The organism is Pseudomonas sp. MH9.3 (genome assembly GCF_034354675.1).
In the GTDB taxonomy this organism is placed as follows: Bacteria; Pseudomonadota; Gammaproteobacteria; order Pseudomonadales; family Pseudomonadaceae; genus Aquipseudomonas.
The window spans coordinates 2,016,752-2,074,422 of the sequence record NZ_CP133785.1; the positions used below are offsets into that span (position 1 = coordinate 2,016,752).

Genomic DNA, 57,671 nt, shown 5'->3' on the forward strand with positions numbered 1-57,671 from the left:
TCATCTGTTTAGGCGGGGCCGGCAAGTGTGGCAGAAAAGCGGTTGGGAGCGCCAAGCTTCACGCGCGACTCGGGTGTAAACCGAAAACAAATGTGGGAGGGGCTTGCCCCCTCCCACATGGATGTGAGTGCAGTTTATAGCGGGTCCTTGCGCCGATACGGGAACACATCAATCACTTTGCCGGCGCGGATCGCGTCCTGCAGCCCTTTCCAGTAGTCGGCATCGTACAGCTCGCCATGCAGCTCATCGAAGAGCGTGCGCTGGCCGGCATCGGCAAACAGGAACGGCGGGAACTCTTCCGGGAACACGTCCAGCGCGCCGATGGAATACCAGGGCTCGGAGGCCATTTCGTCTTCCGGGGTGCGCGGCGCGGGAATGTGGCGGAAGTTGGCTTCGGTGAGAAAGCATATTTCGTCGTAGTCGTAGAACACCACGCGCCCGTGGCGGGTGACGCCGAAGTTCTTGAGCAACATGTCGCCGGGGAAGATATTCGCCGCCGCCAGTTGCTTGATCGCCAGGCCGTAGTCGTCCAGGGCTTCGCGCACCTGGGCGGGGTTGGCGCGTTCCAGGTAGAGGTTGAGCGGGGTCATGCGCCGCTCGGTCCAGCAGTGGCGAATCAGCACCGTGTCGCCTTGCACCTCAACGGTACCGGCGGCCACCTCAAGCAGCTCGGCCAGGCAGTCGGGCTCGAACTTGCTCCGCGGGAAGCGGAAATCGGCGAACTCCTGGGTGTCGGCCATGCGTCCGACGCGGTCGACGCTTTTGACCAGACGGTATTTCTCGATCACCGTGGCGCGGTTGACGTTCTTTGACGGCGAGAATCGGTCCTTGATGATCTTGAACACGGTGTTGAAACCCGGCAGCGTGAACACGCTCATGACCATGCCACGCACACCCGGGGCCATGATGAAGCGGTCGTCGGTGCTCGCCAGATGGTTGATCAGCGCGCGGTAGAACTCCGACTTGCCGTGCTTGTAGAAACCGATGGAGGTGTACAGCTCGGCGATGTGCTTGCCCGGCAGGATGCGCCGCAGCAAGCCGATGAAGTCAGCCGGCACCGGCACGTCGACCATGAAGTAGGAACGGGTGAACGAGAAGATGATCGACACCTGCGCTTCGTCAGTGATCAGCGCATCGATCTGGATGCCACGTCCTTCGCGGTGCAGCAGCGGGATCACCAGCGGCCATTGTTCGTCGTGGGTGTAGATGCGCCCCACCAGATACGCCCCCTTGTTGCGGTAAAGCACCGAAGAAAACAACTCGACGCTCAGGTCCGGGTCCTTGCAGACCCAGTCCGGCAGGCTCTCGCGCAATTGCGCCTGGAGGCGGCGCACGTCGCCGGACAGGTCGGCGTAGGGCTCGCTGAAACAGAAGTCGGCGAAGACCTGCGCCAGCAGGTCCGACAGGTTCCCGGCCGGCGTGTAGAGGCGGGTCTGCGCCGCCCTCGCCTGGCGCTGGCTTGGCCGCGTGGTGTGGATGAACATGCAGGCGTCGCTGATCAGGTCATGGCTGAAGAGGCCGCAGAAGATCGAGTTGTACCAGGTCTCGGCCAACTCATCGTCGACGCGCAGGTCGATCAGGCCGATATAGGCGCTCTTCACCTGGGGCCAATTGCTGCTCTGCAGCAACACAGCACTGTCGAAACCTGCCCGCAGGCGCGCCGTCACTTCGGCCACTTTCTCTTCATACAGGTTGATCCGCGCTGCCGACGCCGCCTGCCCCTGCTGCCACTGGGCCTTTTCGAAACGTTCACGGGCGCCATCGGTGATCCGGCGAAAGTGCTCACGGTAATCGTCGAAGCCGTCAAGCAGGGTGCGGGCAATGGCGAGGGCGGACATGGGAGAAACCTCCACTATTTTCAGTTTTTTTATTCGACCGAGCGGTCAGTAACTGCACGACAAATCCCTACTCTCAGACTCGGATTTTTTATCTGTACGCCTTTAACGGCACCGTCTGGCGCGTTTGACAGGGAAAACCTGCCCGGCTCATCCGGCCCCTAACAAATGTAACCGTGCTGATACACCGTAAGGGAAACCCTGATTACCACGTTAATGGCGCTTTGATATATAGCCCGCGCCCTCCCAGCCTGACAAGGTCACAAGACCGATCCGGGAGCAGGTTTCAACCCCCCGAGGAGCAGTGAGATGTCGTTGAGGAACATGAGGATTGGTCTGCGTGCCAGTCTGAGTTTTGCCGTATTGGCCAGCCTGCTGGTGATTGTCGGCCTGTTCGGCCTGGGGCAGATGGCCGAACTGCGCGAAAGCGCGCTGATCATCGAGCGCTCGTGGATGCCGAGCATCGAAAACGCCCATGAAATCGCCGCCACCGTGGCCGGCATTCGCCTGGAGGCGCTGCGCTTCGTTACCACCGATGAATCACGCATCCGCGACACCAGCCGAGGCCTGATCACGCGCAATACCGGTCAGCTCAAGGCGTTGCTGGCCAGCCATGAGAGCCTGCCGAGCAACGACGACGAGCGCGCGCTGCTGCAACAGGTCAACACTGCGGTGGCGAGCTACATGGGGACCATCGGCCAGATGATCAGCCTGGTGGACAAGGAACAGCAACAAGACGCCATCGACCTGGTCACCAGCCGCCTGGCGCCCCTGGGCAATGCCCTCAACCAGCACCTGGAGGCCTTGATCAACTTCAACAAGCGGGGTGTCGAAGCGGCGGCCGACTCGGCAGCGCAGGTGTATGCGCGTGCGCGCTGGATTGTCGGCCTGATCATCGTCGTCGCGCTGGTCGCCACGTTGCTGCTGGCCTGGCTGCTCACCCGCAGCATCACCACGCCGCTGGGCCAGGCGCTGGCAGTGGCGCGCACCATCGCCGCCGGCGACCTGAGCCAGCCCGTGACCGTGCACGGTCGCGACGAGCCGGCGCAACTGCTGGCCGCCCTGGCCAGCATGCAGACGCAATTGCAGGGCACCCTGCGCGGCATCAGTGAGTCGGCGCAGCAACTGGCCTCGGCGGCCGAAGAAATGAGTTCGGTAATGGCGCAGAGCACACGTGGCCTGCAGGCGCAAAACGATGAAATCGAACAGGCCGCCACCGCCGTCACCCAGATGAGCGTCGCCGTGGACGATGTGGCCAACAACGCGGTGTCCAGCGCCGAAGCGTCGCAGGCCTCGGACGAGGACAGCAAGCACGGCCACCACCAGATCAGCCAGACCATCAGCGCGATCCAGAGCCTGGTCGACGAAGTGCTCGGCGCCTCGAACAAGGCCGAAGGCCTGGCCGCCAAGGCGCAGGACATCAGCAAGGTGCTCGAAGTAATCCGTGGCATCGCCGGGCAAACCAACCTGCTGGCACTCAACGCCGCCATTGAAGCCGCCCGCGCAGGCGAAGCCGGACGCGGCTTTGCGGTGGTCGCCGATGAAGTACGCTCGCTGGCGCAACGCACCCAGGCCTCTACCGAAGACATCGAGCAGATGATCACCAGCATCCAGCAAGGCACCCAGGACACCGTCGGCGCACTCAACAGCAGCGCCGAACACGCCGGTCATACCCTGCAGCGGGCCAACAACGCCGGCAACGCGCTGGCGAAAATCACCGCGTCCATCTCGCAGATCAACCAGCGCAACCGCGTGATCGCCAGCGCCGCCGAGCAACAGGCGCTGGTGGCCCGTGACGTCGACCGCAGCCTGGTGAACATTCGCGCCCTGTCGACTCAGACCGCCGCCGGCGCCAGCCAGACCTCGGCCGCCAGCCAGGAACTGTCGCGCCTGGCCGTGGACCTCAATGGGCTGGTGACGCGGTTCGTCGTTTAATTAGCGATTGTGTCAGGCAGGCCGCTGGGCAACACTCGCGGCCTTATCAAGGTAGGAATGTGCTGTGAGACCTGTCGACACCCTGTACCTGCTGGGCCTGGCTGCCATCTGGGGCGCGAGCTTTCTGTTCATGCGCATCATCGCGCCGGAAATCGGCAGTGTGCCGACCGCGTTTTTCCGCGTGTCGATCGCCGCCGCCGGCCTGCTGGTGATTCTGGCGCTGATGCGCGTGCGCTGGGATTTCCAGGGCAAGTTCAAAACCGTGCTGCTGCTGGGCGTAATCAACTCCGGGATCCCCGCCACGATGTACTCGGTGGCCGCCCAGGTGCTGCCGGCGGGTTACTCGGCGATCTTCAACGCCACCACGCCGCTGATGGGCGTGTTGATCGGCGGGTTGTTCTTCAGCGAACGCCTGACCCCCTCGAAATTTGCCGGGGTATGCCTGGGCCTGTTCGGTGTGGGTGTGCTGACCCGCGCCGGCCCGGTGGCGTTTGACCTGCCCTTGCTGATGGGCGCGCTGGCGTGTCTGCTGGCCACCACCTGCTACGGGTTTGCCGGGTTTCTCGCGCGGCGCTGGCTGGATCGCCAGGGCGGGCTGGACAGCCGTCTGTCCGCCTTGGGCAGCATGCTCGGCGCCACCCTGTTTCTGTTGCCGCTGTTCGCCTACAGCGCCATCAGCCATCCCCCGGCGAGCTGGGGCGGCTGGCAGGTGTGGACGTCGCTGCTGGGGTTGGGACTGGTGTGCACGGCGTTTGCCTACGTCCTGTACTTTCGCCTGCTGACCGCCATCGGCCCGGTGAGGTCGATGACCACGACCTTTTTGATCCCGCCGTTCGGCGTGCTGTGGGGCGCGCTGCTGCTGGATGAGCCGTTGTCGATGGCCCACGTGTATGGCGGCGTGTTGATTGGCGGGGCATTGTGGCTGGTGCTGCGGCCACCGCGGATTGTTGCAAAAAGAATCTAAATAAACCTCCGATACGGCCGATAACCCCCGAAAGCCTCACGGATTGAACTGCCATGCGTAATAACCAGCCCGTTACCCAGCGCGAACGTACCTTCCCTGCCCAGCAACGGTTGATCTCCACCACAGATGCCAAAGGGGTTATCACCTACTGCAACGACGCTTTCGTCGAAATCAGTGGGTTCAGCCATGACGAACTGATGCGCGCACCGCACAACCTGGTGCGTCACCCGGACGTTCCGGCGGCCGTCTTCGCGCACATGTGGACCACGCTCAAACAAGGCCTGCCATGGATGGGCATCGTCAAGAACCGCTGCAAGAGTGGCGATCACTATTGGGTCAACGCCTATGTGACGCCGGTCTTCGATGGCAGCCAGGTGATCGGCTACGAGTCGGTGCGCGTCAAGCCCACCGCCGAACAGATCCGCCGCGCCGAAGCGCTTTATCAACGCATCAACCAGGGCAAGTCGGCGATTCCGCGGCGCGACAAATGGCTGCCGGTGTTGCAGGACTGGTTGCCGTTCATCCTGGTGAGCCAGTTGAGCTTCATGATCGGCGTATCGCTCAATTCCCACTGGGGCTTCGCCCTGGCGGCCGGGTTGTCGGTGCCGTTGGGGCTGCTGGGCCTGCGCTGGCAGCAGCGCGGCCTCAAGCGCTTGCTGCGCCTGGCCGAGCAGACCACCTCAGACCCGTTGATCGCGCAGATGTACACCGACAGCCGTGGCGCCCAGGCGCGTCTGGAAATGTCGATCCTCAGCCAGGAAGCCCGTTTGAAGACGTGCCTTACGCGCTTGCAGGACACTGCCGAACACTTGAACGCTCAGGCGCTGCAATCCAACACCTATGCGCATAACAGCTCCAGCGGCCTGGAACGCCAGCGCGTGGAAACCGAGCAGGTGGCCACGGCCGTCAACCAGATGGCGGCGACCACCCAGGAAGTGGCCAGCCACGTGCAGCGCACGGCGGACGCGACCCAGGAAGCCAATCGCCTGACCGGTCGCGGTCGCGACATCGCCGGGGAAACCCGCGAGGCGATTCAGCGCCTGTCGGTGGCGGTGGGCGAAACCGGCGTGACCGTGACCCAGTTGGCCAAGGACAGCGATGAAATCGGCGGCGTGGTCGACGTAATCAAGGGTATTGCCGACCAGACCAACCTGCTGGCACTGAACGCCGCCATTGAAGCGGCGCGTGCCGGTGAGATGGGCCGGGGGTTTGCCGTGGTGGCGGACGAAGTGCGCCAACTGGCGCAGCGCACCACCGAGTCCACCGGGCAGATCCATGCCCTGATCGCCAAGCTGCAACAGACCGCCAACGCCGCCGTGCAGACCATGGACGCCGGGCGCCGTCAGGCCGAAGAAGGCGTGACGCGGGTGACGGAAGCGGACCAGGCACTGGTCGGCATCAGCGAAGCGGTGGCGCACATCACCGACATGACCACCCAGATCGCCGCCGCGACCGAAGAGCAAAGCTCGGTGGCCGAGGAGATCAGCCGCAATATCAGCACCATTGCGTTGCTGGCGGACCAGACCTCGGAGCAGGCGATGAACTCGGCGCAGTTGAGCGAAGAGCTGACCCATACGGCCAATTCCCAGTATTCGCTGGTGGAGCGTTTCAACCGGTAATCGCTATCGGGAGCAAGCCCCCACCTTTACAGTGTTCACCAATGGAAATGTGTGAACCCAATCAAAGGTGGGAGGGGGCTTGCTCCCGATGAGGCCTTAACAGCCACCGAGAAACTCTGCCACCTTCACCGCCGCAGCCTCCAGATGCTGCTCATGACTGAACCCCGACGCCTTCAACGGCTTCAAGTCATGGTCCGCCGCCACCAGCCACATCACCTCGATGCTCGGCGACAACGCATACCCCTCCACCGCCGCCCGATTGCCCAGCGCATCGCGCTCGCCCTGCACGATCAAGCTCGGCGTCTTCAACCCGGCCAAATGCTCGACCCGTGGTTTCTCCGGCTTGCCCACCGCATAGAACGGATACCCCAGACACACCAGCCCGTCGGCCGCCAATTCATCGGCCAGCAAACTGGCCATGCGCCCGCCCATAGACTTGCCGCCAATCGCCAGTTTGCCGCCGACATGGCGTCGCACCTCGGCATATACCTCCCGCCAGGCCTCCAGCAGTTTCGGCGCCGGGTTCGGCGGACGTTTGCCGCCGTCCAGCCGACGCTGGGCCATGTAGGGAAACTCGAAACGCAATACGTTGACGCCATGCCCGGCAAGGCGTGCAGCCATGTCGCTCATGAAGCTGGAGTCCATCGGCGCGCCGGCGCCATGGGCCAGCATCAATGTGACCGCCTCACCTGACGCGCCTTGAGCGGCGGCATCCCACAACCAGCCGCGTTCCCGCACACAGTGTGCCCACTGATCCCCGTCAATACTTGCCTTGTGCTGTTTGCCCACGCTTGCCTCGCTATTCAATCGGTCTGTCGCTCATGAACATTACCGTGTAAGTACCGCCTGTCACCACCTGGAGGCCCCCACAACACCGCTCCTGCGACGCCGGATTTGCGTGCAGGACAGGCCCGGAAATATTCCTGTCCACTTGATCAGCTTTCAATTTAGGATATTGTCCCTACACTGAGCACGGAAAAGCCGCAGAATCTGGCGTTCAACCTGGTTGATGGCGGTGATCACGTGCGTTGCAATGGCCTCTCGCTTTCTCCATACTGCGGCCGCTTTATCTATAAAAATACTAAATCGTGGAACCCCGGAATGAGCACAGCAATCAGCCCGACTGCTTATAACTACAAGGTCGTCCGTCAGTTCGCCATCATGACGGTGGTCTGGGGCATCCTCGGCATGGGGCTCGGCGTATTCATCGCCTTGCAGCTGGTCTGGCCGCAATTGAACTTCGACCTGCCCTGGACCACCTTCGGTCGCCTGCGCCCGCTGCACACTAATCTGGTGATCTTCGCCTTCGGTGGCTGCGCGTTGTTCTCCACCTCCTATTACGTGGTGCAGCGAACCTGCCAGGCGCGCCTGATCAGCGACAGCCTCGCCGCATTCACCTTCTGGGGCTGGCAAGCGGTGATCATCGGCGCCATCGTCAGCCTGCCGCTGGGCTACACCACCACCAAGGAATACGCTGAACTGGAATGGCCGATCGCGATTTTGCTGGCAATCGTGTGGGCGGCCTACGCAACGGTGTTCTTCGGCACCATCGTCAAGCGCAAGACCCGGCACATCTACGTTGCCAACTGGTTCTACGGTGCGTTCATCCTGGTGACGGGGATGCTGCACATCGTCAACCACGCATCGTTGCCGGTCAGCCTGTTCAAGTCCTACTCGGCCTATGCCGGCGCAACAGACGCGATGATCCAGTGGTGGTACGGGCACAACGCCGTCGGCTTTTTCCTCACCACCGGTTTCCTCGGGATGATGTACTACTTCGTGCCCAAGCAGGCCGAACGCCCCATTTATTCCTATCGCCTGTCCATCGTGCATTTCTGGGCGCTGATCACCCTGTACATCTGGGCCGGCCCCCACCACCTGCACTACACCGCATTGCCCGACTGGGCGCAGTCCCTGGGCATGGTGATGTCGATCATCCTGCTGGCCCCCAGCTGGGGCGGCATGATCAACGGCATGATGACCCTCTCCGGCGCCTGGCATAAGCTGCGCACCGACCCGATCCTGCGCTTTCTGGTGGTGTCGCTGGCGTTCTACGGCATGTCGACGTTCGAGGGGCCGATGATGGCGATCAAGACCGTCAACGCGCTCTCCCACTACACCGACTGGACCATCGGCCATGTCCACGCCGGCGCCCTGGGCTGGGTGGCGATGATCTCCATCGGCTCGCTTTACCACATGATCCCCAGGCTCTACGGCCGCACGCAGATGCACAGCATCGCGCTGATCAACAGCCACTTCTGGCTGGCCACCATCGGCACCGTGCTCTACATCGCCTCGATGTGGGTCAACGGCATCACCCAGGGCCTGATGTGGCGGGCGATCAACGATGACGGCACGCTCACCTTCTCCTTCGTGCAAACGCTGCAGGCCAGCCATTCGGGCTATATCGTGCGGGCCGTGGGTGGAGCGATCTTTGCCAGCGGCATGCTGCTGATGGCCTACAACGTCTGGCGCACCGTGCGCGCCTCGGACCCGGCGCAAGCCGAAGCCGCCGCCGCCATCGCCGTTGCGGGAGCGCACTGATGAAGCATGAAGTCGTCGAGAAGAATATTGGCCTGCTGGCCTTCTTCATGGTCATTGCCGTGAGCATCGGCGGGCTGACCCAGATCGTCCCGCTGTTTTTCCAGGACGTGACCACCAAGCCCATCGAAGGCATGAAGCCGCGCAGCGCGCTGGAGCTGGAAGGCCGTGACGTGTACATCGCCAACGGTTGCGTGGGTTGCCACTCGCAGATGATCCGGCCGTTCCGCGCCGAAACCGAACGTTACGGCCATTACTCGGTGGCTGGCGAAAGCGTGTGGGACCACCCATTCCTGTGGGGCTCCAAGCGCACCGGGCCGGACCTGGCGCGGGTCGGCGGGCGTTACTCGGATGACTGGCACCGCGCGCACCTCTACAACCCGCGCAACCTGGTGCCGGAGTCGAAAATGCCGGCGTATCCGTTTCTCGTCGAAAACATACTCGACGGCAAGGACACCGCGAAGAAGATGCAAGTGCTGCGCACCCTGGGCGTGCCCTACACCGACCAGGACATCGCCGGCGCGGCCGCCGCCGTCAAGGGCAAGACCGAAATGGACGCACTGGTGGCCTACCTGCAAGGCCTGGGCACCCTCATCAAGAGCAAACGGTGATCGCATGGATATCGGGATGATTCGTGGCCTTGGCACCCTGGTGGTGATGGTGGCCTTCATCGGCCTGGCGTTGTGGGTGTTCAGCCCACGGCGCAAGGCCGAGTTTGACGAGGCAACCCTGCTGCCTTTCGCCGACGACCCGCAAGCGCTCCAGCAGGTCGAGCAAGCCGCCAGGGATGACAAGCAATGAGCACGTTCTGGAGCCTCTACGTCAGCGTCCTCAGCCTGGGCACTCTGTTCGCCATCACCTGGCTGCTGCTGTCGACCCGCAAGGGCCAGCGCAGCGAGCAGACCGAGGAAACCGTCGGTCACTCGTTCGACGGCATCGAGGAGTACGACAACCCGTTGCCCAAATGGTGGTTCATGCTGTTCATCGGCACCCTTGTCTTCGCCCTCGGTTACCTGGCGCTGTACCCGGGCCTGGGCAATTGGCAGGGCCTGCTGCCGGGCTACAACTACCTCGACAACGACCGGCAGACGCCCTTCGCCAACGGCAAGACCGGCTGGACCTCCGTGCATGAATGGGAAAAGGAAATGGCCCAGTCGCAGGCGAAGTTCGGCCCGATCTTTGCCACATTCGCCGCGATGCCGATCGAGGACGTGGCCAGGGACCCGAAGGCCTTGAAGATGGGCGCTCGCCTGTTCGCCTCCAATTGCTCGGTGTGCCACGGTTCCGATGCCAAGGGCGCCTACGGCTTCCCCAACCTGGCCGACGCCGACTGGCGCTGGGGCGGCACGCCTGACGCCATCAAGGCGTCCATCCTGAAAGGCCGCCAAGCGGTGATGCCGGGCTGGGCCGCCGTCATCGGCGAGCAAGGCGTGGCCGACGTGGCAGGTTTTGTGCTGAGCAACCTCGACGGCCGCACACTGCCCGAAGGCACCAGGGCCGACGTGGCCAATGGCGCGAAACTGTTCGCCGCCACCTGCACGGCCTGCCACGGCCCGGCCGGCAAAGGCAACCCCGCCATGGGCGCGCCGGATCTGACACACCCGGGTGCATTCATCTACGGATCAAGCTTCGCCCAGTTGCAGCAAACCATCCGCCACGGCCGCCAGGGCCAGATGCCGGCGCAGGAGCAACTGCAGGGCAATGACAAGGTGCATGTGCTGGCGGCGTATGTGTACAGCTTGTCCCATGGGGATGAGAAGACTGAGGAGCACGCCAAGTCCGTCGAGGCCCCCGCGCAGTGAACGCTGGGCAGGACTGTGTTTTTTCTGCTCTGGACAGAGACCGCTGGTAGCCTCGGGCTTGCTCGTCACACAGCCAAAGTAGTAACGTGACTACATTAATTTCAAGAAAGGGGAATGCCCCATGACTATCACGACGATCTCCAGCCGCGAATTCAATCAGGACACAAGTGGTGCCAAAAAAGCAGCCCGCCAGGGACCGGTTTTCATCACCGATCGCGGCAAGCCTGCTCATGTGCTGCTAAGCATTGAGGACTACCAGAAACTGACAGGTCTCAACGCCGATATCGTTGACCTGTTGGTGATGCCGGAAGCGGCCGATATCGACCTCGAAACCAGGCGCGCCGTGATCACTCATCGACCTGTGGACCTCTCTTGATGTATTTGCTCGACACCAATGTCATCTCCGAACTTCGTAAACCCCGGGCAGACGCGAACGTGGTCGCCTGGGCCAAAAGCATTATCGCTACGCGCATGTTCATCTCGGCGATCACCTTAAAAGAGCTGGAAACCGGCGTACTGCGCATGGAGCGACGAGACCCGGCGCAGGGCAAGGTGTTGCGTACCTGGCTCAAGCGCCACGTGATGCCGGCATTCGATGCCAGAATCCTGCCCGTTGACGCAGCCGTGGCATCGCGTTGCGCCAACCTGCATGTGCCTGACCAGGCCAACGAGAGTGATGCATTGATTGCCGCGACTGCGTTGGTACATGGACTCACGGTGGTCACCCGTAACATCAGTGACTTCCAATCCAGCGGCGTTCCACTGATCAATCCATGGGACCAATGACCGGCCGATGCCATGATGAGCAACCAGATACCGGTACATGACGTCACCCCGCCCGGGAAAACCGTTGATCTCTACGCGTCACGAGAGAAGATCTACACACGCGCTTTCACCGGCCTGTTTCGCACTGTGCGCATGCTCGGCGGCGGCGCATTGCTGCTGCTGTATTTCGGCACGGTGTGGCTCGATTGGGGTGGCCATCAGGCGGTGTGGTGGAACCTGCCGGAGCGCAAGTTCTTCATTTTTGGCGCCACCTACTGGCCCCAGGATTTCATCCTGCTGTCGGGCATCCTGATCGTCGCGGCGTTTGGCCTGTTCTTCATCACCGTGTACGCCGGGCGCGTGTGGTGCGGCTATACCTGCCCACAAAGCGTGTGGACGTGGATGTTCATGTGGTGCGAGAAAATCACCGAGGGCGACCGCAACCAACGCATCAAGCTGGACCAGGCGCCGATGAGCGCCAGCAAATATCTGCGCAAGTTGGCCAAGCACACGCTGTGGTTGTTGATCGGCCTGGCTACCGGCCTGACCTTCGTCGGTTACTTCTCGCCGATCCGAGAGCTGGTGGTGGAGTTCTTCAGCGGCCAGGCCGATGGCTGGGCGTATTTCTGGGTCGGTTTCTTCACCCTTGCCACCTACGCCAATGCCGGCTGGTTGCGCGAGCAGGTGTGCATCTACATGTGCCCTTATGCGCGCTTTCAGAGCGTGATGTTCGACAAGGACACCCTGATCGTGTCCTACGACCCGCGCCGTGGCGAAGTCCGTGGCCCGCGCAAAAAAGACAGCGACCACAGGGCCCAGGGCCTGGGCGATTGCATCGACTGCACGATGTGCGTGCAGGTGTGCCCTACCGGTATCGACATCCGCGACGGCCTGCAAATCGAATGCATCGGCTGCGCCGCCTGTATCGACGCCTGCGACAGCGTCATGGACAGGATGGACTATCCGCGCGGGCTGATCAGCTACACCACCGAGCACAACCTGTCCGGGCAGAAAACCCACACACTGCGCCCGCGCCTGATCGGTTACGCAGGGGTGTTGCTGGCGATGATCAGCCTGCTGGTGGCGGCATTCCTCCTGCGTCCGCTGGTGAGCCTGGATGTGAGCAAGGACCGTGTGCTGTTCCGCGAAGACGCCGAAGGCCGCATCGAAAACGTCTACAGCCTGAAGATCATGAACAAGGACCAGCGCGACCACCTCTACCTGCTCAGTGCCACCGGCCTGCCCGACCTCAAGCTGCAAGGCCGGCGTGAAATCAGGGTGGCCGCCGGTGATACCGTCAGCCTGCCGGTAGGCCTGTCGAGCGCGCCGCAGCAGTTGCCGTCGAGCACCAACGAAGTGACATTCATCCTGACGGACGTCGATGACGCCGGCGTCCGGATTGAAGCCGGCAGCCGATTCATCGGCTCGCCCGTTCGATAACCAGAGAACCGAACCATGCCCCCAGCCACTGCCGCAAGCCCCTGGTACAAGCACCTCTGGCCCTGGATCATCATTGCGATCCTCGCCTGTTCGGTGACGCTGACCCTGTCCATGGTGACCATTGCGGTGAACAACCCGGACAACCTGGTCAACGACAATTACTACGAGGCCGGCAAGGGCATCAACCGCGCCCTGGACCGTGAACGCCTGGCCCAGACCCTGCAACTGCGCGGCAAGCTGCACCTGGACGAACTGACCGGTGAAGTCGAGCTGCGCCTCACCGGCTACAGCAACCCGAACACCCTGCAACTCAACCTGATTTCCCCGACCCAGCCGCAGAAGGACCGCAGGATCAACCTGACCCGCAGCGACAGCGAACCGGGCCGCTACATCGGCCAGGTGACCGACAGGGTCGAGGGCCGGCGCTTCGTCGAACTGCTGGGGGTGGAAGGCAACCAGACCTGGCGCCTCTTCGAAGAAGAAGACGTCAGCCACGACAAGGACCTGCTGCTGGGTGATGAACCGCTGCAGGGCGCCGAGGAGCTGAAGCAATAAAAACGCACGCCTCGCTCAAAATGCTCGCACAGAGGCCCTCCCAGCCACCCCAGATACCAACCATGACCAGCCCCTGCTACCACTGCGCCCTGCCCGTTCCAGCCGGCAGCCGCTTCACCGCGATGATCCTTGGCGAGCGCCGCGAGCTCTGTTGCCCGGGCTGCCAGGCTGTGGCCGAAGCCATCGTGGCCGGTGGGCTGCAACATTATTACCAGCACCGCAGCGAAGCCTCGGCCAACCCCGACACCCTGCCGGTGCAATTGCTGGACGAGCTGGCGCTGTACGACCGCGCCGATGTGCAAAAACCTTTCGTGCGCCACGACGGCGACCTGGCCGAAACCACCCTGCTGATGGAAGGCATCAGTTGCGCGGCCTGTGGCTGGCTGATCGAAAAACACCTGCGCCACCTGCCCGCCGTGGCCGAGGCGCGGCTAAACCTGTCCAACCACCGGCTGCACCTGCGCTGGGCCGACGAGCAAGTGCCGCTGAGCCGGCTGCTCAGTGAGTTGCGCCATATCGGCTACGCCGCCCACCCGTATCAGGCCGACCGCGCCGCCGAGCAACTGGCCGGCGAAAACCGCCTGGCCCTGCGCCGACTCGGCGTCGCCGGCCTGCTGTGGTTCCAGGCAATGATGGCCACCATGGCGACCTGGCCGCAATTCAATGTCGACCTCAGCCCCGAGCTGCACGTGATCCTGCGCTGGATCGCGATGTTCCTGACCACACCCATCGTGTTCTACAGCTGCGCGCCATTCTTCAACGGCGCGATGCGCGATTTGCGCACGCGCCACCTGACCATGGACGTGTCGGTGTCCCTGGCGATTGGCGGCGCGTACCTGGCCGGCATCTGGACCGCTGTCACCGGCACGGGCGAGTTGTATTTCGACGCGGTGGGCATGTTCGCGCTGTTCCTGCTGGCCGGGCGTTACCTGGAACGTCGCGCCCGGGAGCGCACCGCTGCCGCCACTGCGCAACTGGTCAACCTGTTGCCCGCTTCGTGCCTGCGCCTCAAGCATGACGGCCAGAGCGAACGTATCCTGCTGTCCGAGCTGGCCCTGGGCGACCGTGTGCTGGTGCACCCCGGCGCGGTGCTGCCGGCCGACGGCGTGATCCTCGAGGGCCAGTCGAGCATCGATGAATCCCTGCTGACCGGCGAGTACCTGCCACACCCCCGGCAAGTCGGCGACAGCGTGACGGCCGGCACGCTCAACGTCGACGGCGCGCTGACCGTGCAGGTGCGCGCCCTGGGCCACGACACGCAACTGTCCGCCATCGTGCGCCTGCTGGAACGCGCCCAGGCGGAAAAGCCACGCCTGGCGCAGTTGGCCGACCGCGCCGCACAGGGGTTCCTGCTGGGTTCATTGATAGCCGCCGCCATGATCGGTCTGCTGTGGTGGCAGCTCGACGCGTCGCGGGCATTCTGGATCGTGCTGGCGATGCTGGTAGCGACCTGCCCGTGCGCCTTGTCGCTGGCCACGCCAACGGCGCTCACCGCCGCCACCGGCACGCTGCACAGCCTCGGCCTGCTGCTGACACGCGGCCATGTGCTCGAAGGCCTGAACCAGATCGATACGGTGATTTTCGACAAGACCGGCACCCTCACCGAAGGTCGTCTGACCCTCAACGCCATCCGGCCTCTGGGCGAACTGAACAGCGACCAATGCCTGGGCCTCGCCGCCGCCCTGGAAAACCGCTCCGAGCACCCGATTGCCCGCGCATTCGGCCGGGCGCCGCTGCCCGCCGTTGACGTGCGCAGCGCTGCGGGCCTGGGGCTGGAAGGTCGTGTGGGTGAACGCCTGCTGCGCATCGGCCAGCCTGCATACGTGTGTGAACTCAGCGGTTGCCCGCCGCCCGCCGCGCCGGAGCAAACCGGGCAATGGCTGCTCTTGGGCGACCGCGGCGGCGCGCTCGCGTGGTTCGTGCTCGACGACCGCCTGCGCAGCGATGCGCCAGCGCTGCTCGCAGCGTGCAAGGCACGAGGCTGGCGCACGCTGCTGCTGTCGGGGGACAGCTCGCCGATGGTCGCCAGCGTCGCCGCAGCGTTGGGCATTGACGAAGCCCGCGGCGGCCTGCGCCCGGATGACAAGTTGCAGGTGCTGCAACGCTTGCACGCGCAGGGTCGCAAGGTGCTGATGCTCGGCGACGGTGTCAACGATGTGCCCGTACTGGCCGCCGCCGATATCAGCGTGGCCATGGGCTCGGCCACGGACCTGGCGAAAACCAGCGCCGACGCGGTATTGCTGAACAACCGCCTGGACGCTCTGGTGCAGGCGTTCAGCCTGGCACGGCGGACCCGCCGGGTGATCATTGAAAACCTGCTGTGGGCCGGTCTGTACAATGGCCTGATGCTGCCGTTCGCCGCGCTGGGCTGGATCACGCCGCTCTGGGCGGCAATCGGCATGTCCGTGAGTTCGTTGACCGTGGTACTCAACGCCCTGCGCCTGACACGCCAGCCGGGTGCGCCCTTCACGCCCTTTGCCAAACCGCCCGTTGCCGGCCTGAGCCGCGCAGGCCTGGAGTAGCGATGCCAGCTCTTTACATAATGATTCCGGCGGCGCTGCTGTTAGTGGGCGCGGCGATCTACCTCTTTTTCTGGGCAGTGGACAGCGGCCAGTACGACGACCTCGACGGCCCGGCCCACAGCGTGCTGTTCGACGATCAGGACGCGAACCACCTCGCCGCTATCGACGAGGCCAATCCACCGCAGCAACCGCCCAGGGATCCGCCCCATGCTTGACCTGGCGCCGCTGCTGATCTCCGCGCTGATCCTAGGCCTGCTGGGTGGCGGCCATTGCCTGGGCATGTGCGGCGGGCTGATGGGTGCGCTGACCCTGGCGATTCCCCGCGAGCAACGCAACCGCCGTTTTCGCCTGCTGCTGGCGTACAACCTGGGGCGCATCCTCAGCTATGCCTGCGCCGGACTGCTCATCGGCCTGGCCGGCTGGGCGGTGGCCAACAGCCCTGCGGCGATGGTCATGCGCGTACTGGCCGGTGGACTGCTGATCTGCATGGGCCTGTACCTCGCCGGTTGGTGGAGCGGCCTCACCCGCCTCGAAAACCTGGGCCGTGGCCTGTGGCGGCATATCCAGCCGCTGGCCAACCGCCTGCTGCCGGTGTCGAGCCTGCCGCGTGCCTTACTGCTCGGCGCACTCTGGGGCTGGTTGCCGTGCGGGCTGGTCTACAGCACCTTGCTGTGGGCAGCGAGCCAGGGCAATGCGGCCCACAGCGCAGTGCTGATGCTGGCTTTCGGCGTGGGCACTTGGCCTGTGCTGCTGGCCACAGGCCTGGCGGCGGAGCGGGTCACCGCATTACTGCGCCGGCGCAGGGTGCGCGTGGCCGGTGGCGTGCTGGTGATGTTGTTCGGCGTCTGGACCCTGCCGGGCCCGCACCAGCACTGGCTGATGGGGCATTAGTCAGCCTGTGGCACAGCGCCACTCCCCGTTGATGCAAATCAACATGCCTGCCCCGCCCTGCCCCTAGACTCCGCCCATCAGCCTATCCGGGGGAGCGCCCGCATGCTCGACGCCATTTGTTGGGACACCGATCTGATTCACCGCTACGACCTCGCCGGGCCGCGCTACACGTCCTACCCCACCGCCGTGCAATGGCACAACCAGGTCGGCGCCTTCGAGCTGTTGCACGCGCTGCACGACAGCCGCAAGGCCGCGCGACCGCTGTCGCTGTATGTGCACGTGCCGTTCTGCGCCAACATCTGCTACTACTGCGCCTGCAACAAGGTGATCACCAAGGACCGTGGCCGCGCCAGGCCCTATCTGCAAAGCCTGACGCAAGAGATCGAGAAGGTGGCCTGCCACCTCGGCCCAAAACAGGTGGTGGAGCAGCTATATCTGGGCGGCGGCACTCCGACCTTTCTCAGCCACGACGAACTGCGCCAGATGATGGGCAGCCTGCGCCGGCACTTCCATCTGCTGGATGACGACTCGGGCGACTACGGCATCGAGATCGACCCGCGCGAAGCCGATTGGGCAACCATGGGCCTGCTGCGCGAGCTGGGGTTCAACCGGGTGAGCATCGGCCTGCAGGACCTCGACCCGCACGTGCAGCGCGCGGTCAATCGCCTGCAAAGCCTGGAGCAAACGCGCGCGGTGATCGACGCGGCACGCACCCTGCAGTTTCGCTCGATCAATATCGACTTGATCTATGGCTTGCCCGAGCAGTCGCCGCTGAGTTTTGCCCACACCGTGGAGGAAGTCATCCGACTGCAACCGGACCGCGTGTCGGTGTTCAACTACGCGCACCTGCCGGAGCGCTTCATGCCCCAGCGGCGCATCAACAGCGATGACCTGCCCACCCCGGCCGCTAAACTGTTGATGCTGCAAACCAGCATCGAGCAGTTGACCCAGGCTGGCTACCGCTACATCGGCATGGACCATTTCGCCCTGCCGGACGACGAACTGGCCAGCGCCCAGGAAGACGGCACCCTGCAACGCAACTTCCAGGGCTACACCACCCACGGACACTGCGATTTGATTGGGCTGGGGGTGTCGGCGATCAGTCAGATAGGCGACCTGTACTGCCAGAACACCAGCGACCTCGGCGTCTACCAGAACGCGCTGGCGGGTGCGCAACTGGCGACCTGCCGTGGGCGGCTGTGCACCCCGGATGATCGACTGCGGCGCGAGGTGATCCAGCAGTTGATCTGCCATTTTCAGCTGGAGTTCGAGTGCATCGAGCGGGCGTTCACCCTCGACTTTCGCGGCTATTTTGCCGCGCTGTGGCCGCAGTTGCAGACCATGGCCAGCGACGGCCTGATCAAGCTCGACGCCCAGGGCATCCGCGTACTGCCGGCCGGGCGCCTGCTGGTACGCTCGCTGTGCATGCTCTTCGATGCCTACCTTGCGCAGCAGAACCGGCAGCAGTTTTCGCGGGTGATCTGAAGCGTTACTTAGACGCCAGGCTCATGGCTTCCATCTGCGCGTCGGCAGGCTGGTCCTTCATGGCCTTGCCCAACTGCATCTGCACCATGGTCAGGCTGGCCTGCAACGTGGCGATGCTCGCCTGCAGGTTGGCGACCCGCGCCTGACGCGCCTCGGGTGTCATCGAATTGTCGGACTGGGCGGCAGCGACTTCGGCCTGCTTATCGGCGATCTGCTTTTTCAGTTCGCGGATCATTTTCAGTAGCTGTTTGACCGGGTCGGTCTGACTGCTGTTATCGATGTCCTTGTTCGAGTCGGTTTTGGCGGCACGAAAGCCGGCATTGGAGATCGACACGCTCACACCCTCGGTCACCTTGGTCTCACTGACAGGTTTTTCGTCGTCGCGCGCCGCTTCTGCCGCCGGGTTTTTCCTGAGGTCCGGCACCGTGGGAATGTTCACACTGGAAGGATTGAGGCCACCGATGGAAGACATGATCCGGGTCCTGATTGAATGAGATAGGCCTTTGTATCGGCACCGATACACGAACCTTTACAGCGTCGGCGCCGTTTTGTACGCGCTGGCCTCACCTACCCTCGGTGCGTTACCCTTACGTCTTATGTGTGATTTCCCACAAGGATTTAAGAAATGCCTGAGCCAGTCAAACTGCGCGCTCACAGCCAGGCTCACTGCAAGGATTGCAGCCTGGCCCCCCTCTGCCTGCCACTTTCGTTGAATCTGGAAGACATGGATGCGCTGGACGAGATCGTTAAACGCGGGCGCCCGCTGAAGAAAGGCGAGTTTCTGTTTCGCCAGAGCGACCGGTTCGATTCCGTCTACGCAGTACGCTCGGGCGCGTTGAAAACCTTCAGCCTGAGCGGCAGCGGCGAAGAGCAGATCACCGGATTTCACCTGCCCAGCGAACTGGTCGGGCTGTCAGGCATGGACACCGAGATGCACCCGGTGTCAGCCCAGGCGATGGAGACCACCTCGGTGTGCGAAATCCCCTTCGAGCGCCTGGATGAACTGGCCTTGCAACTGCCGCAACTGCGCCGCCAGTTGATGCGCGTGATGAGCCGCGAGATTCGTGACGATCAACAGATGATGTTGCTGCTGTCGAAGAAAACCGCCGACGAGCGCATTGCCACCTTCCTGGTCAACCTCTCGGCGCGCTTTCGCGCCCGTGGGTTCTCGGCCAACCAGTTCCGCCTGAGCATGTCGCGCAATGAAATCGGCAACTACCTGGGCCTCGCGGTGGAAACCGTGTCCCGGGTATTCACGCGTTTTCAACAGAGTCAATTGCTGGCCGCCGAGGGCAAGGAAGTGCACATCCTCGACCCGATCCAGCTGTGCGCGCTGGCCGGCGGCTCCCTGGAAGGCTGATCCAGACACCTGCGGCCAAGCGCACCGGCGACGCCGCAGGTATACTTCGCGTCCGTTTTCCTCCCAGGACCCTCGACGATGATCCTCGATTCGTTCGACATCAAATCCCTGATCCGCCCCGTCATCGACTTCCCCAAGCCTGGGGTGATTTTCCGTGACATCACGCCGCTGTTCCAGTCACCCCGCGCTCTGCGCCTGGTGGCCGATACCTTTGCCCAGCGCTACGTCGAGGCTGACTTCACGCACATCGGCGCAATGGATGCGCGCGGTTTCCTGATCGGCTCGATCATCGCCTACCAGTTGAACAAACCGCTGATCCTGTTCCGCAAGCAGGGCAAATTGCCGGCCGACGTGCTCGCCGAGGGTTACCAGACCGAATACGGCGAGGCTTTTCTGGAAGTGCACGCCGACAGCCTGTGCGAAGGCGACTCGGTGCTGATGTTCGATGACCTGATCGCCACCGGCGGCACCCTGATTGCGGCAGCGAACCTGGTGCGACGCATGGGCGCGCAGATCTTTGAAGCAGCGGCGATCATTGATTTGCCGGAGCTGGGTGGGTCGCAGCGTTTGCAGGCTATGGGGATTCCCACGTTCTGCCTGACGCAGTTTGCATTGACCGAAAAATAGCGGTTAAGCCGCAAGTCAACATGTGGGAGGGGGCTTGCTCCCTCCCACATTTTTATTGGGTGTGCACCTTGAGGCTTGCGGTATTGCCTAGAGCGCGATGGGCTTGCGGCCGGCGAACGAGTGCGCGAGGGTGCCGCCGTCCACCAGTTCCAGCTCGCCACCCAGTGGCACGCCGTGGGCGATGCGCGAGGTAATCAGGCCTTTATTGGTCAGCAACTGCGCGATGTAATGCGCGGTGGCCTCGCCTTCCACGGTCGGGTTGGTGGCCAGGATCACTTCGGTGAACGTGCCCTGCTCCTGGATCCGCGTCACCAGTTGCGGAATGCCGATGGCTTCCGGCCCCAGGCCGTCCAGCGGCGACAGGTGGCCCTTGAGCACGAAGTAACGGCCGCGATAGCCGGTCTGCTCCACCGCGTACACGTCCATCGGCCCTTCCACCACGCACAGCAAAGTGTCGTCGCGGCGCGGGTCGGCGCATTGTGGGCAGAGTTCTTCTTCGGTGAGGGTGCGGCACTGACGGCAATGGCCTACGCCTTCCATGGCCTGGCTCAGGGCCTGGGCCAGGCGGATGCCACCGCTGCGATCACGCTCCAGCAGTTGCAGCGCCATGCGCTGGGCGGTTTTCTGGCCGACGCCCGGCAACGTACGCAGGCCGTCGATCAGTTGGCGAATCAGGGGGCTGAAGCTCATGGGCGAAGGGTCCGACAAAACAACGAGACGCGGTTTATACCCGCGCCTCGGATTAGCGTCAAATGCTCAATCCTGCGCGACGCGTACCACCAACTTGCCGAAGTTGCGTCCTTCGAGCAAACCGATAAACGCCTCGGGCGCCTGTTCCAGGCCGTCGACCACGTCCTCGCGGAACTTGATCTTGCCCTCGCGCACCCATGGCGCCATGGCGCTGAGGAATTCCGGCTGGCGGTCGCCATAGTCGTCGAACACGATAAAGCCCTGGATACGCACGCGCTTGGTCAGCAGGGCGCGTTGCAGCGCCGGCAGGCGATCAGGGCCGGTGGGTGCTTCGTTGGCGTTGTAGCCGGCGATCAAGCCACACAGGGGAATGCGCGCCTTGGCATTGAGCAACGGCAGCACCGCATCGAACACCTTGCCGCCGACGTTTTCGTAATAAATGTCGACGCCGTTGGCACAGGCCACGGCCAGTTCGTTGGCGAAATCCTCACTCTTGTGGTCGACGCAGGCGTCAAAACCCAGCTCGTCCACCACGTAGCGGCATTTTTCCGCACCGCCGGCGATGCCCACTACGCGCAGGCCCTTGAGCTTGGCCACCTGCCCCACCACCGAGCCCACCGCGCCCGAGGCCGCCGCCACCACCAGGGTTTCGCCGGCCTTGGGCTGGCCGATGTCCATCAGGCCCATGTAGGCGGTCATGCCCGGCATACCCAGCACGCCCAGCGCCATGGAAGGGCTGGCCAGGCCGTTGGGCACCGGCACCAGGTTACTGCCATCGGAAATGCTGTGGCTCTGCCAGCCGGTGGAACCGACCACCAGGTCGCCCACTTCGAATCTCGGATTGCGCGATTGCTCGACACGGCTGACGGCGCCGCCGGTCATCACCTCGTCGATTTCCACCGGCGCCGCGTAAGACGGCGCGTCGCTCATGCGGCCACGCATGTAGGGGTCGAGGGACAGGTACAGCGTCTTGAGCAGCACTTGGCCGTCCGCCAGCTCCGGCAGCGTCACCCGTTCCAGGCGGAAGTTTTCCGGCGTCGGTGCGCCCTGGGGGCGCGAAACCAGGACGATGCGCTGGTTGAGAGTCGGTTCTTGAGACATCAGGGTGCTCCTTATCGAAATCATCGGTATAGGGTGCAGACCGCGAGTGTCATGCCGGGGTTCGATCGGATCGGCACAAACAAAAATGCCAGGCGCAAGGCCTGGCATTGACGTACAGCCCAGGCTGAACGATCAGAACGGCAGCTTCATTCCCGGTGGCATCTGCATGCCGGCGGTCATGCCGGACATTTTGTCCTGGCTGTTGGCTTCGATCTTGCGCACGGCGTCGTTGACGGCCGAGGCAAACAGCGCTTCGAGCATTTCCAGGTCATCTTCGCCCACGCCCGGCAGCACGCTTGGGTCGATGCTCACGCGCTTGATGTCGTGACGACCCGTCATTACCACGCTGACCATATCGCCACCGGCCTTGCCGGTGACTTCGGCGTTGGCCAGTTCTTCCTGCATCTTGGCCATCTTTTCCTGCATCTGCTGCGCCTGCTTCATCAGGCCGGCCATGCCACCTTTCATCATGGGAATCACCTCAAAAGTACGTGGATCAAACAGTTAACAGCCCGGTGTCATGACGCTTGGGTCACCGGAGCCTCGACAGGTTCAATAGTATCGTGACGCACCACCGCACCGAACTGCTGCATCATCTGCTGGACGAGCGGATCAGCCTGGATCGACTGTTCCGCATCGCGCTGGCGGTTGATGCGCCGACGGGTCGCGGCCTGGGCCGGGGTTTCCTGCTCAGGTTTGATCAGCTCGATGGCGATGGTCAACGTGCGCCCGTGGTACTGGTTGAGCGCATCGTTGAGCCGACGCTGCTGGGTCGCATTGAACAGCGCACTGTGGGCCGGGTCCAGGTGCAGCAGCCAGTGGTCGCCGTCGATGGCGATCAGGGTGCAGTTGGCGGCGATGCTGCCGGTCATGCCGGAAATCGGCAGTTTCGGGAACAACTCCAGCCATTGCAGCGCCAGACCGGTGGCCGGGGCTGCGGCGGGTTCCGCCTCGGGCTCCGGGGCCGGTTCGGCAACGTGTTCGCTGGCCAGTTCGTCCAGGTAGCTGTAGGCCGAATCCATATCCGGCTCGATGTAATCTTCGTCCAGTGGCGGTTCGTCGTCGAGGTCGATAGCCGGAACGGCGGCTTCCACCTGCGCAACGGTCGGCTCGGGCACCGGCGCAGACACCCACTCGGGGGCATCCGGCACCACGCTGTCCGGGGTCGGCGTGGGCATCGGCGTCAGTTCGGGCTGCTCGCCGGTGGTTTCCAGCACGGGCTCCACGGCGGGCTGCTGTCCGGGTTCGGGCTCGACTGGGGCCGGCTCGTTCCAGGGCAGATCGACAATCGCCTCGGGCTCAGCCTCGGGTTCGACCACGACCGGCGCCGGCTCGGGCAATGGCTCTGGCGCCGGCTCCGGCACAACAGGCGCAGTCGCCACCGGCGCAACCACCGCCGCACCCGCCACGGAGTTGGCGGAATCAACTGTGGCCTGGCTGATCCCCACTGGCTTTAGCGGCTGCCTCGGCGCGTCGGCCGAGTCGGCGGGCCGGAAGGCCAGCATGCGCAGCAGCACCATCTCGAAGCCACCGCGCGGGTCCGGCGCCAGCGGCAGGTCGCGGCGGCCGATCAGGCCCATCTGGTAATAGAACTGCACATCTTCGGCCGGCAGCGCCTGGGCCAGGGCCAAAACGCGGTCGCGGTCACCATGGCCGTTGTCGACGCCTTCAGGCAGCGCCTGGGCGATGGCGACGCGGTGCAGCACGTTGAGTATTTCCGAGAGCACGCCGTTCCAGTCCGGGCCCTGCTCCGACAAATGGCGCACCGCTTCGAGCAGTGCCTTTGCGTCGCCCTCGATCAGCGCGTGCAGCACGTCGAACACCTGGCCGTGGTCCAGGGTGCCCAGCATGGCGCGCACATCGGCGGCCATGACCTTGCCTTCACCGAAGGCGATGGCCTGGTCGGTGAGGCTCATGGCGTCGCGCATCGAACCATCGGCGGCGCGGCCGAGCAGCCACAGTGCGTCGTCCTCGAACGGTACGTTCTCGACGCCGAGCACGTGGGTCAGATGCTCGACCACGCGCTCCGGGGTCATGTTTTTCAGGGAGAATTGCAGGCACCGCGACAAAATCGTCGCAGGAAGTTTCTGCGGGTCGGTGGTGGCCAGGATGAATTTGACGTAGGGCGGCGGCTCTTCCAGGGTTTTCAACAGCGCGTTGAAGGAATGGCTGGAGAGCATGTGCACTTCGTCGATCAGGTAGACCTTGAAGCGGCCGCGGCTGGGGGCGTACTGCACGTTGTCGAGCAGTTCGCGGGTGTCTTCGACCTTGGTGCGGCTCGCGGCGTCGATCTCGATCAGGTCGACGAAGCGCCCTTCGTCGATCTCGCGGCACACCGAGCAGGTACCGCAGGGTGTGGAGGTGATACCGGTTTCGCAGTTCAGGCACTTGGCGATGATGCGCGCGATGGTGGTCTTGCCCACCCCCCGCGTACCGGTGAACAGGTAGGCATGGTGCAGCCGCTGGCTGTCCAAGGCATTGATCAGAGCCTTGAGCACATGGGTCTGGCCGACCATTTCGCGGAACGAGCGCGGGCGCCATTTACGTGCAAGAACCTGATAACTCATCGAAAACCGTCGCAACTGGGAAGCGGAAGCCGGTAATGCTAGCGGAGCAAGGGGGAAATTGCATCCGGCACGCTCGTCTAATCTGACTAAGCTGTGCTCAACCGCCTCTCGAAGGCCTGAACATGGAGGGCATATGCGCGTAGTTCTGGGCGCTTTATGGATGATAGCCACGGCCACCCTGGCGGCCCCTGCGCCGCTGCGTTTCTCGGTTTCCGACAGCTGGGCGATGCCGGTGGTGCAACTGGAGGGCGGCGTGCCCACCCAGGGGATTGTGTACGACCTCATGTCGAGCCTGGCCACCCAGGTCGGCCGCCCGATCAGTTTCCATGTGCTGTCGCGGGTGCGGATTGCGGCAGCCATGGCCCATGGCGACATTGATGTGCGCTGTTACGTGGCCCAGGCCTGGGTCAACGACCTGTCGGGCGACTACAGCTGGAGCGTGCCGCTGATGGTGCAGCGCGATGTGCTGGTCAGCATCAACAGCCAGCCGGTGAAGGTGGACGAACTGGCCGCGCAACCGATCGGCACGGTGCTCAACTACCGCTACCCCCTGCTCGACCTGCTGTTTGCCAGCGGCCAGCTCAGCCGCGACGATGCCCGCAGCGAGGAACAGGTGCTGCAAAAGCTGGTGGCCGGGCGCTTCGACTATGCGGTGATGAATGAATGGATCGTTGATCGCTTCAATCAGAAAGTCCCGGTTGGGCGGCGCTTGCACAAGGTGGCGACAATTGAAGAGCAAGACCTCAGGTGCGTGGTGCGCAATGCCGCGGACGTGCCGGTGCAACAGATCCTGCGCACCTTGCAGCAAATGAAGAGGTCGGGGGAAATCGACGGCATTATCCAGTTGTACACCGGGCGCCCCGCCGCCAATGCCCCTACGGACTGAAGACCGGCAAGGGACGTTCGCTTAACTCAGAAAAACCATGTGGGAGGGGGCTTGCTCCCTCCCACACCTGGACTGTGTGTGTCGTTGAGGTCAGCTTTTCGGCGCAGTCAACCGAGCGTACTGATCCTGGCTGATCCAGCCGGTGTAGGTGCGATCCCCGGCATTGGTGAACTCGACCTGGGCCCAGCCATCCTTGAAGGCCAGCACACCCACCACGTCATGCTTGACGATGTAAGGGCGCTTGGCAGCGTCGGCGCCCGGCGATTCAAGCAGGTAGGCCTTGTCGACCGACACGGTCACCAGACCGATCCATTGCGTATCGGCAGTCTCGCTCAAGTCCAGGCCGGTGGCGATCTCGGGCATCAGCACAGTCATGCAACCGGGATGCTGCCGGCCCTGCTCCACAGTCAACGTCACGCCATCGACTGACGGCGCCACGCTGCCGGGGTAGGCGGCGTCGAGCCAGGTGGTCAGCGCGTCGGGCTTGCCTTGCAGGTAGAACGCGCAACCGCGCGTCACACCTTCGCCCATTTGTTCGGCGTAATAGCCTTCGACCTCATGCTGCGGCGTCACGGCCAGCATCAAGCCTTCGTATCTGCCCGAATGCAGTTCGGCCGCCAAGGCAGGGCCAACAACGCATAACGACAACACACCCATCGCCAGAAAACGGATCATCGTGTCTTTCCCCAGTTCACTATCAATTGCGCACAGTTGCCACGCGATAAGCAAGAGGCCGGCGGACGCTAACAAGCCGGTTTGGGGTTGTCCATAGGCTGTTTCCTGCCGAGAAACAGCCCAGGTAAGCCCGCTATTTAGTGGCTTGCAGTTTTTCATAAGCCTTTTTGATTCGCTGGTCGTAATCGCCGTATTGCCGACCATTGTAGTGACGGGCCATCCCAGCATAATCCCGGGCCTTCATGGCCTTGACCAACGCCGCATTCTTGCTGCAAAAACCCACAAACGCATTCAACTGCTGGCCGGCGTTGAGCTTCATCGCAGCAACAAAATCAAACACATCCTTGAAACCACACGCTGCAAAATTGAAGCCCATGATCTGAAACATGCCGTAAGACGCGGACATCAATGCAGCCTTCTGATCCAGGCTGTACGCCGCCCGCAAGGTTTGCCAGGCGGTGGCCTGATTCTTGTTATTGATTCGCCATTGCGTGTCGGCCTTTACCATGCAGGGGGCTGAAAGATTGGGATGGGTACTGGCATACTTTTTCTGGGTGTATTTATGGAAGATGTGCCGCTCGTAGGCGAGCACCGGGAATTTTTCCGGCCCGAATCCGGATCGTCCGCTCGACTCCACGATGGCGAACGCCTTGATGATATTCACCTCGATGCCGTTGCCCAACGCAAGGGCCGCACGCTTGAAGTCGGCGTCGCTGAGGTTCACGTTACCGTCGCAGGTGGCCTGGTTGACCAACTGCTGCTTGTCCGACACAGCCTGAACCGGCGATTGAACCGCCGCAGCAGGTTGCCCGGCCTTGCGCGCATCCTCGAGCAGACTCTTAAACGTCCTGCCGCCCGGATCAATGACCCCGTCGGGGCTGATCACATTGAGGCGAGTTTTCTGGAAGTCGCTAATACGCTGGATCAACAGCGGCCCGCATTTGCCGTCTACCACCAGGGGCGTCGCGGAGGTGGGGGCGATCATATTGAACAGCTGTTGAATGAATTTGACGTCAGCGGGCACATTGCTGGCTTTGGCAGCGGTGCCGACTGAAGCACCGATAGCACCGGATAAATCTGCAGAAGTGGTCATGGCAATCATCCTAAGTCTTCAGGAATTGAGCGCCTTCACTTCTTCACTACTCCAGCACTGAGGTCATTTGCATGATTGAAATTAGCAGGCAGTTTGACGCTGTCCAGCCGAAATCGTCCGCGCCATGAAAAATGGGCAGAAGGCTGAATAAAAGGAGGGTGAGTTGAATCAGGAGGGAGAGCGTTATGGAGGCAACCCCACCAGCCACACCCCGGCACACAATGTTCCCGCTGTGGCTGCTGCCTTCCGGCTCTGACCAGGTTCACGGGTAATCGTTGCGGGGGGACCGATGGGGTCACCATAACGACGCCTGCCTCTCGGCAAGCGGGGCCATTGTACCGATCTCATCGGAAGTTACAACCGTTGGTGCCGGATTAAAAATATCCGCTGGTTCAAGCACTTGCCAGAGACTTGCGCCTCACCACTGTCGCTCTTTCATTTTGCCAGCAGGACCTCATCAGCCCGGCCGCCCTCTTCCTGAATCACCAGGTGAATGAAGTGCAGCTTGGCGATCACTGCAGGCGGCAGTACAAAGGGGTAAAAATCCGGCTGGCCCATGCTGCGTGACAGTTCGTTGAGCATGCCGGCCAGTTCGATCCAGGCGTTGACGAACGACAGGAACGCCGGGCCACCGGGATGCTCGGGATCATAGAGGGTGGTGAGGGGGAACGGCTGGTAGTCCAGGTCCATCTCACGGGCACTCATGCCAAAGCCCAAGGCGGTGTCGACGGCGTCCATCATGTGCAGGTAGTGGGCCCAGGTTTCCGCCCAGTCTTCCCACGGGTGCATGGTGGCGTAGGCGCTGACGCAGGTCTGCTGCCAGTCGGCACGCGGGCCGTGCTGGTAGTGCTGGTCGAGCGCCTCGGCGTAACTGGCGCGTTCGTCGCCGAACAGGTCGCGATATGGCTGCAGCCAGTGGCTGTTGGCGATCAGACGATCCCAGTAATAATGGCCGACTTCATGACGAAAATGCCCGAGCAAGGTGCGGTAGGGCTCGTGCATCTGCACGCGGACCTTCTCGCGGTGAGCGTCGTCGGCTTCCTTGATGTCGAGGGTGATCAGGCCGTTGGCATGCCCGGTGGTGGGTGCATTGCCTTCAAGGTCGACACCGACGAAGTCGAACGCCAGGCCCGCCTCTTCATCCACGCTTTTGGGCACCACTTGCAGGCCCAGGCTGATCAACTGTGCGACGAGCCGACGCTTGGCCGTCTCGACCTTGCCCCAGCGTTCGTGATTTTCTGCAATCGACAGGTCGGGAATGGTGCGGTTCAGGCTGCAGGCCACGCACAGCGTGTCGGTGCTGTGGGCCGGGATCAGCCAGTTGCACGCCGCCGGGGTGTCGAGGTTGGCGCAACGGCGAAAGGCGCCGGCGTCGAGGTTGTCATCCATCTGCCAGGTATCGACCACCGGGCCCGGTTGCAGCGACGACAGCCGGCTCTGCTGCGGGTGGTAGCCCAGCAGGGCCGAGCAGGCCAGGCACTGGCTGTTGCGAAAAAACAGCGACTGGCCGCAGCGGCATTGCCAGACCTTGCTGTTACGCGAGGATCCGGCCATGAACGGGGCGGCGATGCGCGAACTGAGTTGCTCGAAGTAGCGGAACATGGCGATCTCTCACGGGAAGACAGAGACTAGATCACCTTGCGCACGGGATCGTTCCCGCGCGCAGCGTCAGGCTTTGCCGTACTTGCTCAGGAACGCCACAAAGGCGGCCTCATCCAGCACTTTGAGCCCCAGCTCGCTGGCCTTGGCCAACTTGGATCCTGCCCCTGGCCCAGCCACCACGCAGTGGGTTTTCGCCGACACGGAACCGGCCACCTTGGCGCCCAGGCTTTCGAGCTTTTCCTTGGCCACGTCACGGCTCATCAACTCCAGAGAGCCGGTGAAGACCCAGGTGTGCCCGGCTTCCGGCAGGCCTTCGACGACCTTTTTCTCGCTCTCCCAGTGCATGCCGAAGTCCTTGAGCTGCTGCTCGATGGCCAACGCGTGGCTGGCGTTTGCCGGGTTATCGAAGTACTCGCGCACCGCCTTGGCCTGCTTCTCGGGCAGTGCCTGGCGCATGTCGAGCCAGTCGGCCTTGATTACGCCTTCGAGGCTGCCGAACTTATCGGCGAGTTTCTGCGCCGCGCCCGGGCCGACGGACGGTACGTGCAGTTTGTCGAGCAAGCCGCCCAGGGTGGTGCTGGCGGCGAACTCGGCGCTCAGGTCACCCTGATCCTGCACCTGCAGGCCACATTCGTCCGGCGACAGCAGCGCGCCGATCACCTGCCGGTTATGAGCGTCTTCGAAGAAGCTATGAATCTCGTGCGCCACTTCCAGGCCCACGTCCGGCAAGTACGTCAGCACCTGCGGCAAGGCCTGCTGCACCCGCTCCAGCGAGGCCAGAGAGCGTGCCAGCACCTTGGCGGTCTCCTCGCCCACATCGGGAATGCCGAGGGCATAGATAAAGCGCGCCAGGGTCGGCGTCCTGCTGTTTTCAATCGCGGTGATCAGCTTCTTGCTGGAAATATCGGCGAAGCCTTCCAGGTCGATGACCTGCTCGTACGTGAGCTTGTAGAGGTCAGCTGGCGAACCGATGAGCTTTTCATCCACCAGTTGCTCGATGGTCTTGTCGCCCAGGCCGTCAATGTCCATGGCCCGGCGCGAGACAAAATGGATAATCGCCTGCTTGAGCTGTGCACCACAGGCCAGGCGGCCGACGCAACGGTACACCGCGCCCTCGCTGACGGTTTCCTTGCCCTTGCTGCGCTTGACCAGCTGCGTGCGCTCCACATGGGAGCCGCACACCGGGCAGTGCTCGGGGATCTGCACCGCGCGGGCGTGCCCGGGGCGGCGTTCGGTCACCACCGAGACCACCTGCGGGATCACGTCTCCAGCGCGGCGGATGATCACCGTGTCGCCGATCATCAGGCCCAGGCGCGCCACTTCATCCATGTTGTGCAAGGTGGCGTTGGACACCGTCACGCCGGCCACTTTCACCGGTTTCAGGCGCGCCACCGGGGTGACGGCGCCGGTACGGCCGACCTGGAATTCCACATCGAGCAGTTCGGTGAGTTCTTCCATGGCCGGGAATTTATGGGCAATGGCCCAGCGCGGTTCGCGGGCACGAAACCCCAGTTCGCGCTGGGAGGCAATGCGGTTGACCTTGAACACCACGCCGTCGATTTCATAGGGCAGGCTATTACGCCGCTCGCCGATGTCGCGGTAGTAGTCGAGGCAATCCTGAATGCCCTTGGCCAGTTTCAGTTCATGACTGATCGGCAGGCCCCACTGCTGCAGCTGCTGCAGGTTACCGATATGGCTGTCGCTGATGTCCGCCGTCACCTGGCCGATGCCATAGCAGCAGAATTCCAGCGGGCGACTGGCGGTGACCTTCGAGTCCAACTGGCGCAGGCTGCCGGCTGCCGCGTTGCGCGGGTTGGCGAAGGTCTTGCCGCCGACTTCCAACTGCGACGCGTTGAGGCGCTCGAAACCGGCCTTGGACATGAACACTTCGCCGCGCACTTCCAACGTCGCCGGCCAGCCGCTGCCGTGCAGTTTGAGCGGGATATTGCGCACGGTGCGCACGTTGACGCTGATGTCTTCGCCGGTGGTGCCGTCGCCACGGGTGGCGCCACGCACCAGCTCGCCGTCCTGATACAAAAGGCTGACCGCCAGGCCATCAAGCTTGGGTTCGCAGCTGTACTCGACAGCGCCAAAGAGGTCGCCGGCCGGCAGGTCCAGGCCCTCGGTCACGCGCCGATCAAACTCCAGCATGCTGCTCTCATCGAACGCGTTGCCCAGGCTGAGCATGGGAATCTCATGGCGCACCTGGGTAAACGCCGACAGCGCCGCACTGCCCACCCGCTGCGTCGGCGAATCGCGCGTCACCAGCTCAGGATGCTCGGCCTCCAACGCCTTGAGCTCATGAAACAGGCGGTCGTACTCGGCGTCCGGAATGCTCGGCTCGTCGAGCACGTGGTAGCGGTAGTTGTGCTGATCCAGTTCAGCGCGCAGCTCGAGAATGCGGGTGTGGGCGGCGGTCATGGGTGTTCTCTCATAAAGCAAAAGAGCAGCCGAAGCTGCTCAATATGTTAGTGCACGGATTCTACAGACAACGCTTAAGATCGAACCTCAGCGTTTCTGTGTCAGGGCGCGACGCTCGAACTCGACGATGCGTTGACGGTAATGCTCGATGGTCTGGGCGGTCAGCACGCTGCGCTGGTCGTCCTTGAGTTCGCCGTTGAGTTCCTGGGACAGCTTGCGGGCTGCCGCCACCATCACGTCGAACGCCTGTTTCGGGTGACGCGGGCCTGGCAGGCCAAGGAAGAAACTCACCGCCGGGGTGCTGAACAGGTCGATGTCGTCCAGGTCGAAGGTGCCCGGCTTGACCGCGTTGGCCATGGAGAACAGCACTTCGCCGTTACCGGCCATGCTTTCGTGACGATGGAAAATATCCATCTCGCCAAAGCGCAGGCCGCTTTCGAGAATGTTCTGCAACAGCGCCGGGCCTTTGAAACCACCGGCGTCGCGGCAGATCACGCTGATCACCAGCACTTCCTCGGCGGCCGGCTGGTCGCTGACCGACTGACGCGAGGCCTGCTTGCCGACGTTTTCATCCGGGAAATCATCGTCGCGGCTGCTGAAGCTCGGGCCTTCTTCCACGTCGAGATTCAAGTCACCCTGGTGCGGTTCGGCGGCGCCTGCACTGCCACGCTTGCCACGCTTGGTCGGCTCGCGGGCTTCACGCTGCGGCGCGCTCATCGACGGCAGGTCATGCTCGTCCAACTGCGGCTCTTTATGGGTATCGAGCACACGGGGCGGCCCCAGCAGCTCGGCGCTGCCGTCGTCGTCGGGCAAGTTGGACAGGTTGCGGTCCAGACGAAACTTAAGCTTGCCCTTGCCGCCGCGCATGCGGCGCCAGCCATCAAAAAGAATACCGGCAATCACAATGATGCCGATGACGATCAGCCACTCGCGCAGACCGATTTCCATGTAATCCCGTGCCTCTAATAAAAAATGCTGAAAAATAAGGGGTTTAGCACCGTGCAAACCGCTTTAAAACGTGGCGCCAACTCTATGTTCTGACTGACGTTTTGCCCACGCACACGAAAATTCACATTAAACTAGCACGACCAAAGATAACTTTACACCGTCTGTCAAAATGCCTTGAGCAAATATGTCCATTTGCCACTTTCTTCAGACCGGTAAAACGCCCTTTATCGCACCCTGCATTGGCGCCAATGGCCGCGCTCAAGACTCCACCATCTTCAGCGCTTCTTCGACATCCACCGCCACCAATCGCGAACACCCCGGTTCGTGCATCGTCACCCCCATCAGTTGATCGGCCATTTCCATGGCGATCTTGTTATGGGTGATATAGATGAACTGCACCGTCTGGGACATCTCCTTGACCAGGCGCGCATAGCGCCCGACGTTCGCATCATCCAGCGGCGCATCCACTTCGTCGAGCATGCAGAACGGCGCCGGGTTGAGCTTGAAGATGGCAAATACCAGCGCCAGTGCGGTGAGGGCTTTTTCGCCGCCGGACAACAAATGGATGGTGCTGTTCTTCTTGCCCGGCGGGCGCGCCATGATCGTCACCCCTGTATCGAGTAGATCTTCGCCCGTCAGTTCCAGATAAGCGCTGCCACCGCCGAAAACTTTCGGGAATAACGCCTGTAAACCGCCATTAATCTGATCAAAGGTATCCTTGAAGCGGTTGCGGGTCTCCTTGTCGATCTTGCGGATCACGTTTTCCAGGGTGTCCAGTGCTTCGACCAGGTCGGCATCCTGAGCATCCAGATAACGTTTGCGCTCGGACTGCTGCTGGTATTCGTCGATGGCCGCGAGGTTGATCGCGCCCAGACGCTGAATGCGCGCGGCAATGCGTTCGAGTTCTTCTTCGGCGTCTTTCTCGTTGGCCTGGGCGGTCAGGGTATTGAGCACGCCGTGCAGGTCATAGCCGTCTTCGAGCAACTGGTCCTGCAGGGTCTTGCGGCGCACGGTGAGGGCTTGCCATTCCATGCGCTGTTGTTCGAGCTGGCCACGGATCAACTGCGATTGCTGCTCGGCCTGGGTGCGACGCTTCTCGGCGTCGCGCAATTCGCGGTCGGCATCTTCCAGGGCGATCTGCGCGGTCTTGAGTTCTTCGTCGACACTCATGCGCTTGTCGAGCAACTCTTCGAGTTTGAGGCGCAGCTCTTCCAGCGGCGCTTCGCCCTCCTCCAGGTTCAGGCTCAGTTGCTCGCGTTTTTCGGTAAGGCGTTCGGACTGCATCTCCAGGCGTTCGAGGGCCTGGGCGGTGGACGCATGCTGGGCGCGCACTGAACCCAGGCGCACCGCCAACTGATGGGCGTGATCCTTGTGCTGCCGGGCTTCCTGGCGTACGCGGTCGAGGCGTTCGCGCAGGCTGTCACGCTGGGCCAGCAGCAGCTCGCGCTGTTCGGTGTCCAGGGCCATGCTGTCGAGGGCTTCCTGCAACTGCAGGCGCGCTTCGCCGATCTGTTCGTGTTCAAGGGCGCGCTGCTCGCCCATCTCCGCGACCTCTTCGTCGAGACGGGTGCGGCGCAGCGTCAGTTGCTCGGCCTTGGCCTTGCTCGCCGAGAGCTGCGCCTTCAATTCGCCCTGCTGGCGCGCTTCGTCCTGCAACAGACGGCGCAGGTGCTCGCGGCCGGTTTCCTGCTGGCGCTGGGTCGCGCGCAGGGTTTGCAGTTCGGTTTCCAGGCGTTCCAGGGTGGCTTCGCGTTCTTCGCGCTCGGCACTCAGGTTGACGATTTCCTGGCCACGGGCCAACACGCCGCTTTCGGCTTCGCTGGCGCGGCGCACCCGCAGGAAGTGACGGCCGACCCAGTAGCCATCGCGGCTGATCAGGCTGTCGCCCGCCGCCAACTGGCTGCGCTGGACCAGCGCCTCGTCGAGGGATTCAACCGGCCTGACCTGGCCCAGCCACGGCGACAGGTCAACGGCCGCCTCGACCTTGTCCAGCAGGCTGCCCGGCACCCGCTTGCCATCGGCGTCCGGGCTGAGCAGGCGCAGATCGCCCTGGGCAAAGCCGGCCAGGTCAAAGCCGGCGAAATCATCCACCAGCACCGCTTGCAGGTCGGCACCCAAAACGGTTTCCACTGCCAATTCCCAACCGGCGTCCACCTTCAGGCCTTCGGCCAGGCGCGGACGCTCGGCCAGGTGCTGGTCGCGCAGCCATTCGGCGGTGCCGGTGCCCGGGTCCAGGGCCGCTTGCTGCAAGGCCTCAAGCGACGCCAGCCGGCCATTGAGCCGCTGCAGATCGCCCTGGGCCTGCTGCTGGGCCTGGGTCGCCGTGTGCAATTGCTGACGCAGTTGCTCCAGGCGCTCCACTTGCTGTTCTTCACTGGCTTCGAGCTCTTCGAGGGTCATCTCGCTTTCGGCCAGTTGCTCGTTCAAGGCCATGATGGCCGCGTCTTCAGGGTCGGCGGCGAGCAGCGCGCGCTCTTCGAGCATGCGCCGCTGGCGCTCGGCCAGGCGCTCCATGCTGGTTTCCAGCTGCTGGATGCGCGACTGCTGCACCTCAGCCTGACGGCGCGGTTCGGCCGATTGCAGGTTGAAGGCGTCCCACTGCTCCTGCCAGCCGTGCATGGTGGTTTCGGCTTCTTCCAGGGCAGCAGCGGCTTCCTCGGCGGCGGCGCTGGTGATTTCCTGCTCGGGGGTGAGCCTGTCCAGCTCTTCGCCGAGGGTCAGCAGCAGAGTGCGGTCATGGCCCAGGTGCGATTCGGTTTCCAGGCGCGCGCGCTCAGCTTCCTTCAAATCGTCCTGCAACTGACGCAGACGCTGCTGGCCATGCTGGATGCTCTGCTCGACGCGGGCAATGTCGCCGCCCACCGAATAGAAGCGCCCCTGCACCAGATTGAAGCGCTCGGACAGGTCATGGTGCCCGTCACGCAGGCGCTCGATGCTCGCGTCAGCGTTGCGCTGTTCGGCCACCAGGGCTTCGAAGCTGATTTCCTGGGTGCCGATGATCGCCTCGCGCTGGCCCACCTGCTCGTTCAGCGCCTGCCAGCGCAGGGCCGATAGCTGCGCCTTGAGCTGGCGTTCCTCGCCCTTGTATTCCTGATACTTCTCGGCCGCCTGGGCCTGGCGGTGCAGGCGCTCCAACTGACGCTCCAGCTCTTCGCGCAGGTCGGTCAGGCGGGCAAGGTTTTCATGGGTACGGCGGATGCGGTTTTCGGTCTCGCGGCGGCGCTCCTTGTACTTGGAGATGCCGGCGGCTTCTTCGATGAAGTTGCGCAGATCCTCAGGCTTGGCTTCGATCAGCTTGGAGATCATGCCCTGCTCGATGATCGAATAGCTACGCGGGCCCAGGCCGGTGCCGAGGAAGATATCGGTGATGTCGCGTCGACGGCACTTGGTGCCGTTGAGGAAGTAGCTGTTCTGGCTGTCGCGGGTGACTTTGCGGCGGATGGAGATTTCGGCGTAGGCGGCGTATTCGCCGACCAGAGTGCCGTCGGAGTTGTCGAACACCAGCTCGATGCTGGCCTGGCTCACGGGTTTGCGGCTGGTGGAGCCGTTGAAGATGACGTCGGTCATAGACTCGCCACGCAGGTTCTTCGCCGAACTCTCGCCCATCACCCAGCGCACGGCGTCGATGATGTTCGACTTGCCGCACCCATTGGGCCCGACCACCGCCGCCATGTTACTGGGGAAGTTCACCGTGGTCGGGTCGACGAAGGATTTGAACCCCGCCAGCTTGATGCACTTGAGCCGCACGCTTAGGCGTCCGCCAACGCGGCGATCACCAGCGAGCTGCTGCGTTGGCAGTAGGCCGACAGCACCGCGCGAATCTGCGCCAGGTCACGCTCGAGCACGGCGGCGAGCAGTTGCTCGAACAGCGCCAGGTATTCGCTCATGCTCGCTTTGCGCTGATCCAGGGCCAGGTAATAGGCACGGTTCATCGCCGGTTGCAGGTTCTCGACGGTTTCCTGCAGATACGGGTTATTCGCGAAGGGGTACGCGGCGCGCATCACATTGAAGCTTTCTTCGACGAAGGCGCGGATGTCCTGGCGTTCGAAATTGCTCACCAGGCGCTGCTGGATCTGCACGAACGGCGCCATGTCGGCCTGGGTCTGCCAGCCCTCGGCGACCGCATTGCCGAGCAGGATGTACAGCTCGCCCATCAACGTGCACAGGCTCTGCACTTTGTGCGCCGTCAGTTCGGTGACGTGGGCGCCACGGCGCGGCAGGATCGCGATGAGGTGGCGACGTTCGAGGATCAACAAGGCTTCGCGCACGGAACCACGGCTGACATTCAGCGCCAGCGTGACCTTCTGTTCCTGGATACGCTCCCCAGGCTTTAAATCGCCGCGAATAATGCGTTCGGCGAGGTGGTGAGCGATTTGCTCGGCGAGACTGTCCGGCGCCTTGAACGTCATGTTTTCCCTTCAAAATCTTCTATCGTTGACAGCGCGGCAGTGTAGCGCATTGGCTCGCTGATGGCGCTACGCCCACAGGGGCGAATTTGGCATGAAATAAGCAGCTATTACAGCTCATCACCCTGTAAAAACGCCGGCTTCAGAAGCCCGCCCCCTAATTGAGGATGCTGTGATCGCGCTTTCTTGACCCTTAAGTCAGAAAAACATTGACCGAAAAGTCAGACATGACTAGATTCGGCGCAAAGCGGTTACAACAATAATGAATCTGCGAGGCCTTCCGTGATCCAGTTTTTACTCAACCAGGAACTCCGTAGCGAGCACGCCCTGGACCCCAACCTGACGGTGCTCAATTACCTGCGTGAACACGTGGGCAAGCCCGGCACCAAGGAAGGCTGCGCCAGCGGTGACTGCGGCGCGTGCACCGTGGTGGTGGGCGAGTTGCACCGCGATGACAGCGGCGCCGAGCAGATTCGTTATCGCAGCCTCAATTCATGCCTGACCTTTGTTTCGTCGTTGCATGGCAAACAATTGATCAGCGTCGAAGACCTCAAGCACCAGGGCCAGTTGCACAGCGTGCAGCAGGCGATGGTCGAGTGCCACGGCTCGCAATGCGGCTTTTGCACGCCGGGCTTTGTGATGTCGCTGTTTGCCCTGCAAAAGAACAGCGACTCACCCGATAGCCACAAAGCCCACGAAGCCCTGGCCGGCAACCTGTGCCGCTGCACCGGCTACCGCCCGATCCTGGCCGCCGCCGCGCAGGCTTGCTGCAACAAACCCCAGGACCAGTTCGACAGTCGCCAGGCCCAGACCATTGCCCGCCTCAAGGCCATCGCGCCCACCCAGACCGGCGAGTTGAACAGCGGCGACAAACGCTGCCTGGTGCCGCTCACCGTCGCCGACCTGGCCGACCTTTACGACGCCTACCCGCAAGCCCGGCTGCTCGCCGGCGGCACCGACCTGGCGCTGGAAGTGACGCAGTTTCACCGCACGCTGCCGGTGATGATCTACGTGGGCAACATCGACGAGATGAAGCGCATCGACGCCTTTGACGACCGCCTGGAAATCGGCGCCGCCGCCGCCCTCTCCGACTGCTACACCGCGTTGCACCAGGCCTATCCGGATTTTGGCGAACTGCTGCAGCGTTTTGCCTCCCTGCAGATCCGCAACCAGGGCACCCTGGGCGGTAATATCGGCAACGCTTCGCCGATTGGCGATTCACCGCCGCTGCTGATCGCCCTGGGCGCGCAGATCGTGCTGTGCAAGGGCAACACCCGGCGCACCCTGGCGCTGGAAGACTACTTCATCGACTACCGCGTCACCGCCCGGCAAGACAGCGAATTCATCGAAAAAATCATCGTGCCCAAGGGCCACACGCTGTTTCGTGCGTACAAGGTGTCCAAGCGCCTGGACGATGATATTTCCGCGGTCTGCGCCGCCTTCAACCTGAAGATCGACAACGGTGTAATCCGCCACGCGCGCGTTGCTTTTGGTGGCATGGCCGCCACGCCCAAGCGCGCCAAACACTGCGAAGCCGCGCTGGTCGGCGCCACCTGGAACGCCGCCACCGTCGAACACGCCTGCGCCGCCCTGGCCGAGGACTTCACCCCGCTCTCGGATTTTCGCGCCAGCAAGGAATACCGCCTGCTCAGCGCGCAGAACCTGCTGCGCAAATACTTCATCGAGCTGCAGACGCCGCACATCGAGACTCGGGTGACCGCTTATGTCTAACCATCACGCCGTCGTTAAAACCCAGGCCGAACTGGCCGAGCTGTTCGCCGGGGAAATCACCTCTGGCGTCGGCCGCAGCGTCAAGCACGACAGCGCCGCCAAGCACGTCAGCGGTGAAGCGCAGTACATCGATGACCGCCTGGAATTTCCCAACCAGTTGCACCTGTATGCGCGCCTGTCCGACCGCGCCCACGCGCGCATTCTCAGCATCGACACCGCGCCCTGCTACGCCTTTGACGGTGTGCGCATCGTCATCACCCACGAAGACGTGCCGGGCCTCAAAGACATCGGCCCGTTGCTGCCCGGCGACCCGCTGCTGGCCATCGACACCGTGCAATACGTCGGTCAGGTGGTGCTGGCCGTGGCCGCCCGCGACCTCGACACCGCGCGCAAAGCCGCGATGGCGGCGCTGATCGAATACGAAGACCTGGAACCGGTGCTCGACGTGGTCGAAGCCTACCGCACCAAACACTTCGTGCTCGACAGCCACACCCACCAACGCGGGGACTCAGCGGGCGCATTGGCCGCGGCCAAACATCGTCTGCAAGGCACCCTGCACATCGGCGGTCAGGAACACTTCTATCTCGAAACCCAGATTTCCTCGGTGATGCCCACCGAAGACGGCGGCATGATCGTCTACTGCTCCACGCAAAACCCCACCGAAGTACAGAAACTGGTGGCCGAAGTGCTCGACGTGTCGATGAACAGAATCGTCGTCGACATGCGCCGCATGGGCGGTGGTTTCGGCGGCAAGGAAACCCAGGCGGCGAGCCCCGCCTGCCTGTGTGCGGTGGTCGCGCGCCTCACCGGCCAGCCAACCAAGATGCGCCTGCCGCGCGTCGAAGACATGCTGATGACCGGCAAGCGCCACCCGTTCTATATCGAATACGACGTGGGTTTTGACGACAGTGGCCGGCTGCACGGGATCAACCTGGAATTGGCGGGCAACTGCGGCTGCTCGCCGGACCTGTCCAACTCGATCGTCGACCGCGCGATGTTCCACGCCGACAACTCGTATTACCTGGGCGACGCCACGGTCAACGGTCATCGCTGCAAGACCAACACCGCGTCCAACACCGCCTATCGCGGCTTCGGCGGCCCGCAGGGCATGGTCGCCATCGAAGAAGTGATGGACGCCATCGCCCGCCACCTCGCGCTCGACCCGCTGGCGGTGCGCAAGGCCAATTACTACGGCAAGACCGAGCGCAACGTCACCCACTACTACCAGACCGTCGAGCACAACATGCTCGACGAAATGACCGCCGAGCTTGAAGCCAGCAGCCAATACGCCGAACGCCGCGAAGCGATCCGCCAGTACAACGCCCACAGCCCGATCCTGAAAAAAGGCCTGGCGCTGACCCCGGTGAAATTCGGCATCTCGTTTACCGCCAGCTTTCTCAACCAGGCCGGCGCGCTGATCCACATCTACACCGACGGCAGCATCCACCTCAACCACGGCGGCACCGAGATGGGCCAGGGCCTGAACACCAAGGTCGCGCAAGTAGTGGCCGAGGTCTTCCAGGTGCACATCGACCGCGTGCAGATCACCGCGACCAACACCGATAAAGTGCCGAACACCTCGCCCACGGCCGCCTCCAGCGGTGCCGACCTGAACGGCAAGGCCGCGCAGAACGCCGCCGAAACCATCAAGCAACGCCTGGTGGAATTCGCCGCGCGCAAGTACGACGTGAGTGAAGCGGATGTGGAATTTCGCAACGGCCATGTGCGCGTGCGCGAGCAGATCCTGAGCTTCGAGGCGTTGATCCAGCAGGCGTACTTCGCCCAGGTGTCGCTGTCGAGCACCGGGTTCTACAAGACCCCGAAAATCTTCTACGATCGCAGCCAGTCGCGCGGGCGGCCGTTCTACTACTACGCGTTCGGCGCGGCCTGCTGCGAAGTGATTGTCGACACCCTCACCGGCGAATACCGGATGCTGCGCACCGACATCCTGCATGACGTGGGCGCCTCGCTGAACCCGGCCATCGACATCGGCCAGGTCGAAGGCGGCTTCATTCAAGGCATGGGCTGGCTGACCATGGAAGAGCTGGTGTGGAACGACAAGGGCAAGCTGATGACGAATGGACCGGCCAGCTACAAGATCCCGGCGGTGGCGGACATGCCGCTGGATTTGCGGGTGAAGCTGGTGGAGAACCGCAAGAACCCGGAAGACACGGTGTTTCACTCCAAGGCCGTCGGCGAGCCGCCGTTCATGCTCGGCATCGCCTCGTGGTGCGCGATCAAGGATGCGGTCGCAAGCCTCGGTGATTACCGCCATCAGCCAAAGATCGATGCGCCGGCGACGCCGGAGCGGGTGTTGTGGGGGTGTGAGCAGATGCGGCAGTTGCAGGTATCGCTTTAGGACCGAGGTGCTGCCTTCGCGAGCAAGCCCGCTCCCACAGGGGAACGCATTCCAACTGTAAGAGCGGCTTGCCCGCGATGACGGCCTGACAGACACCACGAGAGGTAACCATGAACAACTGGATCAGCGCCCTCGCCCACCTGCAAACCAGCGGCGAACCCTGCGTGCTTGTCACCATCATCGAAGAGCTCGGCTCCACCCCGCGCAATGCCGGGTCGAAAATGGTGATCAGCGCCGACCGGTCCTTCGACACCATCGGCGGCGGGCACCTGGAATACAAGGCGATGCAGATCGCCCGCGACATGCTCGTGCGCGGCCAGCAGAACACTCATCTGGAGCGCTTCAGCCTCGGCGCCAGCCTGGGCCAGTGCTGTGGCGGCGTGACCGTGCTGCTGTTCGAGCCCATGGGCCAGGTGCAGGCACACATCGCGGTGTTCGGCGCCGGCCATGTCGGCCGCGCACTGGTGCCGTTGCTGGCGAGCCTGCCGTGCCGGGTGCGCTGGATCGATTCGCGCGAACAGGAATTTCCGCAACAGATTCCCGAGGGCGTGCGTAAAATCGTCAGCGAAGAGCCGGTCGACGAAATTGCCGACCTGCCAGCGGGCAGCTATTGCATCGTCATGACCCACAATCACGCGCTGGACCTGGCACTGAGCGCCGCCCTGCTCAAGCGCAATGACTTCACCTACTTCGGTCTGATCGGCTCCAGGACCAAGCGCGTCAAGTTCGAACACCGCCTGCGCGAGCGCGGCTTCGATGCCGCGCAGCTGCAACGCATGCGCTGCCCCATGGGCCTCACCGAGGTGAAGGGCAAACTGCCGGTGGAGATCGCCATTTCCATCGCAGGCGAAATCATCGCCACCTACAACGCCAGTTTCGGCCAGCACGCTGCCCGCGCCGAACCCATTGCCAAACTGCTGCCGGCGTCACGTCGCAGCCAAGCTATCTGAATCGAGACCCTCATGCCTTTGACTCGCAAAGCCTACCGCGCCGCCCTCCTGCACAGCATCGGCGACCCTGCCGAAGTGGGGATCGAAGCCTCCTACGAGTATTTCGAGGACGGCCTGCTGGTGATCGAAAACGGCCGCATCAGCGCCGTCGGCCACGCCGCCGACCTGCTGCCGAGCCTGCCCGCCGATACCGAAGTCGTTCATTATCAGGACGCGCTGATCACACCAGGCCTGATCGACACTCATATTCACCTGCCGCAGACCGGCATGGTCGGCGCCTATGGCGAGCAATTGCTCGATTGGCTCAACACCTACACCTTCCCCTGCGAAAGCCAGTTCGCCGACAAAGCCCATGCCGAGCACGTCGCGGACATTTTCATCAAGGAACTGCTGCGCAACGGCACCACCACGGCGCTGGTGTTCGGCAGTGTGCACCCGCAGTCGGTGGACGCGTTCTTTGAAGCCGCGCAAAAACTCGACCTGCGCATGATCGCCGGCAAAGTGATGATGGACCGCAACGCACCGGACTACCTCACCGACACCGCCCAAACCAGCTACGCGGACAGCAAGGCGCTGATCGAACGCTGGCACGGCAAGGGCCGCCTGCACTATGCAGTCACCCCGCGCTTTGCGCCCACCAGCACGCCGGAGCAACTGACACTGGCCGGGCAGTTGCTGGGGGAATACCCCGACCTGTACCTGCAGACCCACATCAGCGAGAACACGCAGGAAGTCGAATGGGTAAAAGAGCTGTTCCCGGAGCGCAGCGGCTACCTGGACGTGTACGACCACTACAAGCTGCTGGGCGAACGCTCGGTATTCGCCCACGGCGTGCACCTGTGTGACGACGAATGCGCGCGACTGGCAGAGACCGGCTCGGCAGTCGCCTTCTGCCCTACCTCGAACCTGTTTCTGGGCAGCGGGCTGTTCAACCTGCCGATGGCCGAGAAGCACAAGCTCAATGTCGGTCTGGGCACCGATGTGGGCGGCGGCACCAGCTTTTCACTGCTGCAGACCCTGAACGAAGCGTACAAGGTCATGCAGTTGCAGGGCGTGCGGTTGAGCCCGTTCAAGTCGTTGTACCTGGCGACCCTCGGCGGCGCCCGGGCGCTGCGCCTGGAGGACAGGATCGGGACCTTGCAACCGGGTTCGGATGCGGATTTTCTGGTGCTGGATTACAACGCTACGCCACTGCTCAGTTATCGCTTGAAGCAGTCGAACACTATTGCCGAGACGTTGTTTGTGCTGATGACGCTGGGGGATGATCGGGTGGTGTTGCAGACCTATGCGGCTGGTCGGTTGGTGCACGAACGCTGATCTTGGCCATGGGGTTATTGTGTACATCTCCAGTGCTGGCGGTTCCACCCTTACATCGCCCCACCACTCGGCACCTCGCCCAGGCTCGGTATGCCCCAGATCAAAAGCAAGAGCGCGGCAGCCTTAGAGCCGACCGGAATGGTTTGCCGAACGCTGTACAAAATGTGGCAGGGGGCTTGCTCCCGATGGCTGAGTGTCAGTCAACTTATTGGTAGCTGACCCACTGCTATCGGAGCAAGCCCCCTCCCACATTTGGATCTCCATTGGTCTGATGGACATCACCCTGCTTTTGCTCTGCTTTGCTTTGGCTTTTGATCTTGATCTTGATCTCAGGCGCCCCGTCAACCACGCTGGCCGAACGCAGGCTTGAATCCATGGGTAACCCGGCAGGACGCCGGGTTAGCCGCACTGGGCCAGGGATGGCCCATTGCGGCGGCCCACGGATTCAAGCCGGAGTGCGGGCACACCGAGCCTAAGCGAGGTGCCGAGTGGTGGGGCAAAGCGTTTTTGGTTACTTTTTGCGCTCTTCAAAAAGTGACCCGCCGTAAGGGCGGAACCCATATCAGCCGTTACCGCAGCAACGGATATGTACACAATAAAGCCACCATCGGGAGCAAGCCCCCTCCCACACTTTTAAAATGTGTTCACACCTTCAAAGAAGAACGCCCAGCCTTCCTGGTCTGCAGCAAATGCGAAAACACCGCATGCAAATCATCCGAAGCCCCTTCCTCATCAAGGTTGAGCTTGCTGTCGATATGATCCATATGATGCATCATCAAATCCACCGCCAGCACCGCATCGCGAGCTTCGATCGCATCGATCAACTGGGTGTGTTCATCGTAGGAACAGTGCGAGCGGTTGCCACTTTCGTACTGAGCAATGATCAATGATGTCTGCGAAACCAGGCTGCGCTGAAAGCTGATCAGCGGCGCATTCTTAGCCGCTTCGGCCAGCTTGAGATGGAATTCGCCGGAGAGACGAATACCCGCACCGCGATCCCCCCGGGAAAAACTGTCGCGCTCGTCGTTGACCATCTGGCGCAGTTCAGCCAGTTGCTCGGCAGTGGCGTGCTGCACTGCCAATTCAGTGATCGCCCGCTCCACCAGACGCCGCGCCATGAACACCTGGCGGGCCTCTTCGACACTCGGGCTGGCAACCACCGCACCGCGATTGGGCCGCAGCAGCACCACGCCTTCATGGGCCAGACGCGACAGCGCACGGCGAATAATGGTGCGGCTCACGCCAAAGATTTCGCCCAGTGCCTCTTCACTCAATTTGGTGCCGGGTGCCAGGCGCTGCTCGAGGATCGCCTCGAAGATATGCGCGTAGACGATATCGTCCTGGGTGCCGGTGCGACCGGCCTTGCCGGCGCGCGGTTGTTTCTTGAGAGGTTGCAACTGTTCGTTCATGGGCACTCGGGTTTGGAGAACGGCGGCGAATTAACGGTAATACGGCAACAGCGTGGCGCTGGCAAGTATCGCCTGAAAACGGGGCACATTGTACACAACCCAATACGCCAACACACTGTACGGCTGTTTGCGGCCCCGGCTGTATTGCAATGACCGGTTACCTTTGAGTTTAGGCTTGAATCCGCGCCCTCACCGGCAAATACCCAGGCAAAAGGAACACCCCGTCATGACCGACGCCACCCACGCGCCGCTGCGCCCGCTGGCCGACACTTCGCCGTCGGCCGTCGTCGCCGGTTTTATCGCCATGATGACCGGCTACACCAGCTCCCTGGTGCTGATGTTCCAGGCCGGCCAGGCTGCCGGTTTGACCACGGCGCAGATTTCTTCGTGGATCTGGGCGCTGTCCATCGGCATGGCGGTGTGCAGCATCGGCCTGTCGCTGCGCTACCGCACGCCGATCACCGTCGCCTGGTCGACGCCCGGCGCTGCGCTGTTGATCACCAGCCTGGGCGGCGTGAGCTACGGCGAAGCCATCGGTGCCTACATCACCTGCGCGGTGCTGGTGACGCTGTGCGGGCTGACCGGCAGTTTTGAAAGACTGCTCAAGCGCATCCCCGCCTCACTGGCCGCAGCCTTGCTGGCCGGGATCCTGTTCAAGATCGGCAGCGAAATCTTTGTCGCCGCGCAACATCGCACCGCACTGGTGCTAGGGATGTTTTTTACCTATCTGATCATCAAGCGCCTGTCGCCGCGTTATGCGGTGCTCGCCGCGCTGGTGATCGGCACCGCATTGTCCGGGCTGCTGGGGCTGCTGGATTTCAGCGCCTTTCACCTGGAAGTGGCGGTGCCGGTGTGGACCACGCCGCACTTCTCGCTCGCGGCGACCATCAGCATCGGCATCCCGCTGTTCGTGGTGGCGATGACCTCGCAGAACATGCCCGGCATCGCCGTGCTGCGCGCCGACGGTTACAGCGTGCCGGCCTCGCCATTGATCAGCGTCACCGGGCTGGCCTCGCTGCTGCTGGCGCCGTTCGGCTCCCACGGCATCAACCTGGCGGCAATCAGCGCGGCCATCTGCACCGGGCCGCATGCCCATGAAGACCGAAACAAGCGCTACACCGCCGCCGTGTGGTGCGGCGTGTTCTACGGCATTGCCGGGGTGTTCGGCGCGACCCTGGCGGCACTGTTCGCCGCCTTGCCAAAAGAGCTGGTGCTGTCGATTGCGGCGCTGGCGTTGTTCGGCTCGATCATCAATGGCCTGAGCGTCGCCATGCACGAGCCGAAGGAACGCGAAGCGGCGCTGATCACCTTTATGGTCACCGCATCAGGGCTGACGCTGTTTTCCATCGGCTCGGCGTTCTGGGGCATTGTCGCGGGGCTGTTGACCCTGATGATCCTGAACGGGCGCAGCCGCACTCAATGACGCAGCAGCTTGCGCAGCGGCACGCCGTCTTTCAGCACCGGTGATTTGATCACGATATAGCTGAAGTACTTGGAGATACCGATGTTCTTGTCCAGCAGGCCTTCGACCACTTCCTGGTAATGCTGGATGCTGCGGGTCATGAAACGCACGAGGTAGTCGTAGCCGCCGCTGATGAGGTGGCATTCGAGCACCTCATCCACCAGGCGGATGTTGGATTCGAACTTGGCGAAGTCTTCGCGCTTGTGGTCGCTGAGGGTGATTTCGGTGAACACCGTGACCGAATCGGTAATCTTGGCCAGGTTCAGATGCGCCTTGTAGCTGGAGATATAACCGGCCGACTCCAGCCGCTTGACCCGTTGCAGGCAGGGGCTGGCGGACAGGCCCACGGCATCGGCCAGGCTGACGTTGGTCATCCGACCATCTTTTTGCAGTTCAACCAGAATGCTGATGTCGATCCGGTCCAGCTTGACGAGCCCTTCCATTGCATACCTCTTGACTGCCGTTTGTAAGCAATCTTCTAGCAAAATCAGCGCCGTAAAGACAGCTGATGCTGAGCGACCAGGTCTGCCATGCTGTTAATGCAGTAATCGGCTGCACACGGCGTGGGCTGCGGCGAGCGGTGACGGCCGATCAGGCAGCGGTCCAGCGCCAGAACGGCGCCGGCTGATGCGCGGGTCACGTGCAACACAGGCTCTACCTGCGCCCCTTGGCGGTCAAGCCATTGCTCGGCCTCGACCAGGGAAATGAAATGCTCCGCCTCAATGCCCAGGCGCTCGCACAAGAGCCCACGGTCCTCGGCATCGCGGTCGCCGCGCACCAGCAGACGATAGAACTTGCGCAGGTACAGCATCGCCCCCGGCGCATCCTCGAACAGCGACCAGTTGCCCGCCGAACGCGCAAAGCTCATGCCCTCCTCCCAACTGGCGTGCAGCCCCCAGCGCTCGGCGAGCTGGCGATGGGCAAAACACAGCACGCCGCTGAAGCCCAGCTCGGCAAAACGCGGGTAGAGGCCCTCGATCACCGTGTTGAACTCGGCCAGCACCTGCTCCCTGGCCGGCGCTGGACCGCCACGGCTGTCGAGCAGCGGCTGCAACGCGGCGAACACGCCCGAGTCACGGTCCACCAGCACCCCATCACAATCGATCAGCAACGCTCGATAATCTGTCAGTCCCATGAGGGGTCACGCCTCCAATGATGCAATGTGGTCGCCCGTGCGCCATAACGGGTCACGGGCGCTGCCGCCAACCGGGTTCGCCGCCGGTAGCGGCTCAGTTCAAGACCCGTGCCAGGGCTGCGTCGAGAATCTGCACGGCTTCGTCGACCTGCGCCTCGGTGGTCACCAGCGGCGCAAGGAAGCGCAGCACGTTGCGGTACACGCCGCACTTGATCACCAGCAAACCACCGGCGCGGGCTTCGTCGATCACCCGCTGATTGAGGTCGGCATCCGGGCTACGCGCCGCGTCGTCCTTGACCAGTTCGATTGCCAACATGAAGCCGGTGCCACGCACGTCACCGATGCGCGGGTAGCGCGCCTGCAGACCGAGTAAACCGTTGCGCAGGCGTTCGCCGAGCACGTGACTGCGCGCCAGCAGTTGTTCCTCTTCGAACGCACTGATCACCGCCAGCGCCGCCGCGCAGGCCAACGCATTACCGCCGTAGGTGCCGCCCAGACCGCCAGGCAGCGGCGCGTCCATGATGTGCGCCTTGCCCACCACGCCGGACAGCGGCAAGCCGCCGGCCAGGCTCTTGGCCACGGTGACCAGGTCGGGCTGGATGCCCGAGTGCTGGAAACCGAACCAGCTGCCGGTGCGACCGAAACCAGTCTGGATCTCGTCGAGGATCAGCACGATGCCGTGTTTGTCGGCCAGTGCGCGCAAGGCCTGAAGAAACTCCGGCGGCGCGGCGAGAAAGCCGCCGTCACCCTGCACCGGCTCGATGAGAATCGCCGCGACGCGGTCCGGGGCAACCTGGGTGGCCAGCAGTTCATCCAGCGCCTTGAGCGCCAGCTCGCTGGTCATGCCGCGATATGCGTTGGGATAGGGGGTGTGGAACACCTCCGGCGCGAACGGTCCGAAGTTCTGTTTGTACGGCTGGCTCATGCCGGTGAGCGTCGTGCCAAGCAACGTGCGGCCATGGAAGCCGCCGCGAAAGGCAATGACTGCCGAACGATTGGTGTGGGCACGGGCGATCTTCACCGCATTTTCCACCGCCTCGGCGCCGGATGTGAAGAACGCCGCCTTGTACGCCGCCTCCCCGCCAACCAGCTCGCACAGGCGCTGGGCCAGGTCGAGGTAAGGCTGGTAGGCCACCACCTGGAAGCAGGCGTGGGAGACTTTCTGCAACTGCGCCTGCACCGCCGCGACCACTTTGGGGTGGTTATGACCGATGTTCAGCACGCCGATGCCGCCGACGAAATCGAGATAGCGCTTGCCTTCCACGTCCCAGAGTTCGGCGCCCTGGGCGCGATCGATCACCAGCGGGTGCGCAGTGATCAGGCCACGGGGTACGAATTGATCGCGCTGACGGAGCAAATGTGGGGTTTTATCGACTCTGCTGTTCATGGCATTTCCCAAGGTGAGCCCGGCAACCGGAAGGTGGTTGCGATGACATTCAGATTACGGCCTGGCAAAAACGAACTGCACCGAACTTGCCCTGTGAGAAATTCGGATCGACTGTTTTTCCACTGCGTTTCAACAGATCCTGCGCCGGCATTGCGCGATGATGATGGCTACTTTCAGCCCTGCGGAGATACCCATGGCCCTGCTCTACAAATCCGACCCCGTGCGCGGCGAACGCTGGAAGGCACTGTTTGCCGAACACGCGCCGGACATCGAATGGCGCGCCTGGCCGGACATTGGCGACCCCAGCGAAATCGACTACCTCGCCGCCTGGCTGGCGCCGGACGATCTTGAACAATTGCTGCCCAACCTGAAGGTGCTGTTTGCCGTATCGGCCGGGGTCGATCAACTGGACCTTGCCCGCTTGCCCGCCGACTTGCCGGTGGTGCGCCTGCTCGATCCCGGCATCACCCAGGGCATGTGCGAATACGCCACCTGGGCCGTGCTCAGCCTGCATCGCGACATGCTGCGCTACCGCCAGCAACAGACGGCGCGCTGCTGGCAGGCGCACCGGTTGCAACCGGCGGCCAACCGCCGCGTCGGCGTGATGGGCCTGGGCGCGCAGGCGCAGCAGATCCTCGCGACCCTCGCACCGCTGGGGTTTGCCTTGTCGGGCTGGGCCCGCAGCGCACATCAACTGCCGGGGGTTACGTGTTATGCGGGGGAAGCGCAACTGCCGGCGTTTCTCGGCCAGTGCGACATTCTGCTGTGCGTGTTGCCGTTGACCGAGCAGACCCAGGGCATTCTCAACAGCCGCTTGTTTGATCAACTGCCACAGGGTGCGGGGCTGATCAACATGGGACGCGGCGGGCACCTGGTGGAGGAGGATCTGCTGAGAGCGCTTTCCAGCGGGCAACTCAGCGGCGCGGTGCTGGATGTGCTGCAGCAGGAGCCGGCGCCAGAGGAGCATCCGTTTTGGGGGCATCCGCAGATTGTGCTGACGCCGCATATTGCGGCGATGACTCAGCCGGAGAGTGCGTTTGGCGTGTTGTTGGGGAATATTCGAAGGTTTCAGCGCGGGGAGCGGATGGTTGGGGAGGTGGATCGGGGGAAGGGGTATTGATGGGGTACATATCCGTTATTACTGGGTACATATCCGTTATTTGGGTAACGGCTACGTAGGGTTCCGCCCTTACGGCGGGTCACTTTTGGAAAAGAGCCCCAAAAGTAACCAAAAGGGCTCTTGCCCCAACACTCGGCACCTCGCCTGGGCTCGGTGTGCCCTCACTCCGGCTTTGGAGCGTGGGCCGCCGCGATGGGCCATCCTTGGCCCAGCGCGGCTAACCCGGCGTCCTGCCGGGTTACCCACGCTCCAAAGCCTGCGTTCGGCCAGCGTGTTTGACGGGGCGCCTCAGATCAAGATCAAGAGCGCGGCGGCCTTAGAGCCGACCGAGGTTTTCCTACCTGGCGCTGTTCAAACTATGGGAGGGGGCTTGCTCCCGATGGCTGAGTGTCAGTCAGCTTATGGGTAGCTGACCCACTGCTATCGGGAGCAAGCCCCCTCCCACAGTTGATCTCCATTTGTCTGTTGGATATCACACTGCTTTTGATCTGCTTTGCTCTGGCTCTGGCTCTGGCTCTGGCTCTGGCTCTGGCTTTTGATCTTGATCTCAGGCGCCCCGTTAACCACGCTGGCCGCACGCAGGCTTGAATCCGTGGGTAACCCGGCAGGACGCCGGGTTAGCCGCGCTGGGCCAGGGATGGCCCATCGCGGCGGCCCACGGATTCAAGCCGGAGTGCGGGCACACCGAGCCCTAGCGAGGTGCCGAGTGGTGGGGCAAGAGCCCTTTGGTTACTTTGGGGCTCTTTTCCAAAGTGACCCGCCGTAAGGGCGGAACCCTACGTAGCCGTTACCCAAATAACGGATATGTACCCACCGCTAAAAAGCTGTCACCCCAACCCCCCAATATGAAATGCCTTAACCTCAAGATACTCATCCAACCCGTACTTGCTCCCCTCACGCCCCAACCCCGACTGCTTGATACCGCCAAACGGCGCCACCTCCATCGAGATGATCCCGGTATTGAGCCCGACCATGCCAAACTCCAGCGCCTCACCAAAGCGCCACGAGCGTGCCAGGTTCTGCGTGAAGTAATAGGCACCCAACCCATACGGCGTGGCATTGGCCAGCGCAAGCGCCTCAGCTTCGTCGGTAAAGCGCATCAGTGGCGCCACCGGCCCAAAGGTTTCCTCATTGGCCAGCAGCATCCCGGCGTGGGCTTCGCCCAGCACCGTAGGCTGCACAAACGGGCTGTCACCACCTGGGATGGCGCCACACAATAAGGTCGCGCCCTGGCTCAGGGCATCCTCGATATGCCGCGTCACCTTGGCCACCGCCGCAGGGTTGATCAGCGGGCCGATGGTCACGCCCTCCTGCAGCCCATTGCCGACCTTGAGCTTGCCCACCTCCTCCACCAGCCGCGCGGCGAAGCGTTCGTAGATGCCGGCCTGCACCAGGATGCGGTTGGCGCACACGCAGGTTTGCCCGGCATTGCGAAACTTGCTGAGCATGACCCCGGCCACCGCCTGCTCCAGGTCGGCGTCGTCAAACACCACGAACGGCGCATTGCCGCCCAGTTCCAGGCTCAGGCGCTTGATGTGCTCGGCGCTCTGGCGCATCAGCAGGCGGCCGACGGCGGTGGAGCCAGTGAAGGAAATCTTGCGCACCACCGGGTTGCCGGTCAGCTCGGCGCCGATGCCGGCGGGCAGCCCGGTGATCACATTGAAGACGCCGGCCGGAATGCCGACGCGCTCGGCCAGCACCGCCAGGGCCAGGGCCGACAGCGGTGTGAGGTCGGACGGTTTGACGATGATCGGGCAACCGGCGGCCAATGCCGGCGCGCACTTGCGGGTGATCATCGCGTTGGGGAAATTCCACGGGGTGATGGCGGCGCACACACCCACCGGCTGTTTCAACGTCAGCAGACGCCGGTCGCCACTGGGCGCCGGCATGGTTTCGCCATACACCCGCCGTGCTTCTTCGGCGAACCATTTGACGAAACCTGCGCCGTAGCGAATCTCGCCACGGGCTTCATTGAGCGGCTTGCCCTGCTCGCAGGTCATGATCAGCGCCAGGTCCTCGAGGTTGTCGAGCATGGCCTGGTACCAGCGCTCCAGCAGCGCTGCGCGTTCGGCGGCCGGGCGTGCACGCCAGGTGGGCCAGGCACGCTCAGCGGCGTCGATGGCGCGGCGGGTGTCGACCGTGTCCATGGCCGGCACCCGTGCGAGCACCTCGCCGCTGGCAGGGTCAAGGATGTCCAGGGTGGCGCCGCTGGCGGCGGCGATCCACTGGCCGTCAACGTAGGCGAGTTCAGCCAGAAGGCTGGGGTCTTGCAGGCGAGTAGTGAGCATGGTCGAGTCCTGATCCGAGACACGCTCCAGTCTAGGGAGGTGCCGCGAACGAGGATGCCGAAAGCGTGGCGTGGGCAGCGTGGCGTGCTGAAATTACCCGCGCAACGGCAGGCTCTGCTAAGCCCTCAACGAGCCAAGCAGGCCGTGCAGGAATGCCTCGCCGGCCTCCATCTGGCTGATCTCGATAAACTCGTCGGGCTTGTGCGCCTGTTCGATGGAGCCCGGCCCGCATACCACCACCGGCACGTCCAGGCGCTGCTTGAACAGCCCGCCTTCGGTGCCGAACGAGACCTTGGCGGTGCCGGTGTCGGGCGCGGCGAACTGCTTGAGAAAACGCACCGCTTCAACGCTGGGGTGCGTGTCGAGGCCGGGGTAGACGTTGACGGTTTCGATCTCGATGGCGGCCACGCTGGAGAGTTTTTTCGCCTCGTGCACGATCACTTCGGCGCGCTCGCGCAGTTGCTCCAGAAACAGGTCCAGGTTGTCGGCCGGCAGGTTGCGCACCTCGAAATCCAGGGTGCACAGGTTGGGCACGATGTTCAGCGCCTTGCCGCCGACAATCTGCCCGACATGCACGGTGCTGTAGGGCACATCGTAATCGCTGTCCTGGGCGCCATGGTGCTGCAACTGCTGCTGGCTCTCGCGCAGTGCGGCGATAAAGTCGCAGGCGACATGGATGGCGTTGACCGAACGCGGCGCCAGCGACGAGTGCGCCTCCAGGCCTCGACAGTAGGTGCGGTAGGAGCCCTTGCCCTTGTGCCCCAGCACGAATTGCATGTTGGTCGGCTCGCCGATCACACACAGAAACGGACGCATCGGTGCCAGGTGCAGCACATCGAGCAGGCGCCGTACGCCGACGCAGCCGATCTCTTCGTCATGGGACAAGGCCAGTTGCAACGGGCGGTTCAAGGTGTGCTGCGCCGCATCGAGCATGGCGTCGATGGCCAGCGCGATAAAGCCCTTCATGTCGCAACTGCCACGCCCGTAGATGCGCCCGTCCTGCACGGTGGCGGCAAACGGCGGGAAGGTCCAGGCCTGCCCTGCCGCCGGCACCACATCGGTGTGCCCGGAGAGCAGCACGCCAGGGCGCACTTCGGGCCCGGTGCTGGCAAACAGGTTGGCCTTCTTGCCGCTCTGGTCCTTGACGATCAGCGACTCGATGCCCTGGGTCAGCAGCAGCTCACGCACGTATTCGATCAAGGCCATGTTCGACTCGGACGACACGGTGTCGAACGCCATCAGTTTTTTCAGGATCTCCAGTACGCGCGGTTTCATAAGGACTGGCTCCGTTGCAGGGCAAAATATCGGCTCATGCGTAGGCTCCGCTGGTTTCCACCACGAGGCCACGCTGGGTCTTGATCAATTGGGCGCCGTCATGGTGGCAGAGCATTTCACTGCCATTGTCCAGGGAGTGACGGCTGGGGGCGACGCGGTTGCAGACGCCGTCGATACGCACCGGGCAACGGTTGAGGAAGGTGCACAGCTCCGGCACGGCGGCCCGCGCGCCCACTGGCGGCAGAGTGCCGCTGGTGGCGCCGCAGGTTTCCAGCCAGCCCTGGCGCAACTCCGGCACCGAATGAATCAGCAGGTCGGTGTAGGGATGGAACGGCGGCGCGGCAAACGACTCGCGGCTGCCGGCCTGCACCTTGTGGCCGCTGTACATCACCACAATGTCGTCGCACAGCGCGCGCACGGTGGAGATGTCGTGGCTGATAAACAGATAGGACACGCCCAGTTGCTGACGCAAATCGCGCAGCAGCTCAAGGATCGCCGCGCCGACCACGGTGTCCAGCGCCGAGGTCACTTCATCGCAGAGGATCAGGTCGGGTTTGGCGGCCAGCGCCCGGGCCAGGTTGACCCGCTGCTTCTGCCCGCCGGACAACTCGCTGGGGCGCCGCTCGGCCAGGGCGTGCGGCAGGCGCACCAGGTCGAGCAGTTCATGGGTGCGCTCGCGCAACGCCGCGCCCTTGAGGCCGAAATACATCTTCAGCGGCCGGCCAATGATGGCGCCCACGCTGTGCATCGGGTTAAGCGCGGTGTCGGCGTTCTGGAACACCATCTGAATGCGTCGAAACTGTTCCGGCGTGCGCTCGGACAGGCAACCGCCGAGGGGCTGGCCGTCGAATGTGAGGCCGCCCAGGGCCGGTGTCAGCAGGCCCGCGACCACCCGCGCCAGGGTGGATTTGCCCGAGCCGGATTCGCCGATCACGCCAATCGCCTGGCCACGGCGCACGGTGAGGTCGATGCCTTCGAGCACACGGATCAGCGGCATGCCCTGGGCGTTCTTGTTGCCGTAACCGGCGGTCAGGCCGCTGATGGTCAGCAGCGGTGTGTCTTCGGCGATGCCGCTGGGCGGGCGAATCGTCGCGTCGGGCCGCGCGGCCGCAAGCAGGCTGCGCGTGTAGTCATGGGCCGGCACCGCCAGCAAGGGTGCGGTGTCGCTTTGTTCAAGAATCTGCCCGTCATTGAGCACCACGATGCGGTCGGCCATCTGCGCCACCACCGCCAGGTCGTGGGACACGTACACCGCCGTGGCACCGCGCTCGCGCACCACGCGCTTGAACGCGCGCAGCACGTCGATCTGGGTGGTCACGTCCAGCGCCGTGGTGGGCTCGTCGAGCACCACCAGCAACGGGTCGCTGATCAGCGCCATGGCCGCCATCACCCGCTGCAACTGCCCGCCCGAGACCTGGTGCGGGTAGCGTTGGCCGATGGTTTCCGGGTTTGGCAATGACAGGTCGCGGAACAGCTCGATCGCCTTGGCCTCCAGCTCAACGCGGCTGCCCAGGCCATGGATCAAGGCGCCCTCCACCACCTGGTCGATAAGTTTTTTCGCCGGGTTGAACGCGGCGGCGGCACTCTGGGCGATATAGGACACGCGGTTGCCGCGCAGTTTCTGCAACTGGCTTTCGCTCGCCGCCAGCATGTCGTGCTCACCCACACGCACCACGCCGCCGGACAACCGGCAACCACTGCGCGCATAGCCCAACAGCGCGAGAGCGATGGTGGTCTTGCCGGAACCGGACTCGCCGATCAGCGCCAGCACCTGGCCCTGTTCCAGGGCAAAGCTCACGCCCTTGACGATTTCCACCTCGCCGCGTTCGCCACAGGCGACCACGCGCAAGTCTTCGACACGAATCAATTCAGTCATTTCAATGGCCTCCGGTGCGTCGGCTACGCCTGGAAGACAGGTAGTCGATCAACAGATTCACGCCGATGGTCAGGGTGCCGATGGCCAGCGCCGGAATAACGATAGCCAGCGCGCCCTGGCTGAGGCCGCCGATGTTTTCGCGCACCAGCGAGCCGAGGTCGGCGTCGGGTGGCTGCACGCCGAGGCCGAGAAAACTCATGCCGGCGAGCAACAGTACGATGTAACCGAACCGCAGGCCGAGGTCGGTGAGCACCGGGTTGAGGATGTTCGGCAGGATCTCCCGGCACGCTACGTACAAACGGCGCTCGCCCCGGGTGCGGGCGACCTGCACGTATTCCAGCGCCTCGATGTTCACCGCCATGCTGCGGGCCACGCGGAACGATCCGGGGATGTAGCTGATGACCGCCGTGCAGATCAGCAGGGTCACCGACGAGCCGAAAGCCGACACCATGATCAGCGCGAGCATTTTGCTCGGGATGGAAATGAAGGCGTCCATGATGCGGCTGATGATTTCGTCCAGCCACTTGGGCGACACCACCGACACCAGCGCACACAGGGTGCCCAGGGTGCTGGCAAGCACCGCGGCCACCAGCGCCAGCCCGACGGTGAAGCGTGCGCCGACCATCACCCGGCTGAGCATGTCACGGCCCAGGTAGTCGGTGCCGAACGGGTGCGCCAGGCTGAAGCCGTCGAAGACGTTATCGGACACCACTTCACCCACCGGGTGTGGCGCCAGCCAGGGGCCGACCAGCGCCAGCAGCAGCCAGGCGACGCAGATCACCGCACCGGCCAGACCCAGCCAGGACGGGCCGTTGGAGGCTTTGGCCAGTGCCAGGGCGGAGGATGCAGGCTTGGACTTCGCAATGAGCGTGTTCATTGGTTTCTCAGCCTCGGGTTGGAGAGGATTGCGCAGAGGTCGGCGATCAGCACCAGGCTCAGGTAAGCCGTGCAGAACAGCATGGTGCAGGCTTGCACCAGCGCCATGTCGCGGTTGGTCACCGCATCGACCATCAGGCTGGCAATGCCCGGGTAGTTGAAGATGGTTTCGACGATGACCACGCCGCCCAGCAGGTACGACAGGCTCAGGGCGATGGCATTGGCAATCGGGCCGATGGCATTGGGCAAGGCATGGCGCAGCACGATGCGGATCGGGCCGACGCCTTTGAGCCGCGCCATTTCCACGTAGGGGCTGTCGAGCTGGTCGATCACCGCCGCGCGGGTCATGCGCGCCATTTGCGCGACGATCACGCAGCACAGCGTCATCACCGGCAAGGCATAGGTGCGCATGAACTCCCACGGCGAGCTGATATCACTGGCATACGACAGCGATGACAGCCACCCCAGGTTCACCGCGAAGATCAGCACCGCCAGGGTCGCCACCAGAAACTCCGGCACCGCGACCATGGCCAGGGTGACGAAGCTCAGGATGTTGTCGATGCGCCCGCCTCGGGCCATCGCCGAACCGATGCCGAGCACCAGCGCCACCGGTACCGAAACCAGCGCCGTGGTGGCCGCCAGCATCAGGGTGTTGGGCACCCGCCCGCCCATCAGCTCACTCACCGGCATCGCGCTGGACACCGACATGCCCAGATCGCCGGTGAGCAGGTTCATCAACCAGTGCAGGTAGCGCAACACACCGGGCTGGTCCAACCCCAGTTTCAGGCGCAGTGCCGCCACCTGTTCAGGCGTCGCGAACTGGCCGAGGGCCTGTTGCGCCGCATCGCCGGGCAGGACTGCCGTGATCGCGAACACGACCATGGACACGATCAACAAGGTCACGACGGCAGCGCCCAGGCGCCGGCCGATCAACCACAGTGTAGTGCTGTTCATCGCAAAGCCCTCATCACGCGTCCAACCACACCTGCTCGGCGAACATGTAACCCATGAAGCCGCCCAGCGGGTGAGTGCGGTAGCCCTTCAGGCGCTGGTCGACACCATCGATGTTGCTGATGAACACCGGCACGCCGATACCGCAATGGTCATGCACCAGGGTCTGCATATCGGCGTACATCTTGCCGCGCTTGGCTTCGTCGGTTTCGGCGCGGGCCAGCAACAGCAACTGATCGAACTGCTCGTTCTGCCAGCCGGACTCGTTCCACGGCGCCTTGGACTGGAAGAACTGCGAGAACATCACGTCGGCATTCGGCCGTGGGTTGATGTTGCCGAAGCTCAACGGATGCTTCATCCAGTGGTTGGACCAGTAGCCGTCGCTGGGCAGGCGGTTGACGTCGAGCTTGAGGCCGGCCTGTTTCGCCGATTGCTGCAACAGCACGGCGATGTCCACCGAAGAGGTCGCGGCGGGCGAAGCGGCGAGCGGCATGGTGATGCTTTCCATGCCGGCTTTTTTCAGCAGGAAGCGCGCCTTCTCCGGGTCGTACACGGTCTGCGGCAGGTCGGCGTTGTAGTAACGCGAACCGGGCGCAATCGGGTGATCATTACCCACCACGGCAAACCCGCGGAACACGGCGGACTTGACCTGTTCGCGGTCCAGCAGGCATTTCATGGCCTGGGTGAACTCCGGGCTTTTACCCGGCATCTGGTCCTGGCGGATGATCAGGTTGGTGTAGTTGCCCGAGGGCGAATCCACGTATTGATGGCCGGCGCTGGCCTTGATCCGCGTGGTGGAGCGCGG

Annotated in this window: 48 protein-coding genes and 1 other RNA gene (1 of these 49 cut by a window edge); 24 read left to right on the plus strand and 25 right to left on the minus strand. The window is 63.2% G+C overall.

Annotation, left to right across the window (positions count from 1 at the left end):
- Positions 1–134: 134 nt before the first annotated feature.
- Positions 135–1,838 carry a bifunctional isocitrate dehydrogenase kinase/phosphatase gene (aceK, locus tag RHM60_RS08545; RefSeq protein ID WP_322214188.1) on the minus strand — a complete coding sequence of 568 codons (1,704 nt, stop codon included), beginning with the start codon at positions 1,836–1,838 and terminating at the stop codon, positions 135–137.
- A 321-nt stretch (positions 1,839–2,159) separates the two neighbouring features.
- Here aceK and RHM60_RS08550 point away from each other — a divergent pair, with 321 nt between their 5' ends.
- The 3 genes from RHM60_RS08550 to RHM60_RS08560 all read left to right on the plus strand — a co-directional run bounded on the left by RHM60_RS08550 (position 2,160) and on the right by RHM60_RS08560 (position 6,353).
- The gene (locus RHM60_RS08550; protein WP_373460629.1) at positions 2,160–3,770 is read left to right on the plus strand and encodes a methyl-accepting chemotaxis protein; all 1,611 of its coding nucleotides are present in this window, start codon (positions 2,160–2,162) and stop codon (positions 3,768–3,770) included.
- Positions 3,771–3,834: 64 nt separating this feature from the next.
- The gene (locus tag RHM60_RS08555) at positions 3,835–4,734 is read left to right on the plus strand and encodes a DMT family transporter (RefSeq protein ID WP_231421505.1); all 900 of its coding nucleotides are present in this window, start codon (positions 3,835–3,837) and stop codon (positions 4,732–4,734) included.
- Between the two features lie 53 nt (positions 4,735–4,787).
- Complete coding sequence (locus RHM60_RS08560) at positions 4,788–6,353, plus strand: methyl-accepting chemotaxis protein (protein ID WP_003230455.1); 1,566 nt, start codon at positions 4,788–4,790, stop codon at positions 6,351–6,353.
- 96 nt (positions 6,354–6,449) lie between these two features.
- On the opposite strand, the gene RHM60_RS08565 is transcribed toward RHM60_RS08560, so the two are convergent.
- Complete coding sequence (locus RHM60_RS08565; RefSeq protein WP_322214189.1) at positions 6,450–7,142, minus strand: alpha/beta family hydrolase; 693 nt, start codon at positions 7,140–7,142, stop codon at positions 6,450–6,452.
- 312 nt (positions 7,143–7,454) lie between these two features.
- Here RHM60_RS08565 and ccoN point away from each other — a divergent pair, with 312 nt between their 5' ends.
- The 12 genes from ccoN (at position 7,455) to hemN (ending at position 18,354) form a co-directional block, all read left to right on the plus strand.
- Entirely contained in the window at positions 7,455–8,897 is a 1,443-nt protein-coding gene (gene ccoN / locus RHM60_RS08570) for a cytochrome-c oxidase, cbb3-type subunit I (protein ID WP_209983620.1), read from the plus strand.
- The gene (gene ccoO, locus RHM60_RS08575; protein ID WP_231421498.1) at positions 8,897–9,505 is read left to right on the plus strand and encodes a cytochrome-c oxidase, cbb3-type subunit II; all 609 of its coding nucleotides are present in this window, start codon (positions 8,897–8,899) and stop codon (positions 9,503–9,505) included. The genes ccoN and ccoO overlap by 1 nt, the downstream gene beginning before the upstream one ends.
- Positions 9,506–9,509: 4 nt before the next feature.
- On the plus strand, positions 9,510–9,695 hold the full coding sequence (locus RHM60_RS08580; RefSeq protein ID WP_209983624.1) for a cbb3-type cytochrome oxidase subunit 3: 186 nt from the start codon (positions 9,510–9,512) through the stop codon (positions 9,693–9,695).
- Positions 9,692–10,696: a cytochrome-c oxidase, cbb3-type subunit III gene (gene ccoP / locus RHM60_RS08585; protein WP_209983625.1), complete on the plus strand. Its 1,005-nt coding sequence runs from the start codon at positions 9,692–9,694 to the stop codon at positions 10,694–10,696. Before RHM60_RS08580 ends, ccoP begins: the two co-directional genes overlap by 4 nt.
- Positions 10,697–10,817: 121 nt before the next feature.
- On the plus strand, positions 10,818–11,072 hold the full coding sequence (locus RHM60_RS08590; protein ID WP_209983628.1) for a type II toxin-antitoxin system Phd/YefM family antitoxin: 255 nt from the start codon (positions 10,818–10,820) through the stop codon (positions 11,070–11,072).
- Positions 11,072–11,482 carry a type II toxin-antitoxin system VapC family toxin gene (locus RHM60_RS08595; protein ID WP_322214190.1) on the plus strand — a complete coding sequence of 137 codons (411 nt, stop codon included), beginning with the start codon at positions 11,072–11,074 and terminating at the stop codon, positions 11,480–11,482. Before RHM60_RS08590 ends, RHM60_RS08595 begins: the two co-directional genes overlap by 1 nt.
- Positions 11,483–11,497: 15 nt before the next feature.
- The gene (gene ccoG, locus RHM60_RS08600) at positions 11,498–12,901 is read left to right on the plus strand and encodes a cytochrome c oxidase accessory protein CcoG (RefSeq protein WP_322214191.1); all 1,404 of its coding nucleotides are present in this window, start codon (positions 11,498–11,500) and stop codon (positions 12,899–12,901) included.
- Positions 12,902–12,916: 15 nt separating this feature from the next.
- Positions 12,917–13,456 carry a FixH family protein gene (locus RHM60_RS08605; protein ID WP_209983635.1) on the plus strand — a complete coding sequence of 180 codons (540 nt, stop codon included), beginning with the start codon at positions 12,917–12,919 and terminating at the stop codon, positions 13,454–13,456.
- 62 nt (positions 13,457–13,518) lie between these two features.
- Entirely contained in the window at positions 13,519–15,978 is a 2,460-nt protein-coding gene (locus RHM60_RS08610) for a heavy metal translocating P-type ATPase (RefSeq protein ID WP_322214192.1), read from the plus strand.
- A 2-nt stretch (positions 15,979–15,980) separates the two neighbouring features.
- Complete coding sequence (ccoS, locus tag RHM60_RS08615) at positions 15,981–16,193, plus strand: cbb3-type cytochrome oxidase assembly protein CcoS (RefSeq protein WP_322214193.1); 213 nt, start codon at positions 15,981–15,983, stop codon at positions 16,191–16,193.
- Complete coding sequence (locus RHM60_RS08620) at positions 16,186–16,869, plus strand: sulfite exporter TauE/SafE family protein (protein ID WP_322214194.1); 684 nt, start codon at positions 16,186–16,188, stop codon at positions 16,867–16,869. The genes ccoS and RHM60_RS08620 overlap by 8 nt, the downstream gene beginning before the upstream one ends.
- A gap of 102 nt (positions 16,870–16,971) precedes the next feature.
- Positions 16,972–18,354: an oxygen-independent coproporphyrinogen III oxidase gene (gene hemN / locus RHM60_RS08625; RefSeq protein WP_322214195.1), complete on the plus strand. Its 1,383-nt coding sequence runs from the start codon at positions 16,972–16,974 to the stop codon at positions 18,352–18,354.
- A 4-nt stretch (positions 18,355–18,358) separates the two neighbouring features.
- Here hemN and RHM60_RS08630 read toward each other — a convergent pair whose 3' ends face one another.
- A complete protein-coding gene (locus RHM60_RS08630; protein WP_209983644.1) occupies positions 18,359–18,826 on the minus strand; it encodes a hypothetical protein in 468 nt (155 codons plus the stop codon).
- 153 nt (positions 18,827–18,979) lie between these two features.
- On the opposite strand from RHM60_RS08630, the gene fnr reads away from it, so the two are divergent.
- On the plus strand, positions 18,980–19,714 hold the full coding sequence (gene fnr / locus RHM60_RS08635; RefSeq protein ID WP_003230424.1) for a fumarate/nitrate reduction transcriptional regulator Fnr: 735 nt from the start codon (positions 18,980–18,982) through the stop codon (positions 19,712–19,714).
- 78 nt (positions 19,715–19,792) lie between these two features.
- Positions 19,793–20,341, plus strand: coding sequence for an adenine phosphoribosyltransferase (locus RHM60_RS08640; RefSeq protein ID WP_057009159.1), 549 nt, complete (start codon positions 19,793–19,795; stop codon positions 20,339–20,341).
- 87 nt (positions 20,342–20,428) lie between these two features.
- Here the strand turns inward: RHM60_RS08640 and recR are convergent, their stop codons facing one another.
- The 4 genes from recR to dnaX all read right to left on the minus strand — a co-directional run bounded on the left by recR (position 20,429) and on the right by dnaX (position 24,699).
- Positions 20,429–21,031: a recombination mediator RecR gene (gene recR / locus RHM60_RS08645; RefSeq protein WP_003230421.1), complete on the minus strand. Its 603-nt coding sequence runs from the start codon at positions 21,029–21,031 to the stop codon at positions 20,429–20,431.
- 66 nt (positions 21,032–21,097) lie between these two features.
- Positions 21,098–22,132: an NADP-dependent oxidoreductase gene (locus tag RHM60_RS08650; protein ID WP_322214196.1), complete on the minus strand. Its 1,035-nt coding sequence runs from the start codon at positions 22,130–22,132 to the stop codon at positions 21,098–21,100.
- A 132-nt stretch (positions 22,133–22,264) separates the two neighbouring features.
- Positions 22,265–22,603: a YbaB/EbfC family nucleoid-associated protein gene (locus RHM60_RS08655; protein WP_003230417.1), complete on the minus strand. Its 339-nt coding sequence runs from the start codon at positions 22,601–22,603 to the stop codon at positions 22,265–22,267.
- A gap of 47 nt (positions 22,604–22,650) precedes the next feature.
- Positions 22,651–24,699, minus strand: coding sequence for a DNA polymerase III subunit gamma/tau (gene dnaX, locus RHM60_RS08660; protein WP_322214197.1), 2,049 nt, complete (start codon positions 24,697–24,699; stop codon positions 22,651–22,653).
- 133 nt (positions 24,700–24,832) lie between these two features.
- On the opposite strand from dnaX, the gene RHM60_RS08665 reads away from it, so the two are divergent.
- Entirely contained in the window at positions 24,833–25,585 is a 753-nt protein-coding gene (locus RHM60_RS08665) for a transporter substrate-binding domain-containing protein (RefSeq protein ID WP_322214198.1), read from the plus strand.
- 90 nt (positions 25,586–25,675) lie between these two features.
- Here the strand turns inward: RHM60_RS08665 and RHM60_RS08670 are convergent, their stop codons facing one another.
- From RHM60_RS08670 to RHM60_RS08705, 8 genes are all read right to left on the minus strand, one after another.
- Positions 25,676–26,260: a hypothetical protein gene (locus RHM60_RS08670; RefSeq protein WP_322214199.1), complete on the minus strand. Its 585-nt coding sequence runs from the start codon at positions 26,258–26,260 to the stop codon at positions 25,676–25,678.
- Positions 26,261–26,393: 133 nt separating this feature from the next.
- Positions 26,394–27,353 carry an N-acetylmuramidase family protein gene (locus tag RHM60_RS08675; RefSeq protein WP_322214200.1) on the minus strand — a complete coding sequence of 320 codons (960 nt, stop codon included), beginning with the start codon at positions 27,351–27,353 and terminating at the stop codon, positions 26,394–26,396.
- Between the two features lie 195 nt (positions 27,354–27,548).
- Positions 27,549–27,645: signal recognition particle sRNA small type (gene ffs / locus RHM60_RS08680), an RNA gene on the minus strand.
- A gap of 143 nt (positions 27,646–27,788) precedes the next feature.
- Positions 27,789–28,955 (minus strand): zinc-binding metallopeptidase family protein, encoded by a 1,167-nt coding sequence (locus tag RHM60_RS08685; protein ID WP_209983677.1) that lies wholly within the window; start codon positions 28,953–28,955, stop codon positions 27,789–27,791.
- 66 nt (positions 28,956–29,021) lie between these two features.
- Positions 29,022–31,376, minus strand: coding sequence for an NAD-dependent DNA ligase LigA (gene ligA, locus RHM60_RS08690; protein WP_322214201.1), 2,355 nt, complete (start codon positions 31,374–31,376; stop codon positions 29,022–29,024).
- An 87-nt stretch (positions 31,377–31,463) separates the two neighbouring features.
- The gene (gene zipA, locus RHM60_RS08695) at positions 31,464–32,324 is read right to left on the minus strand and encodes a cell division protein ZipA (RefSeq protein ID WP_209983681.1); all 861 of its coding nucleotides are present in this window, start codon (positions 32,322–32,324) and stop codon (positions 31,464–31,466) included.
- 258 nt (positions 32,325–32,582) lie between these two features.
- Positions 32,583–36,071: a chromosome segregation protein SMC gene (gene smc / locus RHM60_RS08700; protein WP_322214202.1), complete on the minus strand. Its 3,489-nt coding sequence runs from the start codon at positions 36,069–36,071 to the stop codon at positions 32,583–32,585.
- Positions 36,072–36,073: 2 nt separating this feature from the next.
- Positions 36,074–36,733 carry a GntR family transcriptional regulator gene (locus RHM60_RS08705; protein ID WP_209983685.1) on the minus strand — a complete coding sequence of 220 codons (660 nt, stop codon included), beginning with the start codon at positions 36,731–36,733 and terminating at the stop codon, positions 36,074–36,076.
- A gap of 279 nt (positions 36,734–37,012) precedes the next feature.
- On the opposite strand from RHM60_RS08705, the gene xdhA reads away from it, so the two are divergent.
- The 4 genes from xdhA (at position 37,013) to guaD (ending at position 43,087) form a co-directional block, all read left to right on the plus strand.
- Positions 37,013–38,461 carry a xanthine dehydrogenase small subunit gene (gene xdhA / locus RHM60_RS08710; protein ID WP_231421472.1) on the plus strand — a complete coding sequence of 483 codons (1,449 nt, stop codon included), beginning with the start codon at positions 37,013–37,015 and terminating at the stop codon, positions 38,459–38,461.
- A complete protein-coding gene (xdhB, locus tag RHM60_RS08715; RefSeq protein WP_322214203.1) occupies positions 38,454–40,820 on the plus strand; it encodes a xanthine dehydrogenase molybdopterin binding subunit in 2,367 nt (788 codons plus the stop codon). The genes xdhA and xdhB overlap by 8 nt, the downstream gene beginning before the upstream one ends.
- A 110-nt stretch (positions 40,821–40,930) precedes the next feature.
- Positions 40,931–41,770: a xanthine dehydrogenase accessory protein XdhC gene (xdhC, locus tag RHM60_RS08720; protein WP_231421470.1), complete on the plus strand. Its 840-nt coding sequence runs from the start codon at positions 40,931–40,933 to the stop codon at positions 41,768–41,770.
- 12 nt (positions 41,771–41,782) lie between these two features.
- Positions 41,783–43,087, plus strand: coding sequence for a guanine deaminase (guaD, locus tag RHM60_RS08725; RefSeq protein ID WP_209983694.1), 1,305 nt, complete (start codon positions 41,783–41,785; stop codon positions 43,085–43,087).
- 644 nt (positions 43,088–43,731) lie between these two features.
- On the opposite strand, the gene RHM60_RS08730 is transcribed toward guaD, so the two are convergent.
- Entirely contained in the window at positions 43,732–44,496 is a 765-nt protein-coding gene (locus RHM60_RS08730; RefSeq protein ID WP_209983695.1) for a GntR family transcriptional regulator, read from the minus strand.
- A gap of 226 nt (positions 44,497–44,722) precedes the next feature.
- Here RHM60_RS08730 and RHM60_RS08735 point away from each other — a divergent pair, with 226 nt between their 5' ends.
- On the plus strand, positions 44,723–45,919 hold the full coding sequence (locus RHM60_RS08735; protein WP_322214204.1) for a benzoate/H(+) symporter BenE family transporter: 1,197 nt from the start codon (positions 44,723–44,725) through the stop codon (positions 45,917–45,919).
- On the opposite strand, the gene RHM60_RS08740 is transcribed toward RHM60_RS08735, so the two are convergent.
- The 3 genes from RHM60_RS08740 to gabT form a co-directional block, all read right to left on the minus strand.
- The gene (locus RHM60_RS08740) at positions 45,913–46,401 is read right to left on the minus strand and encodes an Lrp/AsnC family transcriptional regulator (RefSeq protein WP_003230384.1); all 489 of its coding nucleotides are present in this window, start codon (positions 46,399–46,401) and stop codon (positions 45,913–45,915) included. The two genes, RHM60_RS08735 and RHM60_RS08740, sit on opposite strands and share 7 nt — an antisense overlap.
- 44 nt (positions 46,402–46,445) lie before the next feature.
- Positions 46,446–47,093, minus strand: a complete 648-nt coding sequence (locus tag RHM60_RS08745; RefSeq protein ID WP_209983698.1) for a 2-haloalkanoic acid dehalogenase — start codon at positions 47,091–47,093, stop codon at positions 46,446–46,448.
- A 94-nt stretch (positions 47,094–47,187) separates the two neighbouring features.
- Complete coding sequence (gene gabT, locus RHM60_RS08750) at positions 47,188–48,480, minus strand: 4-aminobutyrate--2-oxoglutarate transaminase (RefSeq protein WP_322214205.1); 1,293 nt, start codon at positions 48,478–48,480, stop codon at positions 47,188–47,190.
- A 193-nt stretch (positions 48,481–48,673) separates the two neighbouring features.
- On the opposite strand from gabT, the gene RHM60_RS08755 reads away from it, so the two are divergent.
- Positions 48,674–49,600, plus strand: a complete 927-nt coding sequence (locus tag RHM60_RS08755) for a glyoxylate/hydroxypyruvate reductase A (protein WP_322214206.1) — start codon at positions 48,674–48,676, stop codon at positions 49,598–49,600.
- A gap of 827 nt (positions 49,601–50,427) precedes the next feature.
- On the opposite strand, the gene RHM60_RS08760 is transcribed toward RHM60_RS08755, so the two are convergent.
- From RHM60_RS08760 to RHM60_RS08785, 6 genes are all read right to left on the minus strand, one after another.
- The gene (locus tag RHM60_RS08760) at positions 50,428–51,888 is read right to left on the minus strand and encodes an NAD-dependent succinate-semialdehyde dehydrogenase (RefSeq protein WP_231421464.1); all 1,461 of its coding nucleotides are present in this window, start codon (positions 51,886–51,888) and stop codon (positions 50,428–50,430) included.
- Between the two features lie 117 nt (positions 51,889–52,005).
- Positions 52,006–53,163, minus strand: coding sequence for an acetylornithine deacetylase (gene argE, locus RHM60_RS08765; RefSeq protein ID WP_209983706.1), 1,158 nt, complete (start codon positions 53,161–53,163; stop codon positions 52,006–52,008).
- Between the two features lie 34 nt (positions 53,164–53,197).
- Entirely contained in the window at positions 53,198–55,039 is a 1,842-nt protein-coding gene (locus RHM60_RS08770) for an ABC transporter ATP-binding protein (protein WP_231421463.1), read from the minus strand.
- 1 nt (position 55,040) lies between these two features.
- The gene (locus tag RHM60_RS08775) at positions 55,041–55,916 is read right to left on the minus strand and encodes an ABC transporter permease (RefSeq protein ID WP_057009186.1); all 876 of its coding nucleotides are present in this window, start codon (positions 55,914–55,916) and stop codon (positions 55,041–55,043) included.
- Positions 55,913–56,869: an ABC transporter permease gene (locus RHM60_RS08780; protein WP_209983710.1), complete on the minus strand. Its 957-nt coding sequence runs from the start codon at positions 56,867–56,869 to the stop codon at positions 55,913–55,915. The genes RHM60_RS08775 and RHM60_RS08780 overlap by 4 nt, the downstream gene beginning before the upstream one ends.
- A gap of 13 nt (positions 56,870–56,882) precedes the next feature.
- On the minus strand, positions 56,883–57,671 hold the 3' end of the coding sequence (locus RHM60_RS08785) for an ABC transporter substrate-binding protein (RefSeq protein WP_322214207.1). Its footprint extends 849 nt past the window's final position; 789 of the gene's 1,638 nt are visible here — the last part of the coding sequence; the start codon falls outside the window, past its right edge — the gene reads right to left on this strand; the stop codon is at positions 56,883–56,885.

What these genes read in the sequence shown, in the direction of transcription:
- RHM60_RS08560 (WP_003230455.1), top strand. Translation starts at nt 4,788, where the DNA reads ATGCGTAATAACCAGCCCGTTACCCAGCGCGAACGTACCTTCCCTGCC.
- ccoO (WP_231421498.1), top strand. Translation starts at nt 8,897, where the DNA reads ATGAAGCATGAAGTCGTCGAGAAGAATATTGGCCTGCTGGCCTTCTTC.
- RHM60_RS08650 (WP_322214196.1), bottom strand. Translation starts at nt 22,132, where the DNA reads ATGTCTCAAGAACCGACTCTCAACCAGCGCATCGTCCTGGTTTCGCGC.
- RHM60_RS08705 (WP_209983685.1), bottom strand. Translation starts at nt 36,733, where the DNA reads ATGACGTTCAAGGCGCCGGACAGTCTCGCCGAGCAAATCGCTCACCAC.
- RHM60_RS08580 (WP_209983624.1), top strand. Translation starts at nt 9,510, where the DNA reads ATGGATATCGGGATGATTCGTGGCCTTGGCACCCTGGTGGTGATGGTG.
- hemN (WP_322214195.1), top strand. Translation starts at nt 16,972, where the DNA reads ATGCTCGACGCCATTTGTTGGGACACCGATCTGATTCACCGCTACGAC.
- RHM60_RS08595 (WP_322214190.1), top strand. Translation starts at nt 11,072, where the DNA reads ATGTATTTGCTCGACACCAATGTCATCTCCGAACTTCGTAAACCCCGG.
- ccoP (WP_209983625.1), top strand. Translation starts at nt 9,692, where the DNA reads ATGAGCACGTTCTGGAGCCTCTACGTCAGCGTCCTCAGCCTGGGCACT.
- RHM60_RS08670 (WP_322214199.1), bottom strand. Translation starts at nt 26,260, where the DNA reads ATGATCCGTTTTCTGGCGATGGGTGTGTTGTCGTTATGCGTTGTTGGC.
- xdhB (WP_322214203.1), top strand. Translation starts at nt 38,454, where the DNA reads ATGTCTAACCATCACGCCGTCGTTAAAACCCAGGCCGAACTGGCCGAG.
- RHM60_RS08780 (WP_209983710.1), bottom strand. Translation starts at nt 56,869, where the DNA reads ATGAACAGCACTACACTGTGGTTGATCGGCCGGCGCCTGGGCGCTGCC.
- aceK (WP_322214188.1), bottom strand. Translation starts at nt 1,838, where the DNA reads ATGTCCGCCCTCGCCATTGCCCGCACCCTGCTTGACGGCTTCGACGAT.
- RHM60_RS08730 (WP_209983695.1), bottom strand. Translation starts at nt 44,496, where the DNA reads ATGAACGAACAGTTGCAACCTCTCAAGAAACAACCGCGCGCCGGCAAG.
- RHM60_RS08665 (WP_322214198.1), top strand. Translation starts at nt 24,833, where the DNA reads ATGCGCGTAGTTCTGGGCGCTTTATGGATGATAGCCACGGCCACCCTG.
- RHM60_RS08745 (WP_209983698.1), bottom strand. Translation starts at nt 47,093, where the DNA reads ATGGGACTGACAGATTATCGAGCGTTGCTGATCGATTGTGATGGGGTG.
- zipA (WP_209983681.1), bottom strand. Translation starts at nt 32,324, where the DNA reads ATGGAAATCGGTCTGCGCGAGTGGCTGATCGTCATCGGCATCATTGTG.
- RHM60_RS08550 (WP_373460629.1), top strand. Translation starts at nt 2,160, where the DNA reads ATGAGGATTGGTCTGCGTGCCAGTCTGAGTTTTGCCGTATTGGCCAGC.
- RHM60_RS08760 (WP_231421464.1), bottom strand. Translation starts at nt 51,888, where the DNA reads ATGCTCACTACTCGCCTGCAAGACCCCAGCCTTCTGGCTGAACTCGCC.
- ccoG (WP_322214191.1), top strand. Translation starts at nt 11,498, where the DNA reads ATGAGCAACCAGATACCGGTACATGACGTCACCCCGCCCGGGAAAACC.
- RHM60_RS08740 (WP_003230384.1), bottom strand. Translation starts at nt 46,401, where the DNA reads ATGGAAGGGCTCGTCAAGCTGGACCGGATCGACATCAGCATTCTGGTT.
- RHM60_RS08620 (WP_322214194.1), top strand. Translation starts at nt 16,186, where the DNA reads ATGCTTGACCTGGCGCCGCTGCTGATCTCCGCGCTGATCCTAGGCCTG.
- ccoS (WP_322214193.1), top strand. Translation starts at nt 15,981, where the DNA reads ATGCCAGCTCTTTACATAATGATTCCGGCGGCGCTGCTGTTAGTGGGC.
- guaD (WP_209983694.1), top strand. Translation starts at nt 41,783, where the DNA reads ATGCCTTTGACTCGCAAAGCCTACCGCGCCGCCCTCCTGCACAGCATC.
- RHM60_RS08605 (WP_209983635.1), top strand. Translation starts at nt 12,917, where the DNA reads ATGCCCCCAGCCACTGCCGCAAGCCCCTGGTACAAGCACCTCTGGCCC.
- RHM60_RS08675 (WP_322214200.1), bottom strand. Translation starts at nt 27,353, where the DNA reads ATGACCACTTCTGCAGATTTATCCGGTGCTATCGGTGCTTCAGTCGGC.
- gabT (WP_322214205.1), bottom strand. Translation starts at nt 48,480, where the DNA reads ATGAACAGCAGAGTCGATAAAACCCCACATTTGCTCCGTCAGCGCGAT.
- dnaX (WP_322214197.1), bottom strand. Translation starts at nt 24,699, where the DNA reads ATGAGTTATCAGGTTCTTGCACGTAAATGGCGCCCGCGCTCGTTCCGC.
- ligA (WP_322214201.1), bottom strand. Translation starts at nt 31,376, where the DNA reads ATGACCGCCGCCCACACCCGCATTCTCGAGCTGCGCGCTGAACTGGAT.
- RHM60_RS08590 (WP_209983628.1), top strand. Translation starts at nt 10,818, where the DNA reads ATGACTATCACGACGATCTCCAGCCGCGAATTCAATCAGGACACAAGT.
- RHM60_RS08610 (WP_322214192.1), top strand. Translation starts at nt 13,519, where the DNA reads ATGACCAGCCCCTGCTACCACTGCGCCCTGCCCGTTCCAGCCGGCAGC.
- RHM60_RS08775 (WP_057009186.1), bottom strand. Translation starts at nt 55,916, where the DNA reads ATGAACACGCTCATTGCGAAGTCCAAGCCTGCATCCTCCGCCCTGGCA.
- RHM60_RS08640 (WP_057009159.1), top strand. Translation starts at nt 19,793, where the DNA reads ATGATCCTCGATTCGTTCGACATCAAATCCCTGATCCGCCCCGTCATC.
- RHM60_RS08770 (WP_231421463.1), bottom strand. Translation starts at nt 55,039, where the DNA reads ATGACTGAATTGATTCGTGTCGAAGACTTGCGCGTGGTCGCCTGTGGC.
- RHM60_RS08655 (WP_003230417.1), bottom strand. Translation starts at nt 22,603, where the DNA reads ATGATGAAAGGTGGCATGGCCGGCCTGATGAAGCAGGCGCAGCAGATG.
- RHM60_RS08685 (WP_209983677.1), bottom strand. Translation starts at nt 28,955, where the DNA reads ATGTTCCGCTACTTCGAGCAACTCAGTTCGCGCATCGCCGCCCCGTTC.
- recR (WP_003230421.1), bottom strand. Translation starts at nt 21,031, where the DNA reads ATGAGCTTCAGCCCCCTGATTCGCCAACTGATCGACGGCCTGCGTACG.
- xdhC (WP_231421470.1), top strand. Translation starts at nt 40,931, where the DNA reads ATGAACAACTGGATCAGCGCCCTCGCCCACCTGCAAACCAGCGGCGAA.
- argE (WP_209983706.1), bottom strand. Translation starts at nt 53,163, where the DNA reads ATGAAACCGCGCGTACTGGAGATCCTGAAAAAACTGATGGCGTTCGAC.
- fnr (WP_003230424.1), top strand. Translation starts at nt 18,980, where the DNA reads ATGCCTGAGCCAGTCAAACTGCGCGCTCACAGCCAGGCTCACTGCAAG.
- RHM60_RS08630 (WP_209983644.1), bottom strand. Translation starts at nt 18,826, where the DNA reads ATGTCTTCCATCGGTGGCCTCAATCCTTCCAGTGTGAACATTCCCACG.
- ccoN (WP_209983620.1), top strand. Translation starts at nt 7,455, where the DNA reads ATGAGCACAGCAATCAGCCCGACTGCTTATAACTACAAGGTCGTCCGT.
- RHM60_RS08755 (WP_322214206.1), top strand. Translation starts at nt 48,674, where the DNA reads ATGGCCCTGCTCTACAAATCCGACCCCGTGCGCGGCGAACGCTGGAAG.
- RHM60_RS08735 (WP_322214204.1), top strand. Translation starts at nt 44,723, where the DNA reads ATGACCGACGCCACCCACGCGCCGCTGCGCCCGCTGGCCGACACTTCG.